This window comes from Nucisporomicrobium flavum (assembly GCF_016464385.1).
GTDB classification, from domain to species: Bacteria; Actinomycetota; Actinomycetes; order Mycobacteriales; family Micromonosporaceae; genus Actinoplanes; species Actinoplanes flavus_A.
Genome location: NZ_JADMLH010000002.1, coordinates 341,632 through 396,361 on the forward strand (window position 1 = coordinate 341,632; position 54,730 = coordinate 396,361).

The 54,730-nt window shown below is 71.1% G+C and carries 63 protein-coding genes (1 of these 63 cut by a window edge); 25 read left to right on the forward strand and 38 right to left on the reverse strand.

Features of this window, described 5'->3' with window-relative positions:
• The first annotated feature begins 1 nt into the window (after position 1).
• From IT780_RS05755 to IT780_RS05780, 6 genes are all read left to right on the forward strand, one after another.
• Positions 2-835, forward strand: coding sequence for a beta-keto acid cleavage family enzyme (locus tag IT780_RS05755; protein ID WP_199510343.1), 834 nt, complete (start codon positions 2-4; stop codon positions 833-835).
• Positions 832-1,752 (forward strand): asparaginase, encoded by a 921-nt coding sequence (locus IT780_RS05760; protein WP_199510344.1) that lies wholly within the window; start codon positions 832-834, stop codon positions 1,750-1,752. The genes IT780_RS05755 and IT780_RS05760 overlap by 4 nt, the downstream gene beginning before the upstream one ends.
• Before the next feature lie 67 nt (positions 1,753-1,819).
• Positions 1,820-2,314, forward strand: a complete 495-nt coding sequence (locus IT780_RS05765; protein WP_199510345.1) for a helix-turn-helix domain-containing protein — start codon at positions 1,820-1,822, stop codon at positions 2,312-2,314.
• 35 nt (positions 2,315-2,349) lie between these two features.
• Complete coding sequence (locus tag IT780_RS05770; protein ID WP_199510346.1) at positions 2,350-2,799, forward strand: hypothetical protein; 450 nt, start codon at positions 2,350-2,352, stop codon at positions 2,797-2,799.
• A gap of 69 nt (positions 2,800-2,868) precedes the next feature.
• The gene (locus tag IT780_RS05775; protein WP_199510347.1) at positions 2,869-3,180 is read left to right on the forward strand and encodes a DUF2516 family protein; all 312 of its coding nucleotides are present in this window, start codon (positions 2,869-2,871) and stop codon (positions 3,178-3,180) included.
• A complete protein-coding gene (locus IT780_RS05780; protein WP_372443613.1) occupies positions 3,177-4,058 on the forward strand; it encodes an alpha/beta fold hydrolase in 882 nt (293 codons plus the stop codon). The genes IT780_RS05775 and IT780_RS05780 overlap by 4 nt, the downstream gene beginning before the upstream one ends.
• A gap of 42 nt (positions 4,059-4,100) precedes the next feature.
• Here the strand turns inward: IT780_RS05780 and IT780_RS05785 are convergent, their stop codons facing one another.
• Positions 4,101-5,132: a PKD domain-containing protein gene (locus IT780_RS05785; protein ID WP_199510348.1), complete on the reverse strand. Its 1,032-nt coding sequence runs from the start codon at positions 5,130-5,132 to the stop codon at positions 4,101-4,103.
• Between the two features lie 146 nt (positions 5,133-5,278).
• Between IT780_RS05785 and IT780_RS41605 the strand changes: the two genes are divergently transcribed.
• The gene (locus tag IT780_RS41605) at positions 5,279-5,710 is read left to right on the forward strand and encodes a hypothetical protein (protein WP_233412259.1); all 432 of its coding nucleotides are present in this window, start codon (positions 5,279-5,281) and stop codon (positions 5,708-5,710) included.
• An 11-nt stretch (positions 5,711-5,721) separates the two neighbouring features.
• Positions 5,722-6,522 carry an EI24 domain-containing protein gene (locus tag IT780_RS05790; RefSeq protein ID WP_307831056.1) on the forward strand — a complete coding sequence of 267 codons (801 nt, stop codon included), beginning with the start codon at positions 5,722-5,724 and terminating at the stop codon, positions 6,520-6,522.
• Here the strand turns inward: IT780_RS05790 and IT780_RS05795 are convergent, their stop codons facing one another.
• From IT780_RS05795 to IT780_RS05805, 3 genes are all read right to left on the reverse strand, one after another.
• Entirely contained in the window at positions 6,523-7,539 is a 1,017-nt protein-coding gene (locus IT780_RS05795) for a LacI family DNA-binding transcriptional regulator (protein ID WP_199510350.1), read from the reverse strand. It abuts the gene before it with no gap.
• 4 nt (positions 7,540-7,543) lie between these two features.
• Positions 7,544-8,971, reverse strand: coding sequence for a GH1 family beta-glucosidase (locus IT780_RS05800; protein WP_199510351.1), 1,428 nt, complete (start codon positions 8,969-8,971; stop codon positions 7,544-7,546).
• A 178-nt stretch (positions 8,972-9,149) separates the two neighbouring features.
• Complete coding sequence (locus IT780_RS05805; protein WP_199510352.1) at positions 9,150-9,911, reverse strand: maleylpyruvate isomerase family mycothiol-dependent enzyme; 762 nt, start codon at positions 9,909-9,911, stop codon at positions 9,150-9,152.
• 68 nt (positions 9,912-9,979) lie between these two features.
• Between IT780_RS05805 and IT780_RS05810 the strand changes: the two genes are divergently transcribed.
• Positions 9,980-11,068, forward strand: a complete 1,089-nt coding sequence (locus IT780_RS05810; protein ID WP_307831057.1) for a UDP-N-acetylmuramate dehydrogenase — start codon at positions 9,980-9,982, stop codon at positions 11,066-11,068.
• A 5-nt stretch (positions 11,069-11,073) separates the two neighbouring features.
• Here IT780_RS05810 and IT780_RS05815 read toward each other — a convergent pair whose 3' ends face one another.
• Positions 11,074-11,577: a CAP domain-containing protein gene (locus tag IT780_RS05815; protein ID WP_199510353.1), complete on the reverse strand. Its 504-nt coding sequence runs from the start codon at positions 11,575-11,577 to the stop codon at positions 11,074-11,076.
• Positions 11,578-11,696: 119 nt separating this feature from the next.
• On the reverse strand, positions 11,697-12,389 hold the full coding sequence (locus tag IT780_RS05820) for a sensor histidine kinase (protein ID WP_199510354.1): 693 nt from the start codon (positions 12,387-12,389) through the stop codon (positions 11,697-11,699).
• A 187-nt stretch (positions 12,390-12,576) separates the two neighbouring features.
• Between IT780_RS05820 and IT780_RS05825 the strand changes: the two genes are divergently transcribed.
• The 10 genes from IT780_RS05825 (at position 12,577) to IT780_RS05870 (ending at position 20,779) form a co-directional block, all read left to right on the forward strand.
• Positions 12,577-13,275 (forward strand): response regulator transcription factor, encoded by a 699-nt coding sequence (locus tag IT780_RS05825; RefSeq protein ID WP_067508902.1) that lies wholly within the window; start codon positions 12,577-12,579, stop codon positions 13,273-13,275.
• Positions 13,276-13,361: 86 nt separating this feature from the next.
• The gene (locus IT780_RS05830; RefSeq protein ID WP_199510355.1) at positions 13,362-15,710 is read left to right on the forward strand and encodes a chemotaxis protein CheW; all 2,349 of its coding nucleotides are present in this window, start codon (positions 13,362-13,364) and stop codon (positions 15,708-15,710) included.
• Between the two features lies 1 nt (position 15,711).
• A complete protein-coding gene (locus IT780_RS05835) occupies positions 15,712-16,149 on the forward strand; it encodes a chemotaxis protein CheW (protein WP_199510356.1) in 438 nt (145 codons plus the stop codon).
• Positions 16,149-17,021: a hypothetical protein gene (locus tag IT780_RS05840; RefSeq protein WP_199510357.1), complete on the forward strand. Its 873-nt coding sequence runs from the start codon at positions 16,149-16,151 to the stop codon at positions 17,019-17,021. Before IT780_RS05835 ends, IT780_RS05840 begins: the two co-directional genes overlap by 1 nt.
• Before the next feature lie 16 nt (positions 17,022-17,037).
• Positions 17,038-18,216: a protein-glutamate methylesterase/protein-glutamine glutaminase gene (locus IT780_RS05845; RefSeq protein WP_199510358.1), complete on the forward strand. Its 1,179-nt coding sequence runs from the start codon at positions 17,038-17,040 to the stop codon at positions 18,214-18,216.
• Complete coding sequence (locus IT780_RS05850) at positions 18,213-19,058, forward strand: CheR family methyltransferase (protein ID WP_199510359.1); 846 nt, start codon at positions 18,213-18,215, stop codon at positions 19,056-19,058. Before IT780_RS05845 ends, IT780_RS05850 begins: the two co-directional genes overlap by 4 nt.
• A 15-nt stretch (positions 19,059-19,073) precedes the next feature.
• Positions 19,074-19,451 carry a response regulator gene (locus IT780_RS05855; RefSeq protein ID WP_233412260.1) on the forward strand — a complete coding sequence of 126 codons (378 nt, stop codon included), beginning with the start codon at positions 19,074-19,076 and terminating at the stop codon, positions 19,449-19,451.
• Positions 19,448-19,927: a chemotaxis protein CheX gene (locus tag IT780_RS05860; protein WP_199510361.1), complete on the forward strand. Its 480-nt coding sequence runs from the start codon at positions 19,448-19,450 to the stop codon at positions 19,925-19,927. The genes IT780_RS05855 and IT780_RS05860 overlap by 4 nt, the downstream gene beginning before the upstream one ends.
• Positions 19,924-20,286 (forward strand): response regulator, encoded by a 363-nt coding sequence (locus tag IT780_RS05865; protein ID WP_199510362.1) that lies wholly within the window; start codon positions 19,924-19,926, stop codon positions 20,284-20,286. Before IT780_RS05860 ends, IT780_RS05865 begins: the two co-directional genes overlap by 4 nt.
• 7 nt (positions 20,287-20,293) lie before the next feature.
• Positions 20,294-20,779, forward strand: coding sequence for a hypothetical protein (locus IT780_RS05870; protein ID WP_199510363.1), 486 nt, complete (start codon positions 20,294-20,296; stop codon positions 20,777-20,779).
• 58 nt (positions 20,780-20,837) lie between these two features.
• Here IT780_RS05870 and IT780_RS05875 read toward each other — a convergent pair whose 3' ends face one another.
• The 20 genes from IT780_RS05875 to IT780_RS05970 form a co-directional block, all read right to left on the reverse strand.
• Entirely contained in the window at positions 20,838-21,866 is a 1,029-nt protein-coding gene (locus IT780_RS05875; protein WP_199510364.1) for a sulfotransferase family protein, read from the reverse strand.
• 71 nt (positions 21,867-21,937) lie between these two features.
• A complete protein-coding gene (locus tag IT780_RS05880) occupies positions 21,938-22,180 on the reverse strand; it encodes a hypothetical protein (protein ID WP_199510365.1) in 243 nt (80 codons plus the stop codon).
• A 3-nt stretch (positions 22,181-22,183) separates the two neighbouring features.
• Positions 22,184-23,713 carry a hypothetical protein gene (locus IT780_RS05885; protein ID WP_199510366.1) on the reverse strand — a complete coding sequence of 510 codons (1,530 nt, stop codon included), beginning with the start codon at positions 23,711-23,713 and terminating at the stop codon, positions 22,184-22,186.
• Complete coding sequence (gene flhA, locus IT780_RS05890; protein ID WP_199510367.1) at positions 23,703-25,745, reverse strand: flagellar biosynthesis protein FlhA; 2,043 nt, start codon at positions 25,743-25,745, stop codon at positions 23,703-23,705. Before flhA ends, IT780_RS05885 begins: the two co-directional genes overlap by 11 nt.
• Positions 25,746-25,814: 69 nt before the next feature.
• Positions 25,815-26,906 (reverse strand): EscU/YscU/HrcU family type III secretion system export apparatus switch protein, encoded by a 1,092-nt coding sequence (locus IT780_RS05895; protein WP_199510368.1) that lies wholly within the window; start codon positions 26,904-26,906, stop codon positions 25,815-25,817.
• 3 nt (positions 26,907-26,909) lie between these two features.
• Positions 26,910-27,674: a flagellar biosynthetic protein FliR gene (gene fliR / locus IT780_RS05900; RefSeq protein WP_199510369.1), complete on the reverse strand. Its 765-nt coding sequence runs from the start codon at positions 27,672-27,674 to the stop codon at positions 26,910-26,912.
• A complete protein-coding gene (gene fliP, locus IT780_RS05905; protein WP_307831058.1) occupies positions 27,671-28,492 on the reverse strand; it encodes a flagellar type III secretion system pore protein FliP in 822 nt (273 codons plus the stop codon). Before fliP ends, fliR begins: the two co-directional genes overlap by 4 nt.
• A gap of 73 nt (positions 28,493-28,565) precedes the next feature.
• Positions 28,566-29,000: a flagellar biosynthetic protein FliO gene (gene fliO, locus IT780_RS05910; RefSeq protein WP_199510371.1), complete on the reverse strand. Its 435-nt coding sequence runs from the start codon at positions 28,998-29,000 to the stop codon at positions 28,566-28,568.
• A gap of 3 nt (positions 29,001-29,003) precedes the next feature.
• Positions 29,004-29,753, reverse strand: coding sequence for a flagellar motor switch protein FliN (gene fliN, locus IT780_RS05915; RefSeq protein ID WP_199510372.1), 750 nt, complete (start codon positions 29,751-29,753; stop codon positions 29,004-29,006).
• Complete coding sequence (locus IT780_RS05920) at positions 29,750-30,688, reverse strand: flagellar motor switch protein FliM (RefSeq protein ID WP_307831059.1); 939 nt, start codon at positions 30,686-30,688, stop codon at positions 29,750-29,752. Before IT780_RS05920 ends, fliN begins: the two co-directional genes overlap by 4 nt.
• A 114-nt stretch (positions 30,689-30,802) precedes the next feature.
• A complete protein-coding gene (locus tag IT780_RS05925) occupies positions 30,803-31,267 on the reverse strand; it encodes a flagellar basal body-associated FliL family protein (protein ID WP_199510373.1) in 465 nt (154 codons plus the stop codon).
• Positions 31,268-31,286: 19 nt separating this feature from the next.
• Positions 31,287-32,291 (reverse strand): flagellar motor protein MotB, encoded by a 1,005-nt coding sequence (locus tag IT780_RS05930; RefSeq protein ID WP_199510374.1) that lies wholly within the window; start codon positions 32,289-32,291, stop codon positions 31,287-31,289.
• 1 nt (position 32,292) lies between these two features.
• Positions 32,293-33,090 carry a flagellar motor protein gene (locus IT780_RS05935; protein ID WP_199510375.1) on the reverse strand — a complete coding sequence of 266 codons (798 nt, stop codon included), beginning with the start codon at positions 33,088-33,090 and terminating at the stop codon, positions 32,293-32,295.
• Complete coding sequence (locus IT780_RS05940; RefSeq protein ID WP_199510376.1) at positions 33,090-33,377, reverse strand: flagellar FlbD family protein; 288 nt, start codon at positions 33,375-33,377, stop codon at positions 33,090-33,092. Before IT780_RS05940 ends, IT780_RS05935 begins: the two co-directional genes overlap by 1 nt.
• 184 nt (positions 33,378-33,561) lie before the next feature.
• Complete coding sequence (locus tag IT780_RS05945) at positions 33,562-34,809, reverse strand: flagellar hook protein FlgE (RefSeq protein WP_199510377.1); 1,248 nt, start codon at positions 34,807-34,809, stop codon at positions 33,562-33,564.
• Positions 34,810-34,812: 3 nt separating this feature from the next.
• Complete coding sequence (locus IT780_RS05950) at positions 34,813-35,304, reverse strand: flagellar hook assembly protein FlgD (protein WP_199510378.1); 492 nt, start codon at positions 35,302-35,304, stop codon at positions 34,813-34,815.
• A 95-nt stretch (positions 35,305-35,399) separates the two neighbouring features.
• Complete coding sequence (locus IT780_RS05955; RefSeq protein ID WP_199510379.1) at positions 35,400-37,382, reverse strand: flagellar hook-length control protein FliK; 1,983 nt, start codon at positions 37,380-37,382, stop codon at positions 35,400-35,402.
• A gap of 21 nt (positions 37,383-37,403) precedes the next feature.
• Positions 37,404-38,360, reverse strand: coding sequence for a transglycosylase SLT domain-containing protein (locus IT780_RS05960; RefSeq protein ID WP_199510380.1), 957 nt, complete (start codon positions 38,358-38,360; stop codon positions 37,404-37,406).
• Complete coding sequence (locus IT780_RS41610; protein ID WP_233412262.1) at positions 38,357-39,052, reverse strand: flagellar export protein FliJ; 696 nt, start codon at positions 39,050-39,052, stop codon at positions 38,357-38,359. Before IT780_RS41610 ends, IT780_RS05960 begins: the two co-directional genes overlap by 4 nt.
• 103 nt (positions 39,053-39,155) lie before the next feature.
• Positions 39,156-40,049 carry an oxidoreductase gene (locus IT780_RS05970; protein WP_199510381.1) on the reverse strand — a complete coding sequence of 298 codons (894 nt, stop codon included), beginning with the start codon at positions 40,047-40,049 and terminating at the stop codon, positions 39,156-39,158.
• Between the two features lie 100 nt (positions 40,050-40,149).
• On the opposite strand from IT780_RS05970, the gene IT780_RS05975 reads away from it, so the two are divergent.
• Positions 40,150-41,019: a helix-turn-helix transcriptional regulator gene (locus IT780_RS05975; RefSeq protein WP_199510382.1), complete on the forward strand. Its 870-nt coding sequence runs from the start codon at positions 40,150-40,152 to the stop codon at positions 41,017-41,019.
• Here the strand turns inward: IT780_RS05975 and IT780_RS05980 are convergent.
• From IT780_RS05980 to IT780_RS06030, 11 genes are all read right to left on the reverse strand, one after another.
• Positions 41,003-42,310, reverse strand: coding sequence for a FliI/YscN family ATPase (locus IT780_RS05980; RefSeq protein WP_199510383.1), 1,308 nt, complete (start codon positions 42,308-42,310; stop codon positions 41,003-41,005). The two genes, IT780_RS05975 and IT780_RS05980, sit on opposite strands and share 17 nt — an antisense overlap.
• Positions 42,307-42,981, reverse strand: coding sequence for a FliH/SctL family protein (locus IT780_RS05985; RefSeq protein WP_199510384.1), 675 nt, complete (start codon positions 42,979-42,981; stop codon positions 42,307-42,309). The genes IT780_RS05980 and IT780_RS05985 overlap by 4 nt, the downstream gene beginning before the upstream one ends.
• Entirely contained in the window at positions 42,965-43,960 is a 996-nt protein-coding gene (gene fliG, locus IT780_RS05990) for a flagellar motor switch protein FliG (protein WP_233412263.1), read from the reverse strand. Before fliG ends, IT780_RS05985 begins: the two co-directional genes overlap by 17 nt.
• Positions 43,961-44,035: 75 nt before the next feature.
• Positions 44,036-45,634: a flagellar basal-body MS-ring/collar protein FliF gene (gene fliF, locus IT780_RS05995; RefSeq protein ID WP_199510386.1), complete on the reverse strand. Its 1,599-nt coding sequence runs from the start codon at positions 45,632-45,634 to the stop codon at positions 44,036-44,038.
• A gap of 88 nt (positions 45,635-45,722) precedes the next feature.
• The gene (gene fliE, locus IT780_RS06000; protein WP_199510387.1) at positions 45,723-46,049 is read right to left on the reverse strand and encodes a flagellar hook-basal body complex protein FliE; all 327 of its coding nucleotides are present in this window, start codon (positions 46,047-46,049) and stop codon (positions 45,723-45,725) included.
• A gap of 2 nt (positions 46,050-46,051) precedes the next feature.
• On the reverse strand, positions 46,052-46,447 hold the full coding sequence (locus IT780_RS06005; RefSeq protein ID WP_199510388.1) for a flagellar basal body rod protein FlgC: 396 nt from the start codon (positions 46,445-46,447) through the stop codon (positions 46,052-46,054).
• Positions 46,448-46,452: 5 nt separating this feature from the next.
• Positions 46,453-46,800 carry a flagellar basal body rod protein FlgB gene (locus IT780_RS06010; protein WP_199510389.1) on the reverse strand — a complete coding sequence of 116 codons (348 nt, stop codon included), beginning with the start codon at positions 46,798-46,800 and terminating at the stop codon, positions 46,453-46,455.
• A gap of 184 nt (positions 46,801-46,984) precedes the next feature.
• A complete protein-coding gene (locus IT780_RS06015) occupies positions 46,985-47,305 on the reverse strand; it encodes a hypothetical protein (RefSeq protein WP_199510390.1) in 321 nt (106 codons plus the stop codon).
• A 37-nt stretch (positions 47,306-47,342) separates the two neighbouring features.
• Positions 47,343-47,732: a flagellar export chaperone FliS gene (gene fliS / locus IT780_RS06020; RefSeq protein ID WP_199510391.1), complete on the reverse strand. Its 390-nt coding sequence runs from the start codon at positions 47,730-47,732 to the stop codon at positions 47,343-47,345.
• A 55-nt stretch (positions 47,733-47,787) separates the two neighbouring features.
• Positions 47,788-49,293: a flagellar filament capping protein FliD gene (gene fliD, locus IT780_RS06025; RefSeq protein ID WP_199510392.1), complete on the reverse strand. Its 1,506-nt coding sequence runs from the start codon at positions 49,291-49,293 to the stop codon at positions 47,788-47,790.
• A 123-nt stretch (positions 49,294-49,416) separates the two neighbouring features.
• The gene (locus IT780_RS06030; RefSeq protein ID WP_199510393.1) at positions 49,417-50,667 is read right to left on the reverse strand and encodes a flagellin N-terminal helical domain-containing protein; all 1,251 of its coding nucleotides are present in this window, start codon (positions 50,665-50,667) and stop codon (positions 49,417-49,419) included.
• A gap of 252 nt (positions 50,668-50,919) precedes the next feature.
• Between IT780_RS06030 and flgN the strand changes: the two genes are divergently transcribed.
• From flgN to csrA, 5 genes are read left to right on the forward strand one after another with little or no spacing between them, the layout of a single operon-like run.
• Entirely contained in the window at positions 50,920-51,405 is a 486-nt protein-coding gene (gene flgN / locus IT780_RS06035; RefSeq protein ID WP_199510394.1) for a flagellar export chaperone FlgN, read from the forward strand.
• Entirely contained in the window at positions 51,405-52,883 is a 1,479-nt protein-coding gene (gene flgK, locus IT780_RS06040; RefSeq protein WP_199510395.1) for a flagellar hook-associated protein FlgK, read from the forward strand. Before flgN ends, flgK begins: the two co-directional genes overlap by 1 nt.
• An 8-nt stretch (positions 52,884-52,891) precedes the next feature.
• Entirely contained in the window at positions 52,892-53,779 is an 888-nt protein-coding gene (gene flgL, locus IT780_RS06045; RefSeq protein WP_199510396.1) for a flagellar hook-associated protein FlgL, read from the forward strand.
• Between the two features lie 41 nt (positions 53,780-53,820).
• Positions 53,821-54,219, forward strand: a complete 399-nt coding sequence (gene fliW / locus IT780_RS06050; RefSeq protein WP_199510397.1) for a flagellar assembly protein FliW — start codon at positions 53,821-53,823, stop codon at positions 54,217-54,219.
• A 51-nt stretch (positions 54,220-54,270) separates the two neighbouring features.
• A complete protein-coding gene (csrA, locus tag IT780_RS42560) occupies positions 54,271-54,513 on the forward strand; it encodes a carbon storage regulator CsrA (RefSeq protein ID WP_199510398.1) in 243 nt (80 codons plus the stop codon).
• 44 nt (positions 54,514-54,557) lie between these two features.
• Here the strand turns inward: csrA and IT780_RS06060 are convergent, their stop codons facing one another.
• A protein-coding gene (locus IT780_RS06060) for a peptidoglycan DD-metalloendopeptidase family protein (RefSeq protein ID WP_199510399.1) crosses the window boundary here: on the reverse strand, positions 54,558-54,730 show its end. The gene runs 631 nt beyond the window's last position; 173 of the gene's 804 nt are visible here — the last part of the coding sequence; its start codon lies off the right edge, out of view; the stop codon is at positions 54,558-54,560.

The window sequence follows — 54,730 nt, forward strand, 5'->3', positions numbered from 1 at the left end:
TATGACCGGGACCCTGATCACCGTCGCGCCCACCGGCGCGGAGAACGCCAAGGCGGCCGTACCGGCGCTGCCCGTGACGATCGACGAGCTCGTGGCCACCGCCAAGGAGTGCGAGGCGCTGGGCGCCGCGATCATCCACGTCCACATCCGTGACGACGCCGCCGAGCCGACGCTGGACCAGGGCCGGCTGCGCGACACGGTGGCCGCCCTGCGGCAGTCGACGGACCTGATCGTCCAGCTCTCCTCGGGCGGCGCGGTGACCGACCCCGAGGCGGACCGGCTCGCGGTGCTCGACGCCGGCCCGGAGATGGCCTCCTGCACGATGGGTACGGTCAACTTCGGCGACGGCGTGTTCATGAACCGCTGGGAGTTCATCGTCGACCTGCACACCCGGATGCAGGAGCGCGGCGTCGTCCCCGAGTACGAGATCTTCGACCTCGGTCAGCTCACCTCGCTGCAGCGCCTGCTCGCCAAGCACGGGCTGCCGTACGGCGGTCACGTCCACGTCGACCTGGTGATGGGCGTACCGGGCGGGATGCCGGGCACCGCCGAGGCGCTGGTCGCGTGTCACCGGGCGATCCGGGACCTGCCGACGGGCACCACGTTCTCCGCGACCGGCATCGGCCGCAGCACGATCCCCGTCATGCTGGCCTCGTTGTCGGCCGGCGGGCACCTGCGGGTCGGCATGGAGGACACGGTCACGTACGCGAAGGACCGCCCGGTCGAGTCGAACATGCAGCTCGTCGCGCGGGCCGTCGGTTTCGCACAGCTGGCCCAGCGCCCGCCGCTGACCACCACGGAGGCGCGGGAGCTGCTCGGGGTGCCGGCCCGATGATCCTCGCGGAGGTCGTGCGCTCCGGCTTCACCGAGTCCGTGCACCACGGCTCGGTCGTGCTGCTGGACGCGTCGGGCGCGGTCGCCGGCTCGGCGGGAGACGTGACCGGCCCGGTCTTCCCGCGCTCGGCGAACAAGCCGATGCAGACCGTCGGCATGCTGCGCGCCGGGCTGCGCGTCGCCGACCCCGCGGATCTCGCCCTGGTCAGTGGCAGCCACTTCGCCGAGCCGTTCCACGTGCACCGCGTACGCGACATCCTGGCCGCCGCGGGCTTGACCGAGGAGGCGCTGCTCTGCCCGCCCGCCCTGCCGCTCGCCGAGTCGGGGCACGACGGCCGGGCGCCGCAGCGCATCCTCATGAACTGCTCCGGCAAGCACGCGGGGATGCTGGCCACCTGCGTCGCCAACGGGTGGCCGCTGGACGACTACCGGGACGCCAAGCACCCGTTGCAGCAGGTGCTGGCCGAGACGGTGACAGAGCTGGCGGGGGAGCCGATCGCCGCCACAGGCATCGACGGCTGCGGCGCACCGGTCCTCGGGTTCTCGCTGACCGCGCTGGCCCGGGCCTTCCAGCGGCTCGTCTCGGCGGCCCCGGGTACGCCCGAGCGGATGGTGGCGGACGCCATGCGGGCGAACCCGGAGCTTGTCGCGGGCACCGGGCAGGACGACACGCGGCTGATGCACGGCGTGCCGGGGCTGCTCGCGAAGGGCGGGGCGGAGGGTGTGGTGGCGGTCGCCGTGCCGGACGTCGGTGCGGTGGCGTTGAAGATCGAGGACGGTGCGATGCGGGCCCGGATGCCGGTGCTGGTGTCGGCGCTGCGCCGGCTCGGGGTGGTCGCCCCGGTGCTGGATTCGCTGGCCACGGTGCCCGTCCTCGGTGGCGGCCTGCCGGTCGGCGAGGTCCGCGCGACCTGGTGACCTGATTCACGCTAACTATTGCAAGCGTTTGCTTGCAGGAGCTAGCAGGCAGGGCTACGGTCGAGTCATGGCCACCGGAGATCTGCCCCAGGACATCGGCTCGTTCATCCGTGACCTGCGGCAGACCGCGAAGATCTCGCTCCGGCAACTCGCCGACCGGGCGGGCGTGAGCAACCCGTACCTGAGCCAGATCGAGCGGGGCCTGCGCAAGCCCAGCGCCGAGGTGCTGCAGCAACTGGCCAGCGCGCTGCGGGTGTCGACGCCCGCGATGTACCTGCGCGCCGGCCTGCTCGACGGGGAGGGCCAGCAGGGCGTGCTGGCCGCCATCGCGGTCGACCCCGACCTGACGATCGCGCAGAAGCAGTCCCTGACCCAGATCTACGAGACGTTCCGCAACGAGAACGCCCGGCACGCCCGCGAGAGCGGCGAGCCCACGGCCGGCGAGCCCGGGGAAGCCGACGAGCTCGACGTCCCCGACGAGGACGAGGCCCTGCGGGCCGTCATCCAGGACGTGTCGGTCGTGGAGGACGGCGGCGCGCCGCCCCCGCCGGCCAAGTCCTGACCCCACCAAGACCACTGCAACGCCGAGGAGACATCATGCCCGAGCAGACCAACACCCGGATCCCCGCCCCGCTGTACGCCGCCGCCGGCGCCGGTGACCTCGCCTGGCGCGAGCTGCGCAAGCTGCCCGCCGTGGTGAGCGAGCTCAGCGACCGCGCCGTCGCCTCGCTGCGGATGGCCAACGAGGCCGCCGGCACCACCGCCACCTCGCTGCGCGACAAGGCGAGCACCACGGACTTCGACAAGCTCCGTGCCACCGCCACCACGAGCGCCGTCACCTTCGCCCAGGTCGCCCAGGAGCGGGCCACCGCGCTGTACACGACCCTCGTCGCCCGCGGCGAGCGCGTGATCGGCACCGGCGTCGTCGAGGCCGCCGACGTGGTCAACGCCGACATGGTGACCACCGAGGAGCCGAAGGCCGTGGAGGCCGCCGCCGCTCCGGCCCCGAAGCCGCGCAAGCGCGCCACCCGCCCGGCCGCCGAGTAAGCAGACACACCCCGGCATTGATCCGCGGGCCCCGGCCGAAGCCGGGGCCCGCGGCATAGACTCTTCACCATGGTCTCCAGCGCGCCGCAGTTCTATCTGCACGTCAGGCTCTACATCGACGTGCTCGTGATGATCGGCTCGTTGATCGTGCAAGCCATCGCCCTCATCCACTGCGTGACGCAGCGCGGCGACGGCTTCCAGGCGATCGGCACCCTGCCCAAGGGTGCGTGGATCGCGATTCTGGCCGTCTGCATGGTGCTCACGTACGTGATCGGCCCGATCGGCATCTTCGGGCTCGTCGGCCTCGCCGCGGCGCTCATCTACCTGCTCGACGTCCGTCCCGGCCTGCGCGACCTGTCGGACGGCAAGGGCTTCTGGTGAGACTCCGCCGGCCGCCACCCCCGGATGGCGGCCCGCGGAATCCCGGACCGCGGCCCACCGCTCCCCGCTCCGGGCGGCCCACCCTGCCGGCCCCGCCCACCGAGCTCGTCGGCACGCCGCACGGCGTACGGCTCGAGCAGCTCGTCACTGGCGTCGGCGACCCGGTCACCGTGTTCGCGCACGGGCTGGCCGGGGACATCGCCGGCACCCGGCCGCTGGGCAGCGCCGTCGCGGGCCGCCGCGTCTTCTTCCACTTCCGCGGGCACGGCCGCTCCGACTCGCCGCCCGGACCGTGGACGTTCGCCGACCTCGCCGCCGACCTGCGCGCCGTGGCCGACCGGGCCGGTGCGACCCGGGCGCTCGGGGTGAGCATGGGCTCCGCCGCGCTGTGCCGGCTCCTCGCCGCCGATCCCGCCCGGTTCGACCGGGTGGTGCTCTATCTGCCCGCGCCGCTGGACGGCGTACGGCCCCGCGCCGCGCAGGAGCGGCTGGAGCGCCTGCTCGCCGCCATCGCGTCGGGTGAGGCGGCGGCCGTGGCGGAGGCGGTCGAGCCGGAGTTGCCGCCGTCGGTGCGTAACACCCCGACGGGCTGGGGCTATCTGCGTCAGCGCGTCGACCAGTTGCTCCGGGAAGGGCTGGCGCCGCAGCTGGAGACGTTGTGGCGGGAGCCCGCCGCGGATGAGGGGGCGCTCCGGGCGTACCAGGGGAAGGCGCTCGTGATCGGCTGCGAGGGCGACGAGCTGCACCCGGCGGCCTGGGCGGAAGGCCTGGCCGGCCTGCTGCCCGGCGCCGAGCTGCACGTCTACGACCGGCCCGCGGTGCTCTGGACGCACCGGCGCGAGCTGCGCGAGCGGATCTCCACGTTCCTCAACGCATGATGGCCCGGACCGTGCGGTCCGGGCCATCATCGCGAAGCATGCTCAGCTGGTGAGCTTCTGCACCTTGTACTTCCAGCCGCTGTTGTTGCCGGCCTTGTCGTACGCGACGTAGTCGACCTCGAGGTAGTAGCCCTTCGAGAGGCCGGCGACGCTGGTCTTCCAGACCCCGCTCGAGTTGACCCCGACCCACTTCACGGCGGCGTTCGGGATGTTCGTGACGCCCGGGGTGTACTTGACCCACTTGGCGGTCTGGAAGTTGTAGTAGTAGTCCTTGGTGCTGGTCCACTTCCAGAGCTGGATGCCGACGTCCTCGATGCCGATCTGGCTGTCCTTGGCGGTGCCCTGCACGGTCTTCCAGGACGAGGCCTTCGACGGGCTGCTCGGCACCTTCAGCGTGGCGCTCGGGTTGTACGTGTCCTCGACCAGCGTGTACGTGCCGGCGGACGCGGCGACCTTGCTGCCCGACGCGGTCTCGAGGGTGACCTTCGCGGTGTGCTTACCGGTGCTGCCCCACGAGTAGTAGTGCTTGACCGAGGTGTTGGCCTTGTTGACCAGGCTGGTCTCGCCGTCGCCCCAGTTCACCCACACCTTGCTGGTGGAGCTCGGGATGCCGGAGAGCTTCAGCGTCGCCTCGTGGCCGCCGTTGTACCAGGTCCAGTTCCAGGTCGGGTCGAACTTGAACGAACCGCCGCCGGCAGCAACCGTCACGGTGTTGGAGACGTCGGTCTGTACGCCGTCGTCGGTGATCGACACGACGACCGTCCAGCTGCCGGCCTTGGTGAACGTGTGGCTGGCACTCGTCAGGCTGGCCGCGGGCGGCTCGGGCGTCGTGCCGTCACCCCAGTTGAGGGCGAACGTCGGGGCGGTGTCCGGGGTGCTGTCCTCGAAGGCCGTCCGGGTCAGCGTGACCTGCTGGCCGGTCCAGATGCTCGCCTTGTCGACGGCGTAGCTGGCGGTGATCGAGCCCTCGGCGGCCCAGGCGGGCGTACCGAGCACGCCGGCGCCTGCCACCGTGCCGGCGCCGAGCGCCAGGGTCAGCATCGCGGCGAGGCCGCGCGGTCCTCCGGTGTTCATAACTCTCCCCGTGAAAGTGGCCGCAATGAATGCGAGCCCCGGGACAGTACCGGGTCGGGGGTCGCTTGATCAAGCGGTTGACCGTCGATATGTGGGCGGATTGACGATCGGCGTAACCTTTTGCCCCGCTCGTCGGTGTTCCTGTCGTGCGGCTCACCCCCAGAACTGTCTTCCTCGGTCTCGTAGCGCTCGGGCTGCCCTTCGCCGTCAGCGTCGGATGGGCTCTCGGCAGCCCCGACGAGGCACCGCCGGCCGTCAGCGCGCCGGGCGGTGCGGGCGCCCTCGGCAGCGCGCCGGTCGCCAGCGCCGTACCCGAATCGGTCGGCGACTGGGTTCCCCGCGCACCCAAGCCGGTCTCGGTGGTGAAGCCCGTACGCCCGAGCGCGTCCGCGAGCGCCGCCCCCAGCTCCGGTACGCCCTCCGCCCCGATGTCCGGATCGGCGGCACCGTCACTGACCGAGCCGCCCGTACCGACTCCGGCATCGGTGTTCCCGACACCGCCGGATCCGGACGCCACGACCGCCCCGACGAGCGCCACCCCGGTGCCCTCCGGTCTCCGGCTGGTCCGCAGGTCCTAAGCTCGCGGACCGTGGCGAAGTCTCAGCTGGGCCCGGGCAGCGCGCTCCGGGAGTTCCTCACCGGTGCCGGCCTGCTCGGCCGCGGGCTCGGCCTGGTGCTGCGCAATCCGCGGCTGCTCGGTCTCGGCCTGCTGCCCGCTCTGCTCGCTGGCCTGCTGTACGCGGCGGCCCTCGTGGCACTCGTCGTCTTCGTCGACGATCTGGCGGGGGCGGTCACCTGGTTCGCCGACGACTGGTCCTCGCCGTGGCGCGGGGCGGTCCGGTTCGGGGCGGGCGCCGCGCTGCTCGGCCTCGGCGCGCTGCTCGGCGTGCTGACCTTCACCGCAGTCACGCTGCTGATCGGCGACCCGTTCTACGAGAAGATCTCCGGCGTGGTGGAGAGCCGCTACGGGGGCGTACCGGACGAGGTCGAGGTGCCGCTGCTGCGCTCGCTGGGCCGCAGCCTGCGCGACTCGCTGCGGCTGATCGGCCTGTCGATCCTCTTCGCGATCCCGCTGTTCCTCGCCGGGTTCCTGCCGGTGGTCGGACAGACCGTGGTGCCGGTGGTGGGCGGGGCGATCGGCGGCTGGCTGCTCGCCGTGGAGCTCACCGGCGTGCCGTTCCAGCGCCGCGACAAGCGGCTCCGGGACCGGCGGCAGGCGCTGGCCGGGCGGCGGCCGCTGACGCTGGGCTTCGGCGTGGCTGTGTTCCTGTGCTTCCTGATCCCGCTGGGCGCGGTGCTGCTGATGCCGGCGGCGGTCGCCGGGGCGGCGCTGCTCTCGCGCAAGGTGCTCGGCCTGCCCACGGAGATCGTGACGACGAGCCCGCTGTAGTCAGGCGGAGGCGCGGACGACCAGCTCGGTGGGCAGGACCACCGCGGCCGGTACGTCGCGGCGGTGGTCGACCAGGCCGAGCATCTGCCGGGCCATGGTGCGTCCCATGTCGACGATCGGCTGGCGGACCGTGGTCAGCGGCGGGTCGCTGAGGCGGCTGATCTCGAAGTCGTCGAAGCCGATGACCGCGACGTCGCCCGGGACCCGGCGGCCGGCGTCCTTGAGCGCCTGCAGCGCGCCGTGGGCCATCATGTCCGAGGCCACGAAGACAGCGTCCAGGTCGGGGTCGTCGGCGAGCAGGCGGCGCATCGCCAGGACGCCGGAGTCGCGGGTGAAGTCGCCCACCGCCACGTGCGCGGCGAGGCCGGCCTCCTCGAGCGCCGTCCGGTAGCCGGTCAGCCGGTCGATGCCCGCCACCATGTCCTGCGGGCCGGCGATCGTGGCGATCCGGCGGTGCCCGGTGGCGAGCAGGTGGCGTACGGCCGCGACCACCCCGCCGATGTGGTCCACGTCGACGTAGGGCACCGGCAGCTCGGCCGGGGTCATCGGCCGGCCGCTGCACACCACGGGGATGCCGAGCCGGGCGAGCGCACCGGGCAGCGGGTCGGCGCCGTGCATGGAGGCGAACATGACGCCGTCGACGTGGCCGGCCATCGCGTACCGCTCGACCCGGTCGTGGCTGGCCGCGGAGCCCGCCATCATCAGCACGAGCTGCTTGTCGGCCGCCTCGAGCTCCACGCTCACGCCGCGGATCACGGCGGGGAAGAACATGTCGTCGGAGAAGACCCGGCTGGCGGTCTCCGGGAGGATCAGCGCGATCGACTCCGTACGCTGCGTCACCAGGCTGCGGGCGGCCTGGTTGGGGACGTACCCGAGCTCCTCCACGGCCTGGTTGACCGCGTCGCGGATGGCGACCGCGACCGTGGTCGAGCCGTTCACGACGCGGGAGACGGTCGCCCGCGAGACCCCGGCCCGTCTGGCCACCGCCTCGAGTGTCGGCCGCTCCCGCGTCACCATCAGCTCACTCCCCGATCCGGTCCCGGTCGCTCAGACCGTTGCGCCGGATCACCTCCCGGTACCACTTGGCGCTGTCCTTCGGGACCCGCTGCTGCGTGGTGTAGTCCACGTGCACGAGCCCGAAGCGCATCTTGTAGCCCTCGGCCCATTCGAAATTGTCCATCAAAGACCACGCGAAGTATCCCCGAAGGTCAACCCCGTGGGAAATGGCGTCCAGGCAGGCGCGCAGGTGGCCGTCCAGGTACTCGATGCGGTTGGTGTCGCGCACCTCGCCGGTCTCGGGCGACGGGCCGTCCGGGTACGCCGCGCCGTTCTCGGTGATCATCATCGGCACGCCGTAGTCGGCGTGGATGCGGTCCAGCAGCCGGGTCAGCGCGGCCGGCTCGATCTGCCAGCCGATGTCGGTGATCGGGCCGACCGGTGCGCGGAACGCGACGCCCTCGGTCCCCGGGCTGTCCAGCTTGGCGGGCTCGCCGGGCTGCGCCGAGACGTACGTGGGGGTGTAGAAGTTCACGCCGAGCACGTCGATCGGGGCGTTGATGATCGCCTCGTCGCCCTCGCGGATGTGGCTGAGGTCGGTGAAGCGCGCCATCAGCTCGCGCATGTCCTCCGGGTACGCGCCGCGGAACAGCGGGTCCAGGAAGATCCGGTTGTTCAGCCCGTCCACGATGCGGGCGGCGTCGACGTCGGCCGGGTTCGCCGGGTCGAGCGGGGAGACCGACGCCGGGTTCAGCGTGATGCTGACCGTCTGCGCGCCGGCCGAGCGCAGTGCCCGGGCCGCGAGACCGTGCCCGAGCAGCAGGTGGTGCACGGCCTTGAAGACCGACGCCGGATCCTGGATGCCGGGCGCGTGCACGCCGCTGCCGTAGCCGAGGTACGCCGAGCACCACGGCTCGTTGAGCGTCGTCCACGTGCGTACGCGGTCGCCGAGGCGCGCGTGCACGATGGCGGCGTACTCGGCGAACGCCTCCGCGGTCTCCCGGGCCGTCCAGCCGCCGCGGTCCTGCAGCGTCTGCGGCAGGTCCCAGTGGTAGAGGGTGACGACGGGGTCGATGCCCTTGCCGATCAGCTCGTCGGTGAGCCGGTCGTAGAAGTCCAGGCCCCGGGTGTTGACCGGGCCGGTGCCGTCCGGCTGGATGCGCGGCCAGGCGATCGAGTACCGGTACGAGCCCAGCCCCAGGTCCGCCATCAGCGCCACGTCGTCGACGTAGCGGTGGTAGTGGTCGCACGCCACGTCACCGGTGTGGCCCGCGTACACCCGTCCCGGCGTACGGCTGAACGTGTCCCAGATCGACGGGCCCCGGCCGTCCTCGTTCGCCGCGCCTTCGATCTGGTACGACGCGGTCGCCGCGCCCCAGACGAAGCCGTCGGGGAACTTCAGGCCGGAGGCCAGGGGTTCACCGCTCTCTTCCACCTCGACGGTTGCCGTCATGCCGTCACCGCTCCCTGCGTGAATACCGCCGCCTGCCGGGCCGCGCCGACCGGTGTGATCAGCGGCGGAACTGTGGCGGACGGCCTGAGCCGTCCGAACTTAACCGGTACAGCGTAAGGCCATTCACTATCTCGGGAGGCATCCGGAAGTTGCGGAACCACGTCCGGATGATGGGACGTCAGCCGGCGCGCAGTGCGGAGATCAGCCGAGGGTCGCCGACGACGGTCAGTTTGTCCGTTTCGAACCGGCCCATCAGCGTCAGGAGCAGGTCACTGGCGGTCCCGGAGGCCTCCGCGCGCGGGTGGTGGTCGTCGGTGTCGAGGATCGTCCCGGTGTCGAGCAGGGCGATGCCGGCACCCCGCAGCCGGACGAACCACTCGTAACTTGCGTCCGTGGCGGTGAGGTGCACGACGCCGTGCAGGTCCGTCGGGCCCTTGCGGTAGCCCGCCGGCAGCCAGGTGTCCAGCACCTCGTTCACGCCGTCGGCGGCGAGCTTCGTCTCGATCGGGGTGGCGCGCCCGGCGGCCTGCTCGGCGTCCCAGCGGTGCACCGAGACCTCGTGCGCCATCCGGCGCTGCCAGAAGCCGGCCTTCTTCGCCTGCGCCGGCCACGTCCAGGACGGCAGGTCGGGGTCCAGGGCGTCGAGCGTCTCGATCGCCCCGGTCATCTCCCGGCGCAGCTGGTCCAGCGCCTCCGGCCAGGCAGGCCTCGGCTCCGGGACCGTGCGGGCGGCGGGCCGGTCCAGCACGCCGCGCGGCGCGAACTCGCGCACCCAGCGCAGCACGGAGGTGAGGTGCTCGGTGAGGTCGGCGGCCGTCCAGCCCGGACACGCGGGCACGGCGGCGTCCGGACCGGTCTCGGCGACAGCGTCCTGCAGCGCCGGACCGTCGGCGCGCAGTGCGGCCAGCCAGAAGTCCTTCGTCGCGTTGAGCCTGTTCATCAGCTTCTCCCGCTGGAGCGGACCACCCGTACGGTCGGCCCGTGACCCGTCGGCCTAGGGTTGACCTCGTGCCTGACGTTAGTGCTGACCCGCCAGCCGCCGCACCCGGTGCGCATGCCAGTTCGCTGGCGGCGTACACGACGCTACGCCTCGGTGGCCCTGCCGGCGCACTGACGGTGGCCACTGAAACGGATGAAGTGGTGGAAACCCTGCGCGCGGTCGCGCGTAAAGGGGAAGACGTCCTGGTGCTGTCGGGCGGCAGCAACGTGGTGATCGGCGACGAGGGATTCCCCGGGACCGTGCTGCTGGTGCGCACCCGCGGCATCGAGGTGATCGACCGGGACGCCCGCGGCGCGCTGGTACGGGTGGCAGCCGGCGAGCCGTGGGACGACTTCGTGGCCGACACGCTGGTCCGGGGCCTGTCCGGCCTCGAGGCGCTCTCCGGCATCCCCGGTTCCGCGGGCGCGACCCCGATCCAGAACGTCGGCGCGTACGGGCAGGAGGTGGCCCGCACGATCGAGGCGGTGCACGTCTACGACCGTGCGGACGACCAGGTCAAGGTCATGTCGCTGCCCGAGTGCGGGTTCGCGTACCGGTCGAGCGTCTTCAAGCACAACGACCGGTGGGCGGTGCTGCACGTCGACTTCCGGCTCGCCGAGTCCGCGGAGTCCGCGCCGGTCAAGTACGCCGAGCTCGCCCGGCACCTGGGCGTCGAGGCGGGCGAGCGGGTCGCGGCCGACCGGGTCCGCGAGACCGTGCTCAAGCTGCGGGCGAGCAAGGGCATGGTGCTCGACGCGGAGGATCCCGACACCCGGTCGGTGGGCTCGTTCTTCACCAACCCGGTGCTGTCGGCGCAGGAGTGGGCGGCGGTCCAGGACCGGCTCGTCGACCTGGGCGAACCGCCGAGCTGGCCGGCCCCGAACGGCACGGTCAAGGTGCCGGCCGCCTGGCTGATCGAGAAGGCGGGCTTCGGCAAGGGGTACGCCGGCCGCGACGGGGTGGCGATCTCGTCGAAGCACACGCTCGCGCTGACCAACCGCGGCGGCGGGACCACGGAGGCCCTGCTGGACCTGGCCCGGGAGATCCGCAACGGCGTACGCGACCGGTTCGGGGTCGTGCTCCACCCGGAGCCCGTCCTGGTCCGCTGCGCCCTGTAGGGCCGTCAGCGCCAGCCGAACACCTGCGTCCAGTAGAGGGTGCCGTTCGCGGCCCGCTGCACCCCGGCGCCGAACGAGCGCGCGTCGCAGTTGAGGATGTTCCGGCGGTGCTCCGGGCTGGCCATCCACGCGTCCACCACCTCGGCCGGGCTCGTGAAGCCCCAGGCGATGTTCTCGCCCGCCACGTAGGGGTAGCCGGCCGCCCGCGACCGGGTCTGGAAGGTGGAGCCCCGCCAGCCGATGTGGCCGAAGTCGCCGGTGGCGGCCATGTAGTGGCTCTGGCGTACCGAGGCGACCATCAGCTCCTGCTCGACGCCGAGCGGAGCGCATCCGGCCAGGGCGCGCTCCTCGTTGGTCCGCGCGATCACGTCGTCCATGAGCACCTGCTCGGTGGTCGGTCGCGCCGCTGCCGCGGGCACCGTGGTTCCGGCGTGCGCGGGGGTCGCGATCAGGGCCAGCAGGGCGGCCGGTGCGGCCGCGGCGGCGATACGGCGTACGGAGTCGAACACGTGCTTGCCTCCCGGTCCACGGCCGGGCTCCTGTTCGCCCGGCAATGGCTATCGGACCTGGCTTTTCGGGGGTACGTCCGATCTTTTCCGGTTTCCGCCGCCGCGGGTCCGTCCCCGTGTCAATCTGTGGGGATGGCCTGGGGTAGCCGGATCTCGGCTCCGGCGCCCGTCGCGGGGTCGTAGGTCAGCGCCACCGACCCGCCGTGCCGCGCGGCGACCGCCTCGGCCAGCAGCATCCACAGGGCCGTGCTGCGCCGCCGGTGCGGCGGTTCGGGATCGGCCAGCATGCCGGCCATCAGGTACTCGTCGGTGAGCTTCTCCGCCTGCCGGGCCACCACCGTCACCGTCCAGCCCGAGGCGTCCGCCACGGCGCTGACCGTGGCGGCGCGGTCGGCGGCACCGCTGGCCACCGTGCCGATCACCGCGTAGAAGAGGTCCCGCAGCAGGGCCGCGTCGGCGGACAGCGGCGGCCCGTCCCCGGCCCGGACGGTGGCCGCGGTGTACGGCTCCCGGCTGGCCAGCAGGTCCGCCGCCTCCTGGATCACGTCGCCGATCCGGACCGGCCCGGGGCGCAGCGCGAGGTCGCCGGTCTGCAGCCGGCTCACCACCATGAGATCGGCGACCAGGGCGAGCATGCGGTCGGTGTTGCGGCGTACGGCGGCCAGCGCCACGGAACGCTCGGCGGGCGCGAGGTCGTCGGTGTCGAGGCTCTCGGTGAACGAGGCGATGGTCGTCAGGGGCGTACGCAGCTCGTGCGAGATCACGGCGAGGAACCGGGCCTGCAGCGCGAAGGCGTTCGTGGGGGATCGCACGCTGAACTATAACTTTCCGTATATGAACCGACACGTCACGCTATCGTGAGTTTCTGACATTTCATCGTCGCCGTCCGCGATCGCGGGGGGCGTGAGCAAGAAGCTGACCCGCAGCCGAGCACGTGCCGTGCCGGGCGGGCAGCCGTGCGACGCGCGGGGCGGAGGCGGAGGGCATGGTGACCAACTCATGAGCAGACTGCTCGTGGTCGAGGACGACCCGGACATCGCCCTGGCGCTGCGGCTGCTCTTCAGCCGGGCCGGGTACGAGGTGGCACACGCGGGCGACGGGCGTACCGGCCTCAAGGAGGCGTACGCGGAGCACCCCGACCTGGTCGTGCTCGACGTCGGCCTGCCGGAGATGGACGGCTGGCAGGTGCTCGAACGGCTGCGGGACGTCTCGGACGTACCCGTGCTGGTGCTGACCGCGCACGGCCAGGAGGCCGAGAAGGTACGCGGCCTGCGCGGCGGCGCCGACGACTACCTGACCAAGCCGTTCGCCAACAACGAGCTGCTGGCCCGGGTGGAGGCGCTGCTGCGCCGCTCGTCCAGCGGGCAGAACAGCTGGGCCAGCCAGATCTACGACGACGGCCTGGTGCACCTGGACCCCACCAAGCGCCGGGTCTACGTCAAGGGCGACGAGAAGCGCCTCACCCCGACGGAGTTCCGGCTGCTGAACGCGCTCGTCCGGCACGCCGGCGCGGTGCTGAGCCCCAACCAGCTGCTCACCCAGGCCTGGGACGACCCCACCGGCATCGGGCAGGAGCGCGTGAAGTTCGCCGTGCTGCGGCTGCGCCGCAAGCTCGGCTGGTCGGATCCCGATGAGTCCCCGATCGAATCGGTACGCGGTTTCGGCTACCGCTACCGCCGCCCGGGCGGCGACACCTGAGCCGCAACCAGGAGCGGTCCGGGTGTCCTCAGGTGAGGCCGCGGTAGGTCGATGAGGGTCTTGGGAAACGAGCAGGAGGTAGGGCGTTGGAAGACCTTGGCGAGATCGTCGGCGAATTCCTCATGGAGAGCCACGAGAACCTGGATCAGATCGACCGGGACCTTGTGGCGCTGGAACAGGACCCGTCGTCCCGCGACCTGATCTCCCGCATCTTCCGGGCGATCCACACCATCAAGGGCACGAGCGGCTTCCTCGCCTTCACCCGGCTGGAGACGCTGGCGCACGCCGGTGAGTCGCTGCTGTCCCGGCTGCGCGACGGCGTCCAGCCGGTCACGCCGACGACGATCACCACGCTGCTGGCCACGATCGACGGCGTACGGTCGCTGCTGGAGGCCATCGAGCAGAACGGCGCCGAGGGTGACGTCGACGTCGACAGCATCATCGCCGCGGTGCACGCGCAGATGAACGCCCCCGGCGACGCTGCCCCCGCGGCCGCGCCCGCCGCCACGGCCCAGCCGGCCGCCGCTCCCGAGCCGCTCCAGGAGCGCCCGGTCCGCCCGGCGCCCGAGCCGGTCGAGGAGCAGCGCCGCCCGCTCGGCGAGATCCTCGTCGAGACCGGTGCGGCCCAGGCGGCCGACATCGGCTCCGCACTGCAGTCCCAGCTCGAGGGCGACGAGCGCAAGCTCGGCACGATCCTGCTCGAGGAGGGCAAGACGCAGCCGGCCGCGGTCAACGAGGCGCTGCAGGCGCAGACCCCGAAGCGGAGCGTCGCGGACAGCGCCATCCGGGTCGACGTGGACCTGCTCGACACCCTGATGAACATGGTCGGTGAGCTCGTACTCGCCCGTAACCAGCTCGTCCGCGGCGTGATGGAGACCGGCGACTCCGGCCTGGTCCGCAGCGCCCAGCGGCTCGGCATGATCACCTCGGAGCTGCAGGAGGGGATCATGAAGACCCGCATGCAGCCGATCGAGCACATCTGGTCGAAGCTGCCCCGGGTCATCCGGGACCTCTCCCAGTCCCTCGGCAAGCGCGTCGAGCTGGTCATGGAGGGCAAGGAGACCGAGCTCGACCGCAGCCTGCTCGAGGCGGTCAAGGACCCGCTGACGCACCTGGTCCGCAACGCCGTCGACCACGGCATCGAGGACACCGACAAGCGGATCGCCGCGGGCAAGAGCCCCGAGGGGACGCTCACGCTGCGGGCGTACCACGAGGGCGGGCACGTCGCGGTCGAGGTGGCCGACGACGGCGCCGGCATGGACGTCGACCGGATCGCGCAGAAGGCGGTCGAGAAGGGACTGCTCCGCCCGGAGCAGGTCCCGAACATGGACAAGCGCGAGATCATGGCGATGGTCTTCCAGCCCGGTTTCTCGACCGCGGCCAAGGTGACCAACGTGTCCGGCCGCGGCGTCGGCATGGACGTCGTCAAGACCAACATCGAGCGGATCGGTGGCGCGGTCAGCGTCGACTCGACGCTGGGCCAGGGTACGGTCTGGCGCCTCACGATCCCGCTGACCCTGGCCATCATCCAGGCGCTCACCGTCGACTGCGGCGACCAGCGGTACGTGGTGCCGCAGGTGGCCGTCCTCGAGCTGGTGTTCATCGACGGGCAGTCCACGAAGATCGAGTACGCCTCGGGCGCTCCGGTCTACCGGCTGCGCGGCAAGCTGCTCCCGCTCGTCCGCCTCGACCGCACGCTGGGTCTCGAGCCGAGCGGCGACCAGGGCGTCTACATCATGGTGCTGCAGGCCGACGGGCGCCGGTTCGGCCTCGTCGTGGACCGGGTCCTCAACACCGAGGAGGTCGTGGTCAAGGCGCTCAACAGCCGCTTCAAGGACATCGGCCTGTACGCCGGCGCCACGATCCTCGGCGACGGCAAGGTCGGCCTGATCCTCGACGCCTCCTCGCTGGCGCGCCGCTCGCATCTCGCGGTCGACTCCGAGCGGGAGAACCTCGTCGGCACCTCCCGGTCCACCGGCGCGGCCGGCACCGGCGAGCGCCTGCTCATCACCGCGGTGGGCGAGCGCCGGGTGGCGATCCCGCTGGACACGGTCACCCGTCTCGAGGAGTTCCCGCGGGACCGCATCGAGCACGCCGGCTCCCGCGAGGTCGTGCAGTACCGCGGTCAGATCCTCCCGCTGGTGCGGCTGTCGCACCTGCTGGGGGCGTACAGCGAGGTGGAGGAGGGCGACACCGTCTCGGTGGTCGTCTACAGCGAGGGAGGCCGCAGCGTGGCGCTGGTCGTGGACCGCATCGTCGACATCGCCGAGAACTCGACCACGGCCCGCCGCGACGCGGAGGAGGACGGCCTGGTCGGTACGGCGGTCATCCAGCAGCGCGTCACCGAGCTGCTCGACGTGCGCCGGGCGATCCTCGCCGCGGACCCGAACTTCTACAACGACATGGCCGGCGACGAGATGCTGGTGGAGGCCTGACATGGCGAGCCGGCAGTTCGCCACCTTCGAGGTGGCAGACCAGTTGTTCGGGGTCGAGGTCGACACGGTGCAGGAGGTGCTCTCGTACAACGAGTACACCCCGGTGCCGCTCGCGCCGCCGGCCGTCGGCGGGCTGTTCAACCTCCGCGGCCAGGTGATCGCGGCGGTGGACCTGCGGGTCCAGCTCGGCCTCGCCCGCCAGGCCCTGCAGGGCCCGGTGATGAACGTGATCCTGCGCGGCGACGGCGAGCCGGTCAGCCTGCTCGTCGACCGCATCGGTGAGGTCGTGGACCTCGACGACGACCAGTTCGAGCCGCCGCCGGACACGCTCGCCGGGCCCACCCGCGAGCTGGTCACCGGGACGTTCAAGATGGACGGCCGGCTGATGCTGGCCCTCGACGTCAACCAGGCCGTCGACACGTACCGAGCCACCACCTGATGTACAGCCTGGTCAGCGCCCCCGTCCTCGGCTTCGACCTGACCCGCCTGGGCGGCGGGTCGGCGACCGCCGAGGTGCTGCTGCGCGCCCTGCGCCTCAGCCTCGGGGACCTGCCGATCCTCGCCCAGCGGCTGCCCGACGAGGGCGTACGCGGCCCGCTGTGGGTGGAGGTGGAGAGCGCCGCCCGCCGGATGCCCTCCCTCAAGGGCATGAAGGCCGACGACGCCGCGAGCTCGCTGGCGCTGGTCGAGCGGGCGCCGATCGGCTCGGTGGACGCGCTGCTGACCTGCCTGCGCTACGACGTGATGGCCTGGACCTGGCAGGGCACGGGACGCGACGCGAAACAGAGCGAGACGGCCGCCTCGGCGACCGCGCTGCTCTGCGACGCGGCCGTGGCCAGCTACCTGCGTGAGGTGCTGGACGACACGACCCGGCGGATGCTCGGCGCGGGCTGGGTGGCCGCGGTGCGCAAGCTCCCGGCCGGCAAGCCGATCGACCTGGGTCCGCACCACTACGCCGTCTCCGCGCTGCTGGACCGGCTCCGCTCCATCCGGCCCAACGACCTGCAACGCCTGGTGCGCTCCGCCGAGGACGCCCGCAAGAACGCCGGCGGCTGGTCCCCGGCGGTGCACTCGGCGTCGTGGGCGGCGTACCTGTCGGACCGGGTCCGTACGGCCGCGGCCGCGCAGATGCTGCTGGTGCAGGCCATCGACACCGCGGCGATCCCGCTCGCCGACCGGGCCGGCGGCGTCTGGAACATGCTCAGCGGCGCGGTCCAGGCGCTCGTCGTCCGGGACCTGCTGGACACCGCCACGGCGCACCGGCTGCTCTCGCCGGTCATCGCGGCGCTCGGCCCGGCGTGGCTCGGGTGAGGAACGGAGGGCAGCGATGATCAGGGTTCTCGTCGTCGACGACTCCGTCGTGGTCCGCCGGCTCATCGTGGACTCGCTGTCCGGCGCGCCGGGCATCGAGGTGGTGGGTACCGCCGCGAACGGCCTGCTGGCCCAGGCGAAGATCGACCAGCTCAAGCCGGACGCGATCACGATGGACATCGAGATGCCGCAGATGAACGGCATCGAGGCGGTCCGTGAGCTGCGCAAGCGGCACAAGCGCATACCGGTCATCATGTTCAGCACGCTCTCCGCGGCGGGCGCGAGCGCGACGCTGGAGGCGCTGTCGGCCGGCGCCACGGACTACGTGACGAAGCCGAGCAACGTCGGCTCCATCGCGGAGTCCATCGCGGCCGTCCGTGAGCAGCTCGTACCGAAGATCCACGCGCTCGCGGGGCGGCGGTCCCCGGGACCCGCCCGGCCGGGTGCACGCCCGGTGCCGGGCCGGCCCGGCCTGACGCCGCCGGCGTACCGGCCCGGGCCGGGAGGCCGCCCCACGGCCCTCCCCGGCCGGCCGGGTGCGCAACCGCCCGCGGCACCGGCCCGTCCGGTGCGGCGGGGACCGCACGCCCGGGTGGACATCCTCGCGATCGGATCGTCGACCGGCGGCCCGGACGCGCTGACCAAGGTGTTGCAGTCGCTGCCGACGGACCTGCCGGTGCCGATCGTGGTGACGCAGCACATGCCCCCGGTCTTCACGAAGATGTTCGCCGAGCGGCTCGACCGCAGCACGCCGCTGAGGGTCGTCGAGGCCGGCGACGGGCTGGAGCTCGCGCCCGGCACGGTCTACATCGCCCCGGGCGACAAGCACCTCGTGCTGCAGCGCCGGGGCACCGCGACGCTGACCCAGCTCAGCGGCGCGCCGCCGGAGAACTCGTGCCGTCCGGCGGTGGACGTGATGTTCCGTTCGGTGGCGTCGCTCTTCGGGGCGGCGGCGTACGCGGCGGTGCTGACCGGCATGGGATACGACGGACGGGGTGGTGCGAAGGTGCTGCGGGACGCAGGAGCCGAGATCCTGGCTCAGGACGAGGCGAGCTCGGTGGTCTGGGGCATGCCCGGCGCCGTGGTCGGCGCGGGGCTGGCGGACGAGGTGCTGCCGCTGGACCGGATCGCCGCCGCCCTGATCCAGCGGGTCCAGGTCGGCCGCGCGCCACGGGCCACGGCGGTGACCCGATGACGCTCTCGCAGGCGGACTTCGCGTTCGTGTCGGCCCTGGTCCGCCGGGAGGCGGCGATCGTGCTCGCGCCCGGCAAGGAGTACCTGGTCGAGGCGCGGCTGATCCCGGTCGCGCGGCAGGTCGGCGCGGCCAGCGTCACGGACTTCCTGGCCAACCTGCAGCGCAAGCCGAACCCGGCGGACCAGCGCCGGATCATCGACGCGCTGACCACGAACGAGACGTCGTGGTTCCGCGACCGGGAACCGTTCACGGCGCTGACCGACGTGGTCCTGCCGGAGCTGGTGAAGAGCCGGGGCTCGGCGCGCAAGGTACGGCTGTGGTCCGCGGCCAGCTCCAGCGGGCAGGAGGCGTACAGCCTCGCGATCACCCTGCAGGAGTCGCTGCCGGCCGGGTGGGCGTACGAGATCATGGGCAGCGACATCTCCACCGAGATGATCAAGCGTGCCGAGGCGGCCGAGTACAGCCAGGTCGAGGTCAACCGGGGCCTTCCCGCGACCCAGCTCGTCCAGTACTTCGAGCGCGTGGGAGCGCACTGGCGGGTCGCACCGCACCTGCGGCGCAACGTCTCGTTCAAGCACATGAACCTGACCGCGCCGCTGCCGGCCATGCCGCCCTTCGACGTGATCTTCCTGCGCAACGTCCTCATCTACTTCGACGTCGCGACGAAGAAGGCGGTGCTGCGCAACGTGGCGCGCCTGCTGCGTCCGGACGGCTGGCTCTTCCTCGGCGCCGCCGAGACGACCATCGGGATCGACGACAACTACGAACGGGTGGCGGCCGGCCGGACCTCTGCCTACCGAGTACGCAGCGCGGTGCCGGCCGGTGCCGCGAGGAAGGGGTGAACCGCGGTGCGGGCGATGGTGATCGACGACTCCCGGGCGATGCGCATGATTCTGAAGCGCATCGTCGCCAAGCTGAACTTCGAGGCGATCGAGGCCGGTGACGGCCAGGAGGCCCTCGACCTGCTCGCCACGATGACCGAGGTGCCGGAACTGGCCCTCATCGACTGGAACATGCCGAACGTGAACGGCCTCGAGTTCGTCACCAAGGTGCGCGCCGAGCCACGGCTGCGCGAGATGACGCTGGTCATGGTGACGACCGAGAGCGAACAGAGCCAGATCGTCCGGGCCCTCGCCGCGGGCGCCCACGAATACGTGATCAAGCCCTTCACCGAGGGCGCGATGATCGAAAAGTTGGCCCTGCTGGGCCTGGTACCGACCGGAGCGAACTCATGAGCGTCGAAACCGTGGTGACCGAGGACGATCTCGCCGAGATGGTGGAACAGGTCTGGGTGTCGTACCTCGATCCCGAGGGGGTCAGCCCGCTGGTCGTCAGCGGCGACGACAAGCAGGCGACCGAGGTGCACTCGACCGTGTCCATCACGGGTACGTGGCACGGCCACCTCGTCTACGCCTGTTCCCTGGTGGCCGCGAAGAAGTCGGCCGCGGCCTTCCTGGCGATGGAGGCGGACGAGGTCAGCCAGGAGGACATCTCCGACGTGCTCGGCGAGCTGGCGAACATCGTCGGCGGCAACGTCAAGGCGATGCTCCCGGCGGGCTGCTTCCTGTCCCTGCCGACCGTCGTGCTGGCGCCCGACACCGCCTCGTACTACCCGGCCGCCGCGCGGATCAGTGGCCTGTACGGCACCTGGGACGGCGAGCCGGTCTCCATCTCGATGTGGCAGAGCGTGAAGCAGGAGGCGTCGGCATGAAGATCCTGATCGCTGACGACAGCCGCGTCATGCGGCAGATCGTCACCCGTACGCTGCGCCAGGCCGGCTTCGACGGGCACGACCTCGTGGAGGCCGCGGACGGCGCGGAGGCGGTCGAGAAGGCGAACGCGGAGAAGCCCGATCTGATCATCTCGGACTGGAACATGCCCGAGCTGACCGGCATCGACGTGCTGCGCAAGCTGCGCGCCGCCGGCAACGACGTGAAGTTCGGCTTCGTGACCTCGGAGTGCACCGAGGAGATGAAGAGTGCCGCGGAGAGCGCCGGTTCCGCGTTCTTCATCGTCAAGCCCTTCACAGCAGAGCAATTCGACGAGGTCCTCACTCCTATTTTGGGATGATATAGCTATGTCTGACACCTCGGTGATTCCCGCCCCGCACGCCGTCCGCAACCTCTTCGAGGACCTCCTCGGCCGGGACGTCAACGTCTCCCCGGGCGATCCGATGACCGCCGAGAACCTGCCCACCGGCGTGATCGCCATCTATACGGACACGTCCCAGCAGCTCTACGCGGTGCTCGGCATGACGCTGAGCCTCGCGGCCAACGCGGGAGCGGCGCTCGGCCTGCTCCCGGCCGGCGCCGCCGAGGACAGCATCGAGGAGAAGACGCTCTTCCCGAACCTCGCCGAGAACGTCTTCGAGCTCTGCAACGTCTTCACCAGCCTGCTCAACCGCGAGGGCGCACCGCACGTCAAGCTCTACCAGGTGATCTATCCGGGCATGGACCTGCCCAACGACGCCCGGGCCCACCTGCTGGCGCTCGGCAAGCGGCTCGACCTGACGATCGAGGTCGCGCGCTACGGCAAGGGCAGGTTCTCCCTGTCCATCGCCTGATGAGGCACGACGAGAAGGGGCCGGTCGGCGGACCGGCCCCTTTCGCGTGTCCCGACGATCAGCCGGCGTCGACGCGGCGGTCCGGCGCCGAGCGTTGCGGCAGCACCGTCGCGGGCAGGTGCGCCAAACCCTCGTCGCGGCGCAGCCGGCTGGCCGCGCGGCTCAGGCCGCGCCGGGCCGGGATGAAGCGCTGCGGCACCGCGGTCCAGCCGTAGCGGAGCAGTTCCGCCGGGGCGGGCCGGACCTTGCGGGAGAGCTCGTAGCCGTTGGCCTGCAGGCGGCTGCCCAGCGCCGCCTCGCACAGTGCGATCTCCTCGGCGGTGAGCCGGCTCTGCCAGCTCTGCACGCGTTCGGTGGTCACGGCCGAGTGCGTACGCGCATGCCAGGTCTTGAACGACGGGACCGCGATCCGCGCGACCGCCGACGGCTCGGCCATGGCCGGGTCGTAGTCCTCACCGAGGTACGCGCACAGCTCGGTGAGCTTGCCGTGCGGGTCCGCGACCAGGTCCTCGTAGCGCAGCTCATGCCACTGCGCCGGGCCGAGGCGGCGGGCCGCGCGGCGGGCGTCGTCGACGGCGCGGGCCCACGAGGCGACCGTGGCGTAGATGTCCTTGCGGTGCCAGGACATCTCCTTGAGGGAGGCCACGCAGTCCCGCCCGTCGCGGACGATGTTGATGAACTGCGCGTCCGGGAAGAGGCGCAGCAGCAGGTCGACGTTGTGCAGGTACGCCGGCCGCTTGTCACCCCAGCGCGGCTTGCCGAAGCGGGCCGCGTACTGCTGGAAGATCGTGCCGAGCACCGAGCCCAGCGTGCCGGGCGCGGCCGCGATCCGCTCGACGATGTCCTCGGCGTCGAGGCCGAGGTCGCAGAAGCGGGTCTCGCGCCGGTCCACGATCCGCCGGGCGAGGGCGCGCCGGTTGTCGGCGACGGTCAGGTCGCCGAATTCGCGCCGTTCCCGGTACGCGGCCAGCACGAACCGCGTCTCCGGCGGGATCGCGATGCGCGGGTGCGCGTGCAGCATGAGCTGCAGCATCGTCGTGCCCGAACGCGGGCAGCCGACGACGATGATCGGACGGTCACTGGGCACCGTACACCTCCGGTGGGCAGTAGCTCACCGGCAGTAACATAGCCGCAAAACGGGCGATTGTTGACGAAGTGTTACGGCGTGTCGGAGGTCTCGGACCCGGTGTCCGGGGTCGGGCGGACCGGGGTGCCCGGCTCCTCCGTCCTGCCGTAGCCGGCGGTGACGAAGCGCAGGCCGGCGAGCAGTATCGCGGCGATCGGCACGGCGATCAGGAAACGGACCAGCACCTCGGTCACGTCGATCTCGTCGAGCACGTAGCGGTACAGCGCCGGCCCGCTCATCAGCAGCGCGAACAGCAGGACGGAGGGACGGATCACCGGTCAGCCCCGGCGGGCCGGCCGGCGGGGCAGGGCGGCCATGGGCACCACGTCGGACGCGATCCGGGCGCAGAGCATCGCCGCCCACGAGTGCGGGGTGGCGGGCTTGCCGTCGAGCGACACGATCGGCAGGTCCAGGCCGAGCACGGTCGCCGGGTCCGAGGTCATGTCGACGTTGTGCACCACGAGGGCCTCGACGTCGCCGAGCGCGCGCAGGTGCCGGGCGGTGTCCGCGGTCTTGCGGGTGGCGTCCACGACCGCCCACACCGCGGTCGCGCCCAGCGCGTCGCACATCTCCGCGAGGTAGATCGGGTCGGTGGCCCCGACGGGCGCGTTCACCACCACGATCCAGGCGTGGTCGGCGCTCTGCAGCTTTTCCGCCCGCTGCGCGGCCGCCTCGGGATCGCCGAGGATCCGGGACGAGTGCATGCCTGTCCCGGCCGCGGTCGGTCCGCCCAGCAGCAGGTGGGCCTGGTCGATGCCGGCCTGCTCGCACAGCTTCCGGCCGCTCGGCAACGCGTGCTCGAGGTCGCCGGCGAGCACCAGGATCTCGCCCGGCGCGTCCGGGACGCCGGGAGCCGACGGGCGGTTCGCCAGCACGCCGAGCACCCCGGCGTACGTGTCGCCGCCCAGGATCTGCGCGGCCATGGCCTCCGGCATGCCGACCTTCATCAGGTTCTGCTGCACGGTGTCGTAGTGGTGCGGCCGTACGGTGGCGTGCATGACGTGCCCCGGACCGGGCGCGCCCGGCGTGGGCATCGGGCCGAGACCCAGGCCGCCGAGCTGCTCGGCCAGGCTGGTCGGTGCCGGCGCGGGCGCCGGTGACGTCGGCGCGAGGTGGTACGCCGCGGCCGCCGAGCGGGGAGGCGCGGGGTTCTGCGCGGCCCGGTTCGCCGCCGCGGTGGGCGGGAAGGCCGGGGCGTCGTTGACCCCGAGGCCGCCCATCAGCTCCGCCAGCGACGGTACGGGCGGCAGCGGCCGTACCGGTCCGCCGTTGACCGGTGAGCCGGTGGCCTGGGCCGGGCGGAACGGCCGTACCGTCGGGCTCTCGGGCCGTTCCGGCTCGGTCGCCGGCGGCCGCGGCGACGGGCGGTTGTACGCCTCGGCCCGGTCCAGGTTGGCCATGAGCTCCGCGAACGCGGAACCCGGCTCGGGGGCGCCGCCCGCGACGCCGGACAGCCCCCGGCCGCCGACCGCCGCGTCGGCGTCGCCCATGCCCGCGTCGCGTCCGGTCATCCGGGCCACCGACGCGGCGGGCCCCTCCTGGGCGATCCGGTCCTTCGACTCGGCCCGGGCCAGCAGCTGCTCCAGCGTCTGCGGGCCGTCGTCGGCCGCGGCGGGCCGCCGGGGCGGTGGGTTGTCGCGTTCGTCGGGGTCGGGGACCTCGACGGACAGCTCGTAGTGTTGCTTGGCGAAGAACCCGCCGAAGCCCCCGGTCCGGACCTTGTCCGCCGAGATGATCCGCACCGAGGAGCCGTATTCGTCGCGCACCTGCGCCAGCAACGGCTCGATGGCCGGACCCTCAAGCAGCACCCGCGTAGGCACCGTTCACCACCCCCATGGTTTCTATCTGTGCGGTGGAACCTGAAATCTCCGAGTAGGACAGCACCTGCACGCGGCGCGAGCCGGCCCGCAGGAGACGCATGAGGGGCAGCCGCAGCTGCGGTGAGCAGGCCAGCACCGGGGTGATCCCGGCCTGCTCGGCGGCCTCGACGAGCCGCGCGGCCTCGCTGACGATGGCTTCGGCGCGCAGGCCGTCGATGGCCATGAACGCGCCGGTCTCGCTGGGCCGCAGCGACTCGAGCAGGGTCTGCTCGAGCATCGGGTCGAGGGTGATCACGGTCAGCCGGCCGTCGGCCGCGTACTGGGCCGCGATCGCCGGTCCCAGCGCGGCCCGAGCCGCCTCGACCAGGCCGTCGTGGTCGACGGAGACCTTGGCGCGCAGCGACAGCGCCTCGAAGATGCGGACCAGGTCCCGGATGGGTACGCCCTCGTCCAGCAGCGCCTGCAGCACCCGCTGGATCTGGCCGAGGCTGAGCAGCGTCGGCGTGAGCTCCTCGACCACCACGGGATGGGTGCGCTTGACCATCTCGGTGAGCGCCCGGACGTCCTCGCGGCCGAGCAGCCGGCTGGCGTTCTGCCGGACGATCTCGGCGAGGTGCGTGATGATCACCGAGGCCCGGTCCACCACCGTCGCGCCGGAGAGCTCGGCCTGGTAGTGCAGTTCCGCCGGCACCCACTTGCCGGCCAGCCCGAAGACCGGCTCGACGCCGGCCCGGCCGGGCAGCGCCTGCAGCCCGTCGCCGATCGCCAGCACCGTGCCCGGCGGGGCCTGGCCGGTGCCCGCGTCGACCCCGGAGATGCGGATCGCGTACGACGACAGCGCCAGGTCGAGGTCGTCACGGGTGCGTACGGGCGGCATCACGATGCCCAGCTCGAGGGCCATCTTGCGGCGCAGCGCCCGGACCCGGTCGAGCAGGTCGCCGCCGTTGGTGTCGACCAGGTCGACGAGGTCCGGCGAGAGCGCCAGCTCCAGCGGGTCCACCCGCATCTCGCCGAGCAGCTGCTCGGGGGAGTCCGGCGAGGGGCGTTCCAGCTCGGGCACCGCCGCGGCCGCCGCCTCCGGGGCGGGATCCTTCATCCGCTGGGCGATGAACAGCGTGATCGCGCCGACGATCAGGAAGGGCACCTTCGGCAGGCCCGGGATCACGCACAGGCCGAGGGCGGCGCCGCCGGCGATGCGCAGCGCGAGTTTGTTCTGGCCCAGCTGGGCGGTGACGCTGCTGCCCATGTCGCCGGAGGTCGCCGAGCGGGTGGTGATCAGACCGGTGGCGACGGAGAGCAGCAGGGCGGGGATCTGCGAGACCAGGCCGTCGCCGACGGTCAGCAGGCTGTACTGGTTCATCGCCTCGCCGGGGGACAGCCCGTGCTGGAGCATGCCGACCGCGAAGCCGCCGACCAGGTTGATGACCGTGATGATGATGGCGGCGATGGCGTCGCCCTTGACGAACTTCGAGCCACCGTCCATCGCGCCGTAGAAGTCGGCTTCCGCGGCGACCTCGGCGCGGCGCCGGCGGGCCTCGTCCTCGTCGATGAGGCCGGCGTTGAGGTCGGCGTCGATCGCCATCTGCTTGCCGGGCATCGCGTCGAGGGTGAACCGGGCGCCGACCTCGGCGACGCGCTCGGCGCCCTTGGTGACCACGACCATCTGGACGATGATCAGGATCAGGAAGATGACCAGGCCGATCACCAGCGAGCCGCCGACGACGAAGTCGCCGAACGCGTGGATGACCTTGCCGGCGTCGCCGTCGCGCAGCACCAGGCGGGTGGCGCTGATGTTGAGCGCGAGCCGGAAGAGCGTCATGACCAGCAGCAGTGCCGGGAAGACCGAGAAGTCGAGCGGCTTCTGCACGAACATCGCGACCATCAGGATCAGCAGGGCGCCGGTGATGTTGGTCGCGATCAGCAGGTCGAGCAGGAAGGTCGGCAGGGGCACGACCATCATGACGATGATGCCGATGACCCCGATGGGTACGGCGAACTTGCTGAGGTTGCGGTTCTTCACGGCCCCCCTTCCACCTGCTGATAGTCCCGCAGCGAAGACCGTGATGTGAGGAAATCTCCCAGATTATGACTAAGCTGCCGCGGGCGCAGGGTTCGGGTTGCGGTGCACACCTGCGGCGGACCCACGAGACTTCAGGCTCATCACGAACGCCAACACCTTCGCGACCGCCCCGAAGAACTCGGCAGGGATCTCCTGCCCCACCTCCACGCCCTTCTCCAGCGCCCGGGCCAGCGGTACGTCCTGCACCATCGGGATGCGGTGCTCGGTGGCCAGCTCCCGGATCTTCTGCGCGATCGCGCCCTGGCCCTTGGCGATCACCCGGGGCGCACCCTTCGCCGGGTCGTAGCGCAGCGCCACCGCCACGTGGGTCGGGTTGACGAGCACCACGTCCGCGGTCGGTACGTCGGCCATCTGCCGGTTGCGGGCCATCGCCATCTGCCGGGCCCGGATCTGGCCCTTCACGTGCGGGTCGCCCTCGGTGTTCTTGTTCTCCTGCTTGACCTCCTCCTTCGTCATCCGCAGCTGCTTGTTGGTGCGCCGGCGCACGACGAAGTAGTCGGCCGCGGCCATGACGATGCCCGCGACGGCGGCGGCCCGGATCAGCGCGAGGACGGCGTCGTTGACCACGCCGAGCAGCGAGCCGATCTGCAACCGCCCGGCGGTCATCAGCAACGGCACGATGTCCTTCATCGTCGCGTACAGCACGCCGGCCAGCACACCGGTCTTGATCAGCGCCTTCGTGCCCTCCCACAGCGCCTGTGGGCCGAACATCTTCTTGATGCCGGGCAGCGGGTTGAGCCGGCTGAACTTCGGGATGAACAGCTTGGTGGCGACCCGGATCCCGCCCTGCGCCCCGGCGGCCGCGATGCCGATCGCCATCATCGTCAGCGCCAGCGGCAGCACCGCCCAGGCGGCGCTCATCAGGCCGTCCTTGAGGATGCCCAGCGCGATCTGCGGGTCCGGGTCGGCGATCACGTCGGGGATCTTCGCCATCAGCTCGCGTGAGTGGTCCATCGCCGAGGACAGCGTGCGCGGCAGCATGATGCTCGCGCCGAGCATGCCGAACCAGGCGCCCACGTCCTGGCTGCGCCCGATCTGGCCCTCCTGCTTGGCCTTCTTGAGCTTCTGCGGTGTGGGCTGTTCGGTCTTCTCGCCGGCCACGGATCACCCCCCGCTCAGGCGTACGACGACCGTCACGGCCTTGTCGATCAGCCCGTCCAGGGCCTGCGGCAGCACGGCGATCGCCGTACCGGACAGGGTTAGCACCAGGAAGATCTTCGCCGGGAAGCCCAGCTGGAACGCGTTGAGCGCCGGCGCCACCCGGTTGAGCAGGCCGAACGCGACGTCGGTCAGGAACAGCACGGCGATCAGCGGCCCGGCGATCTGCAGCGCCGCCAGGAACATCTCGCCGACGCCGTCGGTCAGCACCGTGCTGAACGTCTCCAGCGAGAACGAGGCGTCCAGCGGCAGGGTCCGGTACGACTGCATGAACCCGCGCAGCACCATCTGGTGCCCGTCGCTGGCGAACAGCAGGGTCACCGCGACAAGGTTGTAGAAGCGGCCGAACACCGAACTCTGGTTCTGCGACAGCGGGTCGTACGCGGCGGCCAGCGTGAAGCCGCCGAAGACGTCGATGAGGTCACCGGCGGCCTGCACGGCGGCGAAGAACACGAACGTGATGAAGCCGAGCGCGGCACCCACGAACAGCTGCAGCACGGTCGCCGCGATGATCGCCGAGGTCTGCAGCGACGGCACCGAGGCGGTCAGGTACGGCGCCATCGGCAGCGCGATGCCGATCGAGAGCAGCACCTTCACCTGCGCCGGGATGAGCCGCGAGTTGAACGGCGGGCAGAGCATCAGCCACGCGCCGGCCCGGGCCGCGCCCAGGAAGACCGCGATGAGCTGCGCGATCGGCAGGTCGGCGTTCACGGGTACGACCCCACCAGCGCGGTGATGATCAGCCCCCATCCGTTGACCAGCACGAACAGCAGCAGCTTGAAGGGCATCGCCACGGTCACCGGGGGCAGCATCATCATGCCCAGGCTCATCAGCGACGCGGACACGACCATGTCGATGATGAGGAACGGGATGAAGATGACGAACCCGATGATGAAGGCGGCGCGCAGCTCGGAGAGGACGAACGCGGGAATCAGCGTGGTGAGCTCGACGTCCTCGGCCTTCGCCGGCTTCTCCTGGTCGGAGACCTTGATCAGCAGGGCCAGCTCGTCCTCGCGGGTGTTCTTCAGCATGAAGTCGCGCAGCGGCTGTACGCCGTCGTTGAACGCCTGCGACTGCGTCTTGTCCCCGGCCAGGTACGGCTGCACGCCCTGGTCGTTCACCTGCGACAGCACCGGGCTCATGATGAACAGGCTGATGAACAGGGCCAGCCCGGCGAGCACCTGGTTGGGCGGCATGCTGGTCAGGCCCAGCGCGTTGCGGGTGATACCCAGGACCATGAACACCTTGGTGAAGCTCGTGCACAGCAGCAGGACGGCGGGCGCCACCGACAGCAGGGTCAGGCCCAGCACGATGACCAGCGACGTGGCTGGTTTGCTGCCGTCGGGGTTCGTACCGTTGATGTTGAAGTTGATGCTGCCGCCGCTCGGCCGGACCGTCGGCGCGACCGGCGGGGTCGGACCGGGCGCCCGCGGCAGCTCGTAGTGCGCGACGGGGGCGACCGCGGCCGGCATCGGCTGCGGCGCGGCCTGCGCCGCCGCCGCGGGCACCAGCCCCGCGAACGCCAGCACTGCGATCCCTACCAACCACCCCGCCACCGCCCACGACCGGACTAAAGGCCTTTTCATCAGTCCCCGCCACATGTCAGCGCCTCGTCGTCCGGTCGCGGAGGAAATCCAGCGTCGAGCCCCACGTCCGCGGGGACAGGATGGAGCCCTCCAGCTTGCCGCCGTGGTGCGGGAGCACCGTCGGGTGCGCGGGCGGAAGCAGGTCGCCGGCCTCGACCGGCGCCGCGCCCCGCCCGGCCGGGGCGGGATGCGCGTCGTGCGTGAACGCGCCCAGCTCGGTCTCGCCGAGCAGGCTCACCTGCGAGTCGGTGACGCCGAGGATCAGCGCGCGATCCGCCACCTGCACCACCGCCACCGAGGAGCCGCGGCTCAGCGGCTGCCGGTTGAGCACCGACAGGCTGCCCGACCCGCGTCGGCCCAGCCCGCCGCGGCGGGCCACCCGGGCCAGTCCCCACATCAGGCCGAAGACGACCAGCAGGGAGAAGCCGATGCGCAGGACGAGCTCGAACAAGGCCTACTCCCCGCTGCCCGGGGAGACGATCTCGGTGATCCGGATGCCGAAGTTCTCGTCGATGACCACGACCTCGCCGCGGGCGATCAGCCGGCCGTTGACCAGCAGGTCCGCGGGGCTGCCGGCGGCCCGGTCGAGCTCGACGATGGCGCCCGGGCTCAGCGAGAGCAGTTCCCGCACGCTCATCCGGGTACGGCCCAGCTCCGCCGAGACCTCCATCTCGACGTCGTGCAGCATGTCCAGGCCGCCACGGATCGGTGCCGCCGCCGACGGCCCTCGCCGCGCGATCCCGCCCGGCCCGCCGTCGGACGGCCACGGGCTCAGCGCGAGCGCCAGCACCGCGCGGATCTCCCCACCGTCCAGCAGCGGTACGGCCACCGAGTCCGCCTTGGCGGCGATGGCGCTCAGGGCCACCGCGGGCTCCATGATCTGGCCTGGGTCGAGCACCACCGGGCCGAACGCGCGGGCCGCGGCCTCCAGCGCCGGGCGTACGGCGGCCGTCAGGTCCAGCTCGCCGAGCGGGCTCTCCTTCAGCGCGTCGGCCAGGTCCTGACCCACCACGACCACGACCTCGCCGGCGGCCGCGCCGCTGAACCGGGCGGTGATCGCCTGGCCGGAGGTCAACAGGTCGGCGCTCGCGGCCACGGGGGCGCCCACCGCGAGCTCCCGGCTCGTCGGCAGCACCGCCAGGGCCTGCTCGGCGGCGGCACGGACCAGCGCGAGCTGCGGCTCGGTGATGGTTGGCGCGGTCATCGACGCTCTTCCTCCTTGGGCGACGGCACGACGAGACAGGCGAGCCGGGCACCCTGGTTACCGGGGACTGCATGTGCGAAAACGGTCTCGTTGACGGTCACCTCGAGCGGCACGCTGGTCGGGTGCCCCAGCGGCACAACGTCGCCGGGGCGTAGATCCACGATGTCATCGGTACGCATCCGAATGGGCTGGAATCGGACAGCTACGTCGATCGGCGCCGCGGAAAGTCCGGCCGTCAGCTTGCGCAGGGAGCTTTCGCGTACCATCCGTTCGGCCGGCGTGAGCTCGATCGTCTCCTGCTTCTCCAGTACCGGCAGGATCGAGTTGAACGGCAGGCAGACGCTGGCCACGCACTCCTCGGTGCCGACCTTCATCTCGAACGACGCGACCACCACGGCGTCGCCGGGCTGGTGCGCGCGGAGGAACTGCGCGTTGTACTCGATCTCGCGCAGCTTGGGCTGGATGTCGACCAGGCTCTCGAAGCCGTACCGCAGCTCGCCGAGCATCCGCTCCAGCAGCCCGCGCAGCAGCGGCATCTCCACCTCGGTCAGCGGCCGCTCCGGCTGGGGGCCGCCGGGGCCGCCAAGCATATGGTCGATAGCGGTCATCACCGCCGACGTGGCCATCTCCATCAGCACCGTGCCGGGCAGCGGGTCGATGGACACCACCGCGATCACGGTCGGGTTCGCCAGCGAGGCGACGTACTCGTCGTAGTTCAGCTGCTCGATCGAGACCAGGGAGACGCTGCTGACCGTACGCAGCCGGGTGGTGAGCAGGGTGCCGCAGCTGCGGGCGTACGTCTCGAACGCGATCTGCAGCGTCCGGACGTGCTCCCGGGACAGCTTGATCGGCCGGCGGAAGTCGTACGCGGTGGGCCCGGCACTGGCGCCGCGCCGGGACATCTTGCCGGGGGAGCGGGTCGGAGACGTGGTCACGTCGTCCTCATCGGCTCGGTTGCGCAACCGCTGAGGCCTACGACGTGCTATGTCCGTACCTGCGATGAATGGGCGGGTCCGCCCGCCGCGGCCCCGCCCATCGCAATGCGTGAGTTACTGAGTGACGAAGGAGGTGAAGTAGACGCCCATCACGAGGTGCTTGTCGTCGACGTTGTACGCCTTCTCGATCTTCTCGAGCAGCTCGCCCTTCGCCTTCTCCCGGCCCTTCTCGGTCTCGAGTTCGCCGACCTCCAGGCCGGTGTACTGGTCGATCGCCAGGTCCAGCGCCTCGGCGGTGTCGATCTCCTCCTCGCCGGCCTCCTCGGTCATCTGCAGGGCGAAGCCCAGCTTGAGGTAGTGCCCGTCCGCGAGGTTGACCGTGAGCGGGTTCTCGATCGTCACGACCGCGCCCTTCACCGGCGCCGGCTCCTTCGCCTCGGCCGCGTCGCCCTTGAAGAACATGAAGTACGCGCCCGCGCCGCCACCGCCGAGCAGCACGACGGCGAGCGCAATGATCATCAGCATCTTCTTGGACTTCTTCGGCGCCTCCGCCGCGCCGTCCTTCTCGTCCTTGGCCATCAGAACTCCTCCTTCGTGCTCAGTCGTGGGTAGTGGTCGGGGACTCGGTGGTTGTTTCGGCCGCGGCCGCAGCGGCCTGAGCCTCGGCGGTGGTCTGACCGGTGTGCAGCTTGCCGTCGGCGCCGGCCGCGGACGGCAGCAGCGCCGCCTGCTCGGCGTTGAGCGTGGTGAGCACGACGACGTCCACCCGGCGGTTCATCGTGATGGACCGCGGGTCCTTCGGGTCGATCAGCGGCCGGGTGTCGGAGAGGCCGACCGCCTTCATCCGGCTCTTCGCCAGGCCGTGGTTGACCAGGTAGCGCACCGTCGTCGAGGCCCGGGCGGCGGAGAGCTCCCACCCGCTCGGGTAGTACGTGACGGTGGCCTTGAGCTGGTTGGTGTTGCCGTCGACCTCGATGTTGTTCGGCAGCTTCGCCAGCGTCGGCCCGATGGCGTCCAGGATCTTCCGGCCGCCCTCCTGCAGCTCGGCGCGGTTGCCGGCGAACACCACCTCGTTGGTCACGATGGTGACCACCAGGCCGCGCTGGTCGATCGTGAACTTGACCTGGTCGAGCAGCTTCGCCTCGGCGAGCGCGTCGGAGATCTTGTTCTCGATCTCCTTGAGCTTCGCGGCCTCGGCGGCGGCCGCCTTGGCGTTCTCCGAGGCCGCCTTCCGGTCCTCGGCGAGCACCGCCCGGGTGACCGCGTCCTGCTGTGCCTTGGTCATCCCGGCGAGGCCCGAACCGCCGTCGCCCGGGTTGGTGCCCGGGTCGATGGCGACGATGTTGGTGGCCTGGCCGGCGCCGTCGAGCACGGCCGGGTTGCCCTGCAGCGCCGCGGTCGACGAGCCGAAGCCCTGCGAGAGGCCGGCCGCCAGCTCGGCGAACTTCTTCTTGTCGACGTCGCTCATGCTGAACAGCACGACGAACAGCACGAAGAGCAGGGTGAGCATGTCGGCGTACGACACGAGCCAGCGCTCGTGGTTGACGTGCTCCTCGTGCTCCTCATGACCGCCCTTCCGCCGCGGCTTACCACCAGAGCTCATGTCAAGCAGCCTTCTTCGTCTTGGCAGCGGCGGCGGCCTCGGCGGCCTTCGCGGCGTCCGGGGGCAGCAGGCTGCGCAGCTTCTGGGCCACCAGGCGCGGGTTCGAGCCCGCCTGGATCGCCAGCACACCGTCGATGACCAGCTCCATCTCCTCGGCCTCGATGCCGGAGAGACGGGTCAGGCGGGCGGCGAGGGGCAGCCAGATGAGGTTGGCGGAGAGCACGCCCCAGAGCGTGGCGACGAACGCCGCCGCGATGGAGTGGCCCAGCGTCTCCGGCTTGTTGAGGTTCTCGAGCACGTGCACGAGGCCCATGACCGTGCCGATGATGCCGACGGTCGGTGCGTACCCGCCCATGTTCTCGAAGATCTTCATGCCGGCCTTGTCGGCCTTCTTCTTGGCGGCGACCTCGGCGTGCAGGATGTCGTGCAGCTCCTCGGGGTCCGTACCGTCGATGGCCAGCTGCAGACCCCGCTTGAGGAACGGGTGCTCGACGGTCTTGACCGCGTCCTCGAGGGCCAGCAGGCCCTCGCGGCGGGCCCGCTCGGCCAGCTTGACGATGTCGTCGACGAGCTTGTTCGGCGGCGCGACCTTGGCGAGGAACGCCTTCTGGAGCAGCTTGCCGACGCCGAGCGCGTCCTTGAGCACGCCGCCGGCCATGCCGGCCGCGAACGCGCCGCCGAACACCAGCAGCATCGACGGGATCAGGATGATGGAGGCCGGGCTGCCGCCCTCCAGGATCTGCACCGTGAAGACGATGATCAGGGCGACGACAACACCAATGAGGGTGGCGAGGTCCATCAGCGGTCCTTCCGGTGCAGCGGCAGCACGGTCGCGGAGGTCTGCGAGTCCTGCTCGTCGTCGGGCGCGGCGAGGAGGGTGGGGTCACCCTCGATGCGGCTCGCCTGGGCGATCAGCGAGGCGCGGTAGAGGCGTACCGAGTCGATGAACTCGGGTACCGATTCGGCGATGACGTACTTGGTGCCGTCCACCAGCGTGATGACCGTGTCGGGCGTGCAGTCGGCACGCTCGACCAGGTCGGGATTGAGGGCGAAAACGGCTCCGTTGAGGCGGGTTACGAGGATCACGACATCCGTCCTTGGGGCATAGCAGCTGGTGGGGCCATCCGTGGCCGGTCACTTGACCATTCGGCGGAACGCCGGTTGCTGATGAGCGCGCTCCGGTCGCATTCCGGGTGCGGGCGTACCCGGAAAAGCAGAAGCCGGGGCGGGTCAGGTGACCCGTCCCGGCTTCACGCCGGCGTACCGGTTACTAGCGCTTCAGGTTGACGAGCTCCTGGAGGATCTCGTCGCTGGTGGTGATGATCCGGCTGTTCGCCTGGAAGCCACGCTGGGCGATCACCAGGTTGGTGAACTCCTGCGCCAGGTCGACGTTCGACATCTCCAGCGCGCCGTTGGTGATCAGGCCGAGCCCGGCCGAGCCCGCGGAACCGATCTGGGCGAGGCCCGAGTTCACGGTGCTGCGGAACATCGAGTCGCCGATCTTCTCCAGACCGTTGACGTTGTTGAAGTTCGCCAGGGCGAGCTGACCGAGCGTCTGCTTCATGCCGTTGGAGAACACACCCACGATCTGGCCGGTGTTCGAGACCGTGTACGAGCTCAGGATGCCCGCCGCGGAACCGTCCGACGCGCTCACCCGGGCCTCGGTGTTGCCGCTGTAGTGGGTGAGGTCGTGCACGTCGAAGGTGTAGTCGCTCGGCGCGGTGCCGAGGGCGACGGTCACCAGCGGCGTCACGCCGTCGGTGTCCACCGGCTTGCCGTTGACGAACGTGATGGCCCGGGTGGAGCCGCCCGAGTACGGGTCGGCCGGGTCGGCCGTGCCGTCGGGCAGCGTCATGGTCCACTCGTTGGTGCCGGTCTTCGCGAGCCGGACGTTCATCGTGCTGGAGGCGCCGTTGGCGTCGATCGTCGGCACCGGGATCACCTTCATCGAGGTGGGATCGGTGGGGTCGTTGGGCTTGGCCTCGTAGGACAGGTTGCCGGTGAAGGTGATGTTCTTGGTCGCCTCGGGCGCCAGGCTGATGCCGATGGGCAGCTTGATGTTGCCCGGCGCGCCGGCCGTGTTGACGGTGCCGGCCGTGTCCGCGGACCAGCCCTGCACGATCTGCCCGTTCGGCGTGGTCAGCGAGCCGTTGGCGTCGAAGGTGAACGAACCGGCGCGGGTGTAGACCGACTCGCCGCCGCTTTTGACGACGAAGAAGCCGTCACCCTGGATCATCATGTCGCCGGACTTGCCGGTGGTCTGCGCGGCGCCCTGGCTGAAGTTGGCGTTGACGCTCGCCGTCCGCACACCGAGGCCGACCTGCGCCGGGTTGGTGCCACCCTGGCCGTTCTGCGGGGCGCCCGCCGCGTTGACCATCTGCGACAGGGTGTCCTGGAAGACGGTCTGGCTGGACTTGTAGCCGGTGGTGTTGACGTTGGCGATGTTGTTGCCGGTCACATCCATCATCTGCTGGTGCGCGCGCAGGCCGCTGATGCCGGAGAAGAGGGAACGCAGCATAGGTCAGTTGTCCTTCGTGGTCGCAGGAGCGGAGGTGGTGGGGCCGGTGGTGGCCGGCGTCTGCTGGACTTCCGTGACCTTGGACAGCTGCACATCCGTGTTACCGACCACGAGCGTCGGTTCGCTGTCTCCGTTGAGCTTCGTCTTGGTGACGACGCCCGTCTGGGTGACGCCGTTGGCGTCCTGGTACGTGACCGTGCGGCCGACCAGCGCGCTCGCGCCGATCAACTGCTGGGCCTGCATCATCTCGGCGATCTGGCCGAGCTTCTCGACCTGGGTGAACTGGGCCGTCTGCGCGAGGAACTGCGTGGAGTCGGCCGGGTTCGACGGGTCCTGGTACTTCAGCTGGGCCACCAGGAGCTTCAGGAACGTGTCCTGGTCGGCGACCGACTTGCTGCCCGCGTCGACCGTCGTCTTGTTGGAGTACGTCGACGTGGACCGGGCGGTCTTGTCGTCGTACTGGTTGCTGACGAATCCGTTGATCGGGGAAGTCATGCGCCGGGTCCTCCTGAGTTGGGTGGTTGGCCCTCGCACTCAGGTTCGGCGGGCGCGCCGATTCGCTTAGCCCCTATTTTCGCCGGTGTCGGAGCCTAAGCCTGGACGTCGAGACGGCTGGTGCCGGTGCTGCCGGATGGGGCCGGTGCGGCGGTTCCGGCGGGTGTCGGAGCCCGGTCCGGAGCACGATCTCCGGTACGCCCGTGCCGCCCGTCACCGCCTCCGCCGTTCATGAACGCGAACTGCTGCCGCGCCTGGTCCTGCTGCCCGGAGCCCTGCCGCAGATCCAGCGACGTGTTGCCGAAGCCGGACTGCTGCAGCTCGCGGCGCAGGTCGTCCATCGCGTCCCGCAGCGACTCGTGGCCGGCGTCGGTCGAGCTGGCCAGCTGTACGTTGATCTCGCCGTTGCGGATCTCCGCGACGATCTGCACCGGCCCGAGGTCGGCCGGGTGCAGGTTCACGGTGAGCCGGTGCACGCCGTCGGCGTCCAGGCGCAGCGGGCTGATCCGGGCGGCCAGCTGCATCGCCACCGGGCCGGGCAGCGGCGGTGCGGCCGGGGTCGGCGCGGCGGCGGGCGCGGCGACCGGTGCGGCGGGTGCGGCCGGTCCGACCGGTGCGGCCCCGGGCAGCCCGGCCGGTAGGTCGGTCCCGGGGGCTGCGGTCGCCGGGTTCGCGGCGGCTGCGGGGAACGGGGTCGGGGAGGCTGTGCCGCGGTCTCCCCGGCCGTCGCCCTGGGACGGCTGCTGGTCCTGGCCGGTCGCGCCGGTGTCCGTGCCTGCGGGGCCGAGTGCGTCCGCGGGCGCGGTGGCGTCGGCCGCCGGGGTGTCAGGCGTTGCCGTCGCTGCGTCGGCCGGGACCATCGCTGTGTCGGCCGGGGCCGGTGCGGTTGCTGGGACCTCTGTGGTCGTCTGCGGCTCGGATGGTGTGGGGCTTGCTGCCGCCGGAGCGGCCTGCGCTTCCGGAACCGTCGCGGCCGTGGGTGCCGCGGGCGCGGGTGCCGCGGGCGCGGGTGTCTGTGCGGCTGCGGATGTGGTCGCGTCCGCGGGCGGCGGGGCGGGTGCGGCGGCCGGGGCGGCCGGCTGCGCGGTCGGCGGTTGGGGCGTGGGCGGCACGATGCCCTGCGGCTCCGCGGCGACCGGGGCAGGCCCCGGCCTCGGCAAGGCCGTCGTGACGGCGTCCATCGGGACGGGGGTCGTCGGGACGGCGGCCGGGGCGGTCGCGGCCGGTCCGCCGGCGTCCGGGGCAGCCACGGGTGCCGGTGTGCCCGGCGCGGTCGCTGGGGCCGTCGTTGTGGCTGATGCGGCCGGTGGGGCCGGTGGGGCCGGAGCTGCCGGCCGTACCTCCGGCGCTGCGGCCCCATTCGCCCGCACGGCGACGGTCTGTGCGGCGGCATCGGCCTGGGTGACCACCGGCTGCGCCGCAGTGCTGGACGCGAGCGAGATCGATGAGGGCTGCGCGTCCGCCGTCCGGGCCGCGGCCTGTGCTGCGCCGGACGCCGTGACCTGTGGTGATGCGGGGGCAGCTGGGGACGGTGTGACCGTTGTGGGCTGCTCCGCAGCCTCGCCGGGCGGCGCGACCGTGGGCGGCGGCATCACGGTCGGGACAGCAGCGGACGTCACCGGAGCGTCGGGCGTCTCCGCCTCCTCGGCCTCCAGCGCGGGCGAGGCCGGTCCGGCCGGCTCCGGGCGCTGCGCGGTCGTCCGCCTCGCCGCGGCCCTCGCCTGCGACATGCGCTGCTGCTCGGCGTCCCGGTCCTGGGCCGCGCGCAGCTGGAGACGGTGTTCCGCGGCCGTCTCGGCGATCGTGGGGCCGCCGGCATCCGAGCGTTCGGCGGCGCGGGCGTGGGCCAGCTCGGCGGCGCGCTGCTGGGCCGCGCGGTTCTCGAACCGTGCGTCGGCGGACCGGTTCCGGACGGCGTCGTCGCGCCGGCGGTCGGTGGAGACAGCCGCCGGGGACCGGTCGAGCTCGGCGGAGAGCGCGGAGCCGAAAGCCTCCGCGCCGTCGCCGGGGCGGGTGGGCGTACGGCGCCCGGCGTCGGCCGCCGGCCTGCGGTCGGGGCCCGTGACGGAGCTGGTCATGGCGCGCTTCCCTCCGTGAGCTCAGCCGAGAGCGGCGAGCGCCTTCTGGACCTTCGGCACGTACGCCTGGGTCTCCGCGAACGGCGGGATGCCGCCGTACTTGTGCACGTTGCCGCCGCCCGCGTTGTACGCGGCCAGCACCAGCGGCAGGGACTTGAACTCCTTGAGGTGGCCGGAGAGCAGCTTCGCGGCGCCGTTGATCGCCTGCTGCGGGTCGAACGAGTTGTGCACGCCGAGGCCGCGCGCGGTGGCCGGCATGAGCTGCATCAGCCCCTGGGCGCCGGCCTTGCTCACGGCCTTCGGGTCGTACCCGGACTCGACCTTCGCCACGGCGGCGAGCAGCTTGGGGGAGACGCCGTACTTGGCGCCGGCCCGGACGAACATGTCCGCGTACGGGACGCCGGCCAGCGACGAGGAGTTCTGCAGGCTGGCGGGGCGTACGGCCGCTGCGGCGGGGGCGTCGGCGGTGCCGAGCACGCGCCGGATGTGCGTCGGGGTCTCGTACACCGATTGGATCTTGACGTGGTCGCCGGCCTTGGGCGCCGCGATCATCTTGTTGTCGCCGAGGTAGATGGCGACGTGGTCGACCGGTGAGTCGAAGGCCAGGATGTCGCCCGGCTTCGCCTGGGCGAGGCTGTCCACCTTCGTGCCGGCCCGGGCCTGCTCGCGCGAGGTGCGGGGCAGGTCGATACCGAGATCCTTGTACGCCCGCTGCACCAGCGCCGAGCAGTCCAGCCCCTTGCCGGGGTCCGTGCCGCCGAACACGTACGGCGTGCCGAGGTACTTCTTGGCCGCGTCGACCACGGCCTGCCCGGTGACGCCGGAGCCGGAAGAGGCGGCCCTGCTGCCGCCCGCGTCGGCGAGGGCCGTGGCGAACGACGCGCCGGACGTCGTGCCGGTGCTGGCTGTGGCCGGTGCGATCCCCAGTTGCGACTGCAGCTCGGTGATGCGCGACAGCACACCGTCAACACCCATCATGCGCGGCTCCCCTGGTCGTCGTGGCCCTCGTCTTCGAGTTCGGCCGGTTCCGGTGAGCGCTTAGCGGCAAGCCCCAGCTCGGCTCGCGCCGCCTCGATGGCGGTGCGGGCGTCGGTGAGTTCGATCGGCGGCCGCTGGGCGGCGACGGCCAGGGCGGCCTCCCGGGCGGCGTCCTCGCGGGCGGCGGCCGCGGCGACCCGGTCGGCGATCGTGCCGCCGCCCTGGCGCAGCGCGCTGGCCCGTTCCTCGTTCATGGCGTCGACGCCCCGGGCGGCGTTGCGCGCCTTCGACGTCACCGCCATCTCGTCGATCGTGTTCTGGTCGACGGTCAGGTCGTGGCGGCGTACGGCCTCGGCGTGCCGTTCGGCGAGCATCTCCACCGCCCGGCGCCGCTTGGCGGCGTCGGCCAGGTCGGCGACCTTCTCCTGGGTCCGCTCCTCGGCGTCGGTGACCATCCGGTGCGCGCCGGACAGCGTGGCGGCCAGCGACTGGCGGGCCACCATCGAGGCGACCATGGCGCGGGCGGTGCCCTCGCTGGGGGCGTCCGCCCCGGCCAGGTCCAGCTGCCGGCGCTTGACCAGCGCCTGGGCGTCGCGGATCTCCTGGCGGGACTGGATGACGGCGCCGCGGGCGGCGTCCTCCTGGGCCTTGCGTGCGCGCAGCACGGGGCCGAGCCGGAACAAGCGATTCACGAGACCTCCCAGAAAATGCCGTCACCGTCCCGGTCGGCCCGTTCGCGGGCCCGCTGAGCGGCTGCACCCGAGCTGCACCCGGCCCGCCTCAGGGGCAGCCGGGTCAGAGGTAGCTGATGCCGGTCAGCTCCTCGGCGGCGGACCACAGGCGCCTGCCGACGGCCGGGTCGGCGGCTTCGGCGCTGGGCCGGACCTCGGTGACCCGGCCGCGCATCTCCAAGAAGCCTGCCGGCCCGAAGAACTGGCCGCCGCGCAGCCCGGGCGCGGTGGCGGCGCGCAGTTGCGGGGCGGCGCCGTGCTCCACCGGCTGGGTGAACAGCAGGCCCAGCTCGGCGAGGATGCGCCCCGGCAGGCCGCTGTCCTCCCAGGCGCGGGGCGTCAGGTTCGTCCGTGAGACGCCGGGATGCGCGAGCACGCCGAGGATCGGGGAACCGGCGGCCCGCAGGCGGCGGTCCAGTTCGAGGCCGAAGACCGTGGTGGCGAGCTTCGACACACCGTACGCGCGGGCGGCTTTGTAGGTACGTTGCGACATGAGGTCGTCGAAGTCGAGGTGGGCCCGCTTGTGGGTGATCGAGCTGACGTTCACGACCCGGGGCGCCGGAGCCGCGGCGAGACCGTCGAGCAGCAGGCCGGTCAGGGCGAAGTGGCCGAGCATGTTCGTGCCCAGGTGCAGCTCGAAGCCGTCCGCGGTGGTCCGGCGCCGGCCGAGCAGCACCAGCCCGGCGTTGTTGATCAGCAGGTCGACGGCCGGGTGGTCGGCGTGCAGCTTGGCGGCGAAGGCGCGGACGGACGCCAGCGACGCCAGGTCCAGCTCGCGCACCTCCACCTCCCCGCCGATCGTCCGGGCCGCCTCCGCGCCGGCGGCGGTGTTGCGTACGGCGAGGACGACGCGGGCACCGGCACGGGCCAGCGCGGTGGCGGTGATGAGTCCGAGGCCGGAGTTCGCGCCGGTGACGACGGCGATGCGGCCGCGCTGGTCAGGGATGTCAGTGGTCATGTGGCGACGCTAGGGGCGCGACGGCGTGCTCCCGTCGTACCGATGTGCCTAGGACTGCGGGACCTACCTTCCCCCAGGCTCGGGGCGGCACACTGGCGGCATGACCGGCACCCATCCGTACGCCCGAGAGCTCGGGGATTTCCTGCGCGCCCGCCGCAGCCGGCTGCGTCCGGAGGACGTCGGCCTCGAGCCGGGCGGCCGGCGGCGCGTGACCGGGCTGCGGCGCGAGGAGCTGGCCCTCCTGGCCGGCCTGAGCACCGACTACTACCAGCGGATGGAGCAGGGCCGGGAGGTACGCCCCTCCGACGACGTCCTGGACGCGCTCGCCGCCGCGTTCGACCTGGCCGACGAGGAGCGCCGGCACCTCTTCACGCTGGCCCGTGCCGCGCGCCGGCCCGCACCCACCGAGGTCCACCGGGATCCGGAACGCGTGCCCGACAGCACCCGGCGGCTGCTGCGCGTGATGGGTACGCCGGCCGTCGTCCTGGGGCGGCACCTCGACGTGCTGGCGTGGAACGACATGGCCGAGGCGCTGCTCGGCGATCCGGTCGGCGTTCCGCCCGGGCGGCTCAACATGCTGCTGCTGATGTTCGACGACGCGCACACCGGCGACCGGCAGTGCCCGGACTGGGAACAGCAGGCCCTCGACTACATCGGCATGATGCGCGCCGCGGTCGCGACCGATCCCACCCATCCGCGCGCCACCGCGATCGTCGGCGAGCTGAGCATCCGCAGCCCCGAGTTCCGGCGGCTGTGGGGCCGCCACGACGTCCGGGAGTCGGTCAGCGGCAGCAAGACGTTCCGGATCCCCGAGGTCGGCGACATCGTCCTGGACTGGGACACGTATCCGCTGCCGGGCGACCCCGGTCCGGTCATGCTGGTCTTCACCGCCGAGCCGGGCAGCGCGGACGCGGACCGCCTCCAGCTGCTGGCCGCGCTGCACGCCACCCGGGTCAGGAAGCCGCGATGACCTGGCGCAGCTGTGCCCAGGCCTGGTCCACGCCGACCTTCTCGTCGAGCCCCTGACGCAGGAACGCGGTGATCTGCGGCCAGATCGCCGCGGCCCGGTCGGCCTCCGGGTTGGTGCCCGGGACGTACGCGCCGATCTCGACCAGCTCGCGGACCTCGCGGTGGGCGGCCATCAGGCGGCGCAGTTCCGTCGCGTCGCTGCGCTGCTCCGCGGTGGTGATCCTGTTCGCCACCCGGGAGATCGAGTCGAGCGCCTGGATGCTGGGGAAGTGGCCGGCCGTGGCGAGCTTGCGGTCCAGCACGATGTGGCCGTCCAGGATGGAGCGGGCCGCGTCGGCGATCGGCTCGTTGTGGTCGTCGCCCTCCACCAGCACGGTGTAGAGGCCGGTGATGCTGCCCCGGGCGCCCGGGCCGGCGCGTTCCAGCAGCGAGGCCAGCATCGCGAAGACCGACGGCGGGTAGCCGCGGGTGGCGGGCGGCTCGCCGACGGAAAGGCCGACCTCGCGCTGGGCCATCGCCGCGCGGGTCACGCTGTCCATCATCAGCAGCACGTCGCCGCCCTCGTCGCGGAAGTACTCGGCGATGCGGGTCGCGACCGAGCCGGCGCGCAGGCGGACCAGCGGGGGCGTGTCGGAGGTCGCGATCACCACCACCGAGCGGGCCAGCCCCTCCGGGCCGAGGTCGTGCTCGATGAACTCACGGACCTCGCGGCCGCGCTCGCCGACCAGGGCCACCACGTTCAGCTCGGCCGTGGTGCCGCGCGTGATCATGCTCATCAACGTGCTCTTGCCGACGCCCGAGCCGGCGAAGATGCCGATGCGCTGGCCGCGGCCGCAGGGCACGAGCGTGTCCAGGACCCGTACGCCCAGTGGCATCGGTGCGTCCACGAGCTGGCGTTCCATCGCCGAGGGTGGCGCGGCGTCGATGCCGACCATCTCGCCCTTCAGCGGCGGGCCGCCGTCCATCGGCCGTCCCAGCCCGTCGAGGATCCGCCCGCGCAGGTCGGGCCCGACCGCCACCCGCAGCGGGCCACCCGTGGAGACCACCGGCGTACCGGTGCTCAGCCCCGCGATCGGGCCGAGTGGCAGGCAGGACAGCCTTTCCCCGTCGAGCGCGGCGACCTCGGCCAGTACCGCCTCGTCGCCCTCGCCCATCTGCAGGAGGTCGCCGACGCGTGCCTCCAGCCCGCTCACCGTGACCCGCAGGCCCACCGCGCCCGTCACCTTGCCCCGGGTGAGCGGCTGGGCCGCCGACAGCGCGGCGTTGATCCGGTTGCGGAAGACGTCGGTCACAGGCGGAGGGCTTCCTTTGCTCGGGCGACGGCCGCGGCGATGGACGCGTCCACCGTGGTGGTGCCGGTCTCCGCGACGGCGTCGCCGGGCCGCAGGGCGGGATCGGGGCGCAGGTGCACCGGCCGACCCTCGTAGTTGTAGTCGGCGTCGGTTGCCGTACCGGTCAGATTGGCGAAATCGTCGGGATGCAGGCTCACCACGACGTCGCCGAAATCCGGTGCGGCGCTCATGGCCCGGCGCAGGGCCGCCGCGGCCCGCCCCTCCGGGTCGTCCATCGCCCTGCCCACGATGGCCTCGGCCAGCTCGAACGCGTGCGCCAGGACCGCTTCCTGCAGCTCGTGCAGGGTCGGCATCAGCTGCGTCTCCAGGTTGGTCACGGCCCGGCCGAGCGCGTTGACCGCCTGCGCCAGCGCCGCGGCGCGCCGCTGGTCGTGCGCCTGTTCCAGGGCCCGCGCCCGCTCGGCGGCCGCCTGGGCCTCCATCGCGGCGGCCCGCTGGCCCTGCGCCCAGCCCTCGGCATAGCCGGCCGTACGGGCCTCCTGCTTAGCGCGTTCCACGGGAGCGCTGTCCATGGGTACGGCACGCCGCAGGTCCACGCCGAACCGGGCGGCGGCGGCGGACTCGGCCACCGTGCCGCGCAGTACCGGGCCCTCCTCAGACGATGAGCTCATCGGCCTCACCACCGCGCTGGATCTCGATCTGGCCGGAGTCCTCGAGCGAGCGGATCACCGAGACGATCTTCTGCTGGGACTCCTCGACCATGCGCACCTTGACCGGGCCCATGAGGTCCATCTCCTCGAGCAGGTTCTCCCGGCCGCGCTCGGACAGGTTGCTGGTGACCTTGTCGCGGACCGGCTCCGCCACGCCCTTGAGCGCGGTGGCCAGGTCCGCGGGCTCGACCTGGCGCAGCACCAGCTGCACGGACCGGTCGTCGAGGTTCACGATGTCCTCGAACATGAACATCCGCCGACGGATCTCCTCGGCGATCTCCGGGCTGCGCTTCTCCAGCGCCTCCAGGATGAGCCGCTCGGTGGTGCGGTCGGCGCGGTTGATGATGTCGACCAGCGGTCCCAGGCCCCCGACCGTGGACAGCTCGTCGGGCTGCAGCACGGTGGACAGCTTGCGCTGCAGGGCCAGCTCGACCTGGCGGATCACGTCGGGGGAGGTGCGGTCCATGACGGCGATGCGGTGCGCCACGTCGGACTGCACCTCCGGCGCCAGTCCGGACAGGATCGAGGACGCCAGCGCCGACGGGATGTGCGCCAGTACCAGCGCGATCGTCTGCGGGTGCTCGTACTGCACGTACGACAGCAGCTGCCGGGGGTCGGCGTGGCTGAGGAAGTTGAACGGCATGTCGGTCATCGAGGCCTGCAGCCGGTCGAGGATCAGCTGCGCCCGTTCCGAGCCCAGCGATGCCTCGAGCAGCTCACGGGCGTACGCCATGCCGCCCGCGCCGGCGTGCTTGGTCGTCGCCAGCGCGTAGAACTCGTCGATGACGTCGACGACCACCTCGGGTTCGAGCTTGCCGAGCCGGGCGATCTCGGCCGACAGCTCCTCGACCTCGCTCTCGCTCATGTTCGCGAGCACCCGGGTCGAGTACTCCTTGCCCATGCGCACCAGCAGGATGGCGGCCTTGCGCAGGCCGGTCATCGTATTCGTGCTCAATGCCGGTGTCGTCAACGCGGTTCCTCCTTGAACCAGGGGGTGTGGGGGTCGGGCGGTGGGTCAGCGACCGGCGCCGAGCCAGCCCCGCAGCAGGGCGGCCATCTCCTCCGGCTGGTCCTCGACCATCTGCTCGATCTCCCGCTGCCGCTCCTCCAGCGCCTCGTGCGTGATGTTCGCGGCCTCGATCGCCGGCGACGGGATCGCCGCGTTCAGCTCGGCCAGGCGCTGCGCCTCCAGGGCGGACTGCATCTCCTCGAGGTGCCGCAGCTCCGCCGGGGTCAGCGCCTTGCGCTTGCGCTGCTTCCGGCTCCAGCGCCAGGCCAGGAAGATCAGGAAGAGCACGACCAGCGCCATGGCGGCGGTCTTGATGAGCGACGTCTGCTTCGCCGTCTTCTCCGCGGCGGCCGAGGCGGCCAGGGCGTTCTGCGCGGCGGTGGCGGCCGAGGTGTCGAAGGCCATCGCGCTGACCGCCACGGTGTCGCCCCGGGTCGGGTCGACGCCGGCCGCGGCGCTGACGAGGGTCTGCACGTCGGCCTGGTTGACGGCACCGGCGGTGGTCGCGTCCAGCAGGACCGCGACATTCAGCCGCTTGATGCTGCCCGGCGCCCGGTTCCGGGTCTCGGTGACCTCGTTGACCGAGTTGTTGCGGGTGATGGTGCTGTTCTCGTACTGGCCGGTGCCGGCGGTGCTCGTACCGTTGGGCACCTGGATGTTGTCCGGGCCCAGCACGCCGCCGGTCCCGTTACCGTTGCCGTTGTACGCCTCCCGCTGGATCTGCTCGGAGAGCGCGGCGACCGACGGGTCCGACGAGTACGTCTTGCTGGTCGTCTGGGTCTGGTCGAAGTCCAGCTCCGCGGTCGTGGTGACCACGGCGTGGCCGGGGCCGACGACGGCGTCGAGCATCTTCTGCAGCGACGAGTTGAGGCGGTTCTGGAAGGCGACGGTCTCCGAGTCGGAACCGCTGTCGCCGCCCGAGGACACCGGCGCGCCGTTGCCGCTCGACAGCACCTTGCCGTCCGCGCCCACCACGGTGACGTTGGTGGGGTCCAGCCCCTCGACGGACGAGGCGACGAGGTTCACGATCGCCTGCACGGTCTGGCCCGACAGCGGCTTGCTCGGCGAGGAGGCCACCAGCACGGAGGCGGTGGTCTTCTCCTGGTCGTCGGCGAAGACGTCCTTCTGCGGGATGACGAGGTTGACCGTTGCTGCCTCGACCCCGTCGATGCTCTTGATGGTGTTGGCCAGCTCGCCCTGCAGCGCCCGCTGGTAGTTCGTGTGCTGCATGAAGTCGCTGGTGGTGATCCCCTGCTTGTCGAGCAGGGCATAGCCGGTGTCGGCGTCGCCCGGGAGACCCTCGCCGGACATCTGCAGGCGCAGGTCGTACACCTGGTCCTGCGGCACCATGATCGTCGTGCCGCCGTTGGCCAGCTCGTACGGCGTGCCGGCCTTCTGCAGCGACTCGACGATCGCGGAGGCGTCCTTGCTCGACAGGTTGCTGAACAGGGCGGAGTACGAGGGCTTCGAGGCCCAGGTGGCGAAGAAGTAGCCGCCGATCACGAGGGCGAGCACCGCCGCGATCGTGACCGCCTTCTGTCCGGGGGTGAAGGACTTGAACGTGTCGCCGACCTTGCGTACGGGCGCGGGGAGACGGTCCGTCATCTTAGGCTGAGCCCTTCTGGCATGCCCTCCTGGCCCTCGCCTGCCAGGCCGTCGTTCGCTGCCGGCAAGTGCCGCTCGGTGCAGTCGGTCATGCCTGCATCCTCATGATCTCCTGGAAGGCCTCGACGGCCTTGTTCCGGATCGCCATCGTCAGCTGCAGCCCGAGGGAGGCCTCGGTGGCCGCCATCGTGTACTGCGCCGGGTCCTGCAGGGTGCCGTTGGCCACCTGCACGCCCAGATCGCCGGCCTTGGACTGGGACGCCTGCACGCTCTCCAGACCCTTGGAGAGCATGCTGGCGAAGTCGGTGTTCACGCCGGTGGCGGCCGCGGTACCGGACGTGCCGCTGACCGCGTTCACGCCGGTCACGCCGCTGAGCCCGGTGACCGCGCCGATCGCGCCGATGGGAGACGTCATGGTCAGGCCTTCCCGAGGTTGATCGCGGCCTGGTACGACTCCCGCGCCCGGTCGACGACGGAGAGGTTGGCCTGGTACGAGCGCTGCGCCATCATCAGCTGCGCCATCTGGCCGCCGAGGTCGATGTCCGGGCGGCGTACGTAGCCCTCGGTGTCGGCCAGCGGGTTGTCCGGCTCGTACGACAGCCGGCCTTCGGCGTTGCCGTACGCGATGCCGCCGACCTGGGCGCCGTTGCCGTCCTGCGCCTCCTGGGCGACGACGTAGCGGGCCTGGAAGGCGTTCTCGGACGTCCGGCTGACGTTGTCGATGTTGGCGATGTTGTCGGACACGGCGTCGAGCCACTTGCGGTAGACCGTCACGCCGCTGCCCGCCACGCCGATCGCGTTGAAGGTGCTCATCTAGCTCAGGCCCCCTTGATCGCGTCGCGGATCAGGCTGTACTTGCCGTCGAGAGCGCGGATCGCCAGCGAGTAGCGCATCGTGGTGTCGATGTGCGAGAGCGTCTCCTCGTCCAGGTTGACGTTGTTGCCGTTCAGGCGCGTCGGCTCCAGCGAGTTCTGCACGCTCGGCGAGACCGACGAGGGCGACCGGCCGTTGGCGACGGCGCTGCTCAGCGCCTCCTCGAACTTGACCTTACGAGCCTGGTAGCCCGGAGTCTCGATGTTCGCGATGTTGTTGGCGATGGCGTTCTGCCGGGCGGACAGGCCGGCGACTGCGACGCGGAGCGAGGACGATGCGACGTCGTCGAACACGGCAGCGGTTCCTTCCAGTGGATCGAGGTGCCGGTCCGTGGCGGTCGGGCCGAGCAATCCATTGCTCGTACCTTTCGCTTCGGCCTGCCCGCCGATCCGCTGAGCGGCAAATGGTTGCCGCTCAGTTGCACGCAAAAACCCGGAACCCCCTCGGGGGGCCCGGGCCGGTGCGGTGGGGCTTACCTCACATGGCGCAGTCGAGGTAGACCGGGCGTTTGACCGCCTCGCCGGTCTCGATCCGGCTGGTCATGGCCTGCTGGACCCGCGTGGCGGTGAGCCGGCGGGCGATCTCCTGCGCGGCCGCCAGCTGGCGGGTGAGGATCTCGTCGGCCCGCGGGCGCAGCTCGAGCGGCAGCGCGCCCAGGTCGGTGGGCGGCTTCCACAGGTCGGCCGGCGGGGTCTCGGCGTGGCGGCGCGCGTCGGCCAGCATGGCCTCGGTGGCGGCCACGTCCAGCTCGAGGTCGTCGAGCGCGGCGGTCCAGGCATCTCGCCAGGCGTTGGTCACCCTGTCCCCACCTCGCTCTCCGTCATCATCACTCGCGTCAGGCAACAGGTGCGGGATGGGTCGCCGCTGCGGCGGCCGCTTCCCGCCAGGCGTCGCGCAACGGCTCGACGAGCGCGCGGCACGCGGCGACCCGGTCGGCGTCGCGGGCGATGTTGGCGCCGATCAGCTCGGTGAGCAGGAAGCCGTACAGGTTGGCCAGGCCGGGAGCGCCGGCCCAGGCGTCGACGTCCAGCGTGGTACGCAGCTCCAGGATGATCTCCTGAGCGTGGTTCAGCTTGTCGTTGGCCTGCTCCCGGTCGCCGGTGCGCAGCGCCTCCTCACCCTGGAAGAGATCCATGACGAGGCGGTCGTAGAGCATGACCAGGAGCTTGCCGGGGGAGGCCGTATTCACGGAGTCCTGGAGGTAGCGGTTCAGCGGAGAGGTCATCAGTTCCCTTTGCTCAGGAATGGGCGGATTCCGTGGGCGGCGGTCAGGCGGGGCGTCAGCCCAGGCTCGCGATCTGGCCGGAGAGCCAGGACGACTGCGAGTTGAGCTTGCTCAGCGCGGTCTCGAGGCCGGAGTACGTCTTCTGCAGCGCCTCCCGCTTGGCGGCGAGCCGGACGTCCCAGTCGTCGATCTGGAAGTTCATGGAGTCGATCAGCGTCTTCCGCCCGGTGACGGCGGAGGTGACGTTGGCGGTCTGCGTCTTGGCGAGCGCCTCGAAGTTGTCGGCGAAGGCGATGCCGGCGGCCTGAACGGCGTCCGGGTCGCTGTTGTACTTCGCGATGAACTGATCGGCCTTGAACGTCAGCTTGCCGGTCGAGTCGAGGGCGACGCCGAGCTGGCTCAGCGCGCCGAAGTTCACGACGTTGGCCGCGCGGTCGTCGGCGAGGGCCTGCGGCGTGGCGTCCGCACCGGTGGGCGCGGGCGGGGCGCCCTCGCGGCGGAACGACAGTCCCTGGCTGATGGTGCTGAGGATCGCGGAGCTCATCTGCCGGACGGAGAAGTCACCGGTGAGCGGCGAGCCCTTCTTCGTCTCCGGGTTGTACGCCGTCTGGGCGCCGATCTCGGTGAGCGTGGCGTTCGCGGCGTCGACCAGGGCCTGGAACTTGGCGGCGATGCCGGCCGCGTCCGAGACCGACGTGATCGTGACGTCGTTCTCCATCTTGCTGACCGTGACGGACACCCCGGGCATCAGGCCGGTGAAGGTGTTCGTGGTGCTGACGAGGCTGAAGCCGCCGTTGTCGGGGTCGCCCACGGTGATCTTGGCGTTGGCGGCCTCGGTCGTGGTGATGACGCCCTTGCCGTCGGAGCTGGCCGCGGCGTCCAGGCCGATGATCTGGAAGGCGTTGTCCGCGCCGGTCCTCATGCCGTTGAGCTGGAGCACGCTCTCGGTCTCGCCGATCTTCACCAGGGTGGCCTTCACGCCGGCGCCCGCGCCGTTGATGGCCGCGCTCACGCCCTTGGCGGTCCGGTCGGTGATCGGGACCGTGACCTCCTTGCCCTGACTCGCCCAGACCGGGTCGCCGTTGCCGTCGACCTGCGGGTTGCCCTGCCCGTCCACGGCCTGGACCCAGACGCCGGTCCGGATCTTGAGCTCGGTGGTCTCGGGCGGGAGGATGTCGGCCGCGACCTGCTTGCCCTCGGCGTTCGTGACGGTGGCGGTGTTGACCCGCATCGTGCCGGCCTGCGCGGTGGCCAGGGCGTTCACGGAGAACTTGACGGCACCCGTCGCGGTGTCCGTACCGCCCGTCGAGGTGGTGGTGACGGACGTGGAGCTGGAGGTCGGCTTGACCGCGCGCCAGGTGCTCAGCTGGCTGAGGGAGTCGGCCGCGGTCTGCAGCGAGGCGACCTTCGAGTTCACCGACTGGTACGCGGAGACCACCGACTGGGCGGCCGAGACCTTGGCCTTGAGCCGGGTCTGCGGGGCCGCCTCCACCTGCATCAGCGAGCTGATCATGGAGGAGGTGCTGAGCCCACTGACGAGGCCGTCGATCGAGCTGACCACGGTGCGCCTACTTTCCTTGCCGGGTACAGATGTGAAGCGGGGGTAGCCGGCGCCGTCTGCCAGCTACCCCCACCTATTCGGTTGTGAGTGATATTCGGTTAGAGGTTGTCGGTAGCGAATCGGTTAGCGCAGCAGCGACAGAACGTTCTGCGAGGCCTGGTTGGCCTGCGACAGCATCGAGGTGCCGGCCTGGGTCAGGATCTGGTTGCGGGTGAAGGCGACCATCTCCTGCGCCATGTCGGTGTCACGGATACGCGACTCCGACGCGGACAGGTTCTCGACCGAGACGTTCAGGTTGTTGATCGTGTGCTCGAACCGGTTCTGGAACGCACCGAGCGTGGCCCGCTGGTCCGAGACCTTCGAGATCGCGGAGTCCAGGGCCTCCATCGCGTCCTGAGCACCCTGCGGGGTCTCCAGGCTGAGGTCCTTGGTCTTGAGCTCGGTGGAGTTGATGGCAGCGATCGAGATGTCCATCGTCTCGCCGCGGTTCGCGCCGACCTGGAACTGGCCGTTGCTCGCCCCAGCGTTCACCGAGCTCGCGGCCGGCGTGATGCCCAGGTCACCCAGCTCGAGACCGGCCGCGGCGGAGTCCGCACCCAGCTCGAAGGTCTTGGTGCCCGAGGCGGTCATCGTGAAGCCGTTCGTGCCGTCGGTCTTGGCACTGAACGTGATCTCGTCGCCGGTCAGCTTGGCGATCTCGGTACCGGCGTTGGCCGGCAGCGCCGCCGCCGTCTTCACCGCGGAGCTCACCGCCGCGTTGAGAGCGTCGGTGATGTCCTTGGTGCTGGCACCCGCGCCGGGGGCCGGGACGGTGACGACGATGCCGTCGGTGGTGCCGGCCGCGGTCAGGTCCACGCCACCGATGTTCTTGATCGCGAAGCTGATGCCCTGGGTGGTGTCCACGTCCGTCGTCGTCGCGACGCCGGTGACCTCGTTGGCCTTGCCGAACGAGCCGTCGAGCAGCTTCGACTTGCCGAACGACGTGGTGCTGCCGATCCGGTCGAGCTCCTTGTTGAGCTGACCGAACTCCTTCTGCGCCGCCGCCTTGGCGGACGGGTCCTGCGAACCGCCGTTGGCGGCCTGCACGGACAGGTCACGCATGCGCTGCAGGATCGAGGTGACCTCGTTGAGCGCACCCTCAGCGGTCTGCGCGACGCTGATGCCGTCCTGGGCGTTGCGGACGGCGACCTTCAGGCCACCGACCTGCGAACGCAGGCCCTCGGAGATCGAGAGGCCGGCCGCGTCGTCGGCCGCGCGGTTGATGCGGAAACCGCTGGACAGCTTCTCCAGTGACTTCGACATCTGGCCGTCGGTGACCGACAGGTTGCGGTAGGCGTTCTGGGCGGCGATGTTCTGGTTGATGCGGAGACCCATGGTGTTTCCTCCTTGAGTGCGGGTCCGTGGCGGCTCATCCGTAAGCCGTTGGCGTTGCGCCAGTCAGATCGGCGGTCCTCCGCCGGTCATGAGCAGTCTGCGAAATTTCTTCGGGCTTTTCGGGCGATTGCCAGATCTCCGGCCTGCTACCGGGTGGAAACCCCTCAGAGACCCACCGGCCGTGCCGACCTGTCCGGATGAACAGGGAACGCGCCGTCCGGGCCGTCCCGCATGAGGAAGACGGAGGACCGGGTGAGCCTGACCGACCTGTCCAGCGTCCTGTGGCGGGCGCGGGAGCTGCTGGAGCTTCTCCTGTTCAAGCTCGAGGAGGAGCAACTGCTCCTGGCCTCCAACCGCTCCCGCTGGCTGGCGCACGCCACCCGCGAGGTCGAGGTGGTGCTGGACCAGATCCGGCAGACCGAGGTGGCCCGTGCGGCGTACGCGCAGGCCGTCGCGCTCGAGCTGGGCCTGCCGGCGGAGGCGTCCCTGGGTCAGCTCGCCGACGCGGCGCCCCCGCCGTGGTCGGACCTGCTGCACCAGCACCGTAAGGCGTTCCTGACCCTGACCCAGGAGATCGGGACCATGGCGGAGGCCAACCGGGACCTGCTCACGGCCGGCCAGCGCGCGGCTCGCGAAACGATGCTCGCGTTCGCCGGAACAGTGGAAACGTACGGCCCGCAGGGCAAAACCGTCAGCGGCGGAGTACGCCGCCCGAGCCTGGTGGACGAGGCAATCTGATGGGTAGCAGCTTCGGCAGTATCAACACCGCGCTGACCTCGCTGTACGCGCAGCGCCGCGGCCTCGACGTGGCCGGCCAGAACATCGCGAACGCGACGACCGAGGGCTATACCCGCCAGCGGGTCGACATGCAGGCCCAGGTCGGCTCGACCGTGGGCGTGCGCTGGGCGACGACCGACGGCCTCGGCACCGGCGTGGCGGTCAGCGACGTGCAGCGGCTCCGCGACCAGTACCTGGAGAACCGCGGCCGTACGGAGCACGCGAACAGCGCCTACCTGTCCAACCAGGCGGCCGCGTACACGTCGCTCGAGGATGTCTTCTCCGAGCCGAGCAACACCGCGCTGCAGGCGCAGATGCACGACATGTGGGCCGCCTGGGGCGACGTCGGCGACGAGCCGACCAGCGTCGCCGCCCGGTCCGCGCTGCTGCAGCAGAGCAGCGTCGTCGCGGAAGGGCTGAACAGCGCCTACGGCGCGCTGGACTCGCAGTGGTCGGCGAACGCCACCCAGCTCACCAAGTACGCCACCGAGGTGAACACTGCGGCCGGCACGATCGCCCAGCTCAACGACTCCATCGTGAAGGCGAAGGCGACCGGCGTCGTGGTGAACGAGCTCGAGGACCGCCGCGACCTGGCGGTCATGAAGCTGTCGGAGCTGGTCGGCGCGACCGCCTCGGTCCGCGACGACGGCTCGATGGACGTGTACGTCGGCAACGCCCTGCTGGTGAACCGGACGACGACGCGGCCGATGACGGCCACCGCGGGCGTCTCCACGCTGGACGCTCAGCGCGACTACAACGCCGATCCCGCCAACGGCACCAAGTCGGCCGGGCTCACGTGGGCCGACACCGGCGACGTGGTGCAGGCCGGCGGCAGGCTGGGCTCGATGGTGGAGACCATGACCACGATCCTGCCCGGCATGGCCGGGAAGCTGGACAAGGTGGCCAAGACTCTGGTGGACACGGTGAACGCGGCGACCACGTCGGCGTACAAGACCGACGGCACGGCCGGCACCGACTTCTTCACCGGGGACTTCTCCACGGGCCGGTACGCGCGGAACATCACCGTGGCGATCACGAACCCCAAGGACGTCGCGATCTCCGCCAAGAACGAGACCAACCCGGACGGTACGCCGAAGCTCGACGTCGGCGGCAACCCGATCGGCACGAACGACGGGTCGAAGGCGACCACGCTCGCCGGCACCGCCACCAAGGTGGGCAGCCCGGACCTCGTCTACCAGGACATGATCGCCGACCTCGGGGTCAACGCGCAGACGTCGACCCGGCGCAGCGAGATCCAGGTCAACGTCACCGCGCAGGTGGACGCCGCCCGCGAGGCGGAGTCCGGGGTCAACCTCGACGAGGAGATGACGAACCTGCTGACGTACCAGCGCGGGTACGAGGCCGCCTCCCGGGTGCTCACCACGATCGACTCGATGCTCGACCAGCTCATCAACCGTACGGGCCTGGTCGGAAGGTAAGGACTGACATGGCGAACAGGGTCACCGAGAGCAGCATCCACACACGGGTGCTCGCCAATCTCCAGCGCAACATCCAGCGGGGCGAGAAGATCCAGCAGCAGCTCTCCAGCGGCAAGCAGATCAACCGCCCGTCGGACTCCCCGAACGGCACGCTGCAGTCGATGCAGCTGCGGGGCGAGACGCGCGCCAACAACCAGTACGTGCGCAGCGCGGACGACGGGCTCGGCTGGCTGAGCACCCTCGACGGCACCCTGACCAGCGCCTCGACGCTGGTGCAGCGCGCGCGGTCGCTCACGTTGCAGGGTCTCAACTCCGGCTCGAACACCCCCGAGTCGCGCAACGCGCTGGCCATTGAGATCGACCAGATCAAGGACTCGATGATCGGGTACGCGAACACGACGTACCTGGACCGCCCGGTGTTCGGCGGGACGACGACGCAGACCAAGGCGTTCGACGACGCCGGCGTCTTCGTCGGCAACCAGGACGGCGTCACGCGGACCATCGGGCCGAACTCCCAGATCCGCGTGGACGCCGACGGGGTGGCCGCGTTCGGCGACGGGAACACCTCGGTGTTCAAGATCCTCGATGACGTCTCGGCCGCGCTGAAGTCCAACGACACGACGGCTCTGGCGTCGGGACTGGAGGCGCTGGATACCGCGGCGAATAACCTGAAAAACACTCTTTCGGAGGTAGGCGCCCGATATAATCGGGTTACGCAGATGAAGCAGTCCGCGGAAGACCGGCTGCTGGACGTGACGGCTCAGCTGTCCGACGTCGAGGACGTGGACCTGCCGAAGACCATCATGGACATGCAGCTCCAGCAGACCTCGTACCAGGCGGCTCTGGCCGCCTCGGCAAAGGTGATCCAGCCCTCGCTCATCGACTTCCTGAGGTGACCATGAGTACTCGCACCGCGTCCCGACCGATTGGGGCCTCCATGACCGACACCGAGCTGGACATGCCGATCATCGAGATGGCTGTCCCCATGCCCGGCTTCCCGGCGCACCGGCAGTTCGTGCTGGTCCGGTTGAACGACGAGGGTCTCCTGTACGCGTTCACGTCGATCGACGACCCGGAGCTCCGCTTCCTCGTCGCGCCGCCGGAGCCGTTCTTCCCGGACTACGCGCCCGAGATCGAGAACGAGGTCTTCGCGGCCCTGAACACCAAGGACCCCGACCGGCTTCTGCTCATGGTGGTCATCACCGCCGGCGTCAACGAGACCACGGCGAACCTGCTCGCCCCGATCGTCGTCGACCGGGACTCGCGCCGCGCGATGCAGGTCGTCCTCAACGGCAGCAACATGCCGGTCCGCGCCATCATGCGCAAGGACTACTGAACCTCGGCGCGGCAGGTGTCCTGTCCACGGATGGAGTGAGGGGCTGCCACGATGCTCGTGCTGACCAGGAAGGCCGGCGAGAGCGTGATGATCGGCGATGACGTCGTCGTCACCGTGCTCGAGGCGCGCGGCGACGTCATCCGCATCGGCATCAAGGCGCCGCGGGACGTCCAGGTGCACCGCGAAGAGGTGTACCAGGAACTGCGGGACGTCAACCGGGAAGCGGCATCCCCGACGGATGCGGCCGTCCGCGCGCTGACCGAGATGCTCGACCGTCCACAGAAGAGCGACTGACGACCGAAAGGGCCGGCTCCCCCGGGAGCCGGCCCTTCGTCGATTCAGCGGATCGTCAGCCCGCGGGCCCGCATGAAAGCGACCGGGCTGATCGCGTTCGCGCTCGTCGCGGGTACGCCCGCGTGCACCTCGAAGTGCAGGTGCGGGCCGGACGAGGCGCCGGAGGTCCCCACGTAGCCGAGGATGGAGCCGCGCGCCACGGTCTGCCCCACGGTCA

Bases quoted from the DNA above. Each gene is read 5' to 3' on its own strand.
- IT780_RS06005 (WP_199510388.1), bottom strand. From the start codon at position 46,447: ATGAGCACCTTCAACGCGATCGGCGTGGCGGGCAGCGGCGTGACGGTC.
- IT780_RS05795 (WP_199510350.1), bottom strand. From the start codon at position 7,539: ATGGTGACGCGGGAGCGGCCGACACTCGAGGCGGTGGCCAGACGGGCC.
- IT780_RS05785 (WP_199510348.1), bottom strand. From the start codon at position 5,132: ATGAACACCGGAGGACCGCGCGGCCTCGCCGCGATGCTGACCCTGGCG.
- fliG (WP_233412263.1), bottom strand. From the start codon at position 43,960: ATGACCGGCCTGCGCAAGGCCGCCATCCTGCTGGTGCGCATGGGCAAG.
- IT780_RS05855 (WP_233412260.1), top strand. From the start codon at position 19,074: ATGGTGATCGACGACTCCCGGGCGATGCGCATGATTCTGAAGCGCATC.
- IT780_RS05845 (WP_199510358.1), top strand. From the start codon at position 17,038: ATGATCAGGGTTCTCGTCGTCGACGACTCCGTCGTGGTCCGCCGGCTC.
- IT780_RS05955 (WP_199510379.1), bottom strand. From the start codon at position 37,382: ATGACCAGCTCCGTCACGGGCCCCGACCGCAGGCCGGCGGCCGACGCC.
- fliF (WP_199510386.1), bottom strand. From the start codon at position 45,634: ATGACGGACCGTCTCCCCGCGCCCGTACGCAAGGTCGGCGACACGTTC.
- IT780_RS05840 (WP_199510357.1), top strand. From the start codon at position 16,149: ATGTACAGCCTGGTCAGCGCCCCCGTCCTCGGCTTCGACCTGACCCGC.
- IT780_RS05960 (WP_199510380.1), bottom strand. From the start codon at position 38,360: ATGATGGGTGTTGACGGTGTGCTGTCGCGCATCACCGAGCTGCAGTCG.
- IT780_RS05985 (WP_199510384.1), bottom strand. From the start codon at position 42,981: ATGAGCTCATCGTCTGAGGAGGGCCCGGTACTGCGCGGCACGGTGGCC.
- IT780_RS05835 (WP_199510356.1), top strand. From the start codon at position 15,712: ATGGCGAGCCGGCAGTTCGCCACCTTCGAGGTGGCAGACCAGTTGTTC.
- flgK (WP_199510395.1), top strand. From the start codon at position 51,405: ATGGGTAGCAGCTTCGGCAGTATCAACACCGCGCTGACCTCGCTGTAC.
- IT780_RS05760 (WP_199510344.1), top strand. From the start codon at position 832: ATGATCCTCGCGGAGGTCGTGCGCTCCGGCTTCACCGAGTCCGTGCAC.
- fliE (WP_199510387.1), bottom strand. From the start codon at position 46,049: ATGACGTCTCCCATCGGCGCGATCGGCGCGGTCACCGGGCTCAGCGGC.
- IT780_RS05850 (WP_199510359.1), top strand. From the start codon at position 18,213: ATGACGCTCTCGCAGGCGGACTTCGCGTTCGTGTCGGCCCTGGTCCGC.
- IT780_RS05925 (WP_199510373.1), bottom strand. From the start codon at position 31,267: ATGGCCAAGGACGAGAAGGACGGCGCGGCGGAGGCGCCGAAGAAGTCC.
- IT780_RS05865 (WP_199510362.1), top strand. From the start codon at position 19,924: ATGAAGATCCTGATCGCTGACGACAGCCGCGTCATGCGGCAGATCGTC.
- fliS (WP_199510391.1), bottom strand. From the start codon at position 47,732: ATGACCTCTCCGCTGAACCGCTACCTCCAGGACTCCGTGAATACGGCC.
- IT780_RS05825 (WP_067508902.1), top strand. From the start codon at position 12,577: ATGAGCAGACTGCTCGTGGTCGAGGACGACCCGGACATCGCCCTGGCG.
- flgL (WP_199510396.1), top strand. From the start codon at position 52,892: ATGGCGAACAGGGTCACCGAGAGCAGCATCCACACACGGGTGCTCGCC.
- IT780_RS05945 (WP_199510377.1), bottom strand. From the start codon at position 34,809: ATGCTGCGTTCCCTCTTCTCCGGCATCAGCGGCCTGCGCGCGCACCAG.
- IT780_RS05800 (WP_199510351.1), bottom strand. From the start codon at position 8,971: ATGACGGCAACCGTCGAGGTGGAAGAGAGCGGTGAACCCCTGGCCTCC.
- fliW (WP_199510397.1), top strand. From the start codon at position 53,821: ATGACCGACACCGAGCTGGACATGCCGATCATCGAGATGGCTGTCCCC.
- IT780_RS05870 (WP_199510363.1), top strand. From the start codon at position 20,294: ATGTCTGACACCTCGGTGATTCCCGCCCCGCACGCCGTCCGCAACCTC.
- IT780_RS05805 (WP_199510352.1), bottom strand. From the start codon at position 9,911: ATGAACAGGCTCAACGCGACGAAGGACTTCTGGCTGGCCGCACTGCGC.
- IT780_RS05970 (WP_199510381.1), bottom strand. From the start codon at position 40,049: ATGACCACTGACATCCCTGACCAGCGCGGCCGCATCGCCGTCGTCACC.
- IT780_RS05860 (WP_199510361.1), top strand. From the start codon at position 19,448: ATGAGCGTCGAAACCGTGGTGACCGAGGACGATCTCGCCGAGATGGTG.
- IT780_RS05765 (WP_199510345.1), top strand. From the start codon at position 1,820: ATGGCCACCGGAGATCTGCCCCAGGACATCGGCTCGTTCATCCGTGAC.
- IT780_RS05770 (WP_199510346.1), top strand. From the start codon at position 2,350: ATGCCCGAGCAGACCAACACCCGGATCCCCGCCCCGCTGTACGCCGCC.
- IT780_RS05775 (WP_199510347.1), top strand. From the start codon at position 2,869: ATGGTCTCCAGCGCGCCGCAGTTCTATCTGCACGTCAGGCTCTACATC.
- IT780_RS05975 (WP_199510382.1), top strand. From the start codon at position 40,150: ATGACCGGCACCCATCCGTACGCCCGAGAGCTCGGGGATTTCCTGCGC.
- IT780_RS05930 (WP_199510374.1), bottom strand. From the start codon at position 32,291: ATGAGCTCTGGTGGTAAGCCGCGGCGGAAGGGCGGTCATGAGGAGCAC.
- csrA (WP_199510398.1), top strand. From the start codon at position 54,271: ATGCTCGTGCTGACCAGGAAGGCCGGCGAGAGCGTGATGATCGGCGAT.
- IT780_RS05950 (WP_199510378.1), bottom strand. From the start codon at position 35,304: ATGACTTCCCCGATCAACGGATTCGTCAGCAACCAGTACGACGACAAG.
- IT780_RS06030 (WP_199510393.1), bottom strand. From the start codon at position 50,667: ATGGGTCTCCGCATCAACCAGAACATCGCCGCCCAGAACGCCTACCGC.
- IT780_RS05755 (WP_199510343.1), top strand. From the start codon at position 2: ATGACCGGGACCCTGATCACCGTCGCGCCCACCGGCGCGGAGAACGCC.
- fliN (WP_199510372.1), bottom strand. From the start codon at position 29,753: ATGACCGCGCCAACCATCACCGAGCCGCAGCTCGCGCTGGTCCGTGCC.
- IT780_RS05935 (WP_199510375.1), bottom strand. From the start codon at position 33,090: ATGGACCTCGCCACCCTCATTGGTGTTGTCGTCGCCCTGATCATCGTC.